Annotated in this window: 39 protein-coding genes and 1 pseudogene; 18 read left to right on the top strand and 22 right to left on the bottom strand. The window is 26.8% G+C overall.

What is annotated here, in order from left to right; all coding sequences use genetic code 11:
- Positions 1-121: 121 nt before the first annotated feature.
- Positions 122-658 (top strand): hypothetical protein, encoded by a 537-nt coding sequence (locus QMG63_RS04945; protein WP_281860611.1) that lies wholly within the window; start codon positions 122-124, stop codon positions 656-658.
- Between the two features lie 59 nt (positions 659-717).
- Here QMG63_RS04945 and QMG63_RS04940 read toward each other — a convergent pair.
- The 20 genes and pseudogenes from QMG63_RS04940 to QMG63_RS04850 form a co-directional block, all read right to left on the bottom strand.
- Positions 718-1787: pseudogene (locus tag QMG63_RS04940) on the bottom strand (glycoside hydrolase family 3 N-terminal domain-containing protein).
- Positions 1750-3204, bottom strand: coding sequence for a UTP--glucose-1-phosphate uridylyltransferase (locus QMG63_RS04935; RefSeq protein ID WP_281862290.1), 1455 nt, complete (start codon positions 3202-3204; stop codon positions 1750-1752). The pseudogene QMG63_RS04940 and the gene QMG63_RS04935 overlap by 38 nt, the downstream one beginning before the upstream one ends.
- A 240-nt stretch (positions 3205-3444) precedes the next feature.
- A complete protein-coding gene (locus QMG63_RS04930) occupies positions 3445-4452 on the bottom strand; it encodes a BTA121 domain-containing protein surface lipoprotein (RefSeq protein ID WP_281862289.1) in 1008 nt (335 codons plus the stop codon).
- A gap of 522 nt (positions 4453-4974) precedes the next feature.
- Complete coding sequence (locus tag QMG63_RS04925; protein ID WP_281862287.1) at positions 4975-5109, bottom strand: hypothetical protein; 135 nt, start codon at positions 5107-5109, stop codon at positions 4975-4977.
- A 497-nt stretch (positions 5110-5606) separates the two neighbouring features.
- Positions 5607-6656, bottom strand: coding sequence for a BTA121 domain-containing protein surface lipoprotein (locus tag QMG63_RS04920; protein ID WP_281862285.1), 1050 nt, complete (start codon positions 6654-6656; stop codon positions 5607-5609).
- Between the two features lie 215 nt (positions 6657-6871).
- A complete protein-coding gene (locus tag QMG63_RS04915; RefSeq protein ID WP_281862283.1) occupies positions 6872-8422 on the bottom strand; it encodes a BTA121 domain-containing protein surface lipoprotein in 1551 nt (516 codons plus the stop codon).
- Between the two features lie 191 nt (positions 8423-8613).
- On the bottom strand, positions 8614-8778 hold the full coding sequence (locus QMG63_RS04910) for a hypothetical protein (protein WP_281862281.1): 165 nt from the start codon (positions 8776-8778) through the stop codon (positions 8614-8616).
- Between the two features lie 104 nt (positions 8779-8882).
- A complete protein-coding gene (locus tag QMG63_RS05750) occupies positions 8883-9026 on the bottom strand; it encodes a hypothetical protein (RefSeq protein ID WP_425592812.1) in 144 nt (47 codons plus the stop codon).
- An 11-nt stretch (positions 9027-9037) separates the two neighbouring features.
- The gene (locus QMG63_RS04905; protein ID WP_281862279.1) at positions 9038-10132 is read right to left on the bottom strand and encodes a BTA121 domain-containing protein surface lipoprotein; all 1095 of its coding nucleotides are present in this window, start codon (positions 10130-10132) and stop codon (positions 9038-9040) included.
- Positions 10133-10637: 505 nt separating this feature from the next.
- Positions 10638-11048, bottom strand: a complete 411-nt coding sequence (locus QMG63_RS04900; RefSeq protein ID WP_281862278.1) for a BTA121 domain-containing protein surface lipoprotein — start codon at positions 11046-11048, stop codon at positions 10638-10640.
- Entirely contained in the window at positions 11035-12111 is a 1077-nt protein-coding gene (locus tag QMG63_RS04895; protein ID WP_281862277.1) for a BTA121 domain-containing protein surface lipoprotein, read from the bottom strand. Before QMG63_RS04895 ends, QMG63_RS04900 begins: the two co-directional genes overlap by 14 nt.
- A 494-nt stretch (positions 12112-12605) precedes the next feature.
- A complete protein-coding gene (locus QMG63_RS04890; protein ID WP_281862276.1) occupies positions 12606-13637 on the bottom strand; it encodes a BTA121 domain-containing protein surface lipoprotein in 1032 nt (343 codons plus the stop codon).
- Positions 13638-14225: 588 nt separating this feature from the next.
- Positions 14226-15386, bottom strand: a complete 1161-nt coding sequence (locus QMG63_RS04885) for a BTA121 domain-containing protein surface lipoprotein (RefSeq protein WP_281862275.1) — start codon at positions 15384-15386, stop codon at positions 14226-14228.
- 539 nt (positions 15387-15925) lie between these two features.
- Entirely contained in the window at positions 15926-16621 is a 696-nt protein-coding gene (locus QMG63_RS04880; RefSeq protein WP_281862273.1) for a BTA121 domain-containing protein surface lipoprotein, read from the bottom strand.
- 542 nt (positions 16622-17163) lie between these two features.
- Positions 17164-18276 (bottom strand): BTA121 domain-containing protein surface lipoprotein, encoded by a 1113-nt coding sequence (locus QMG63_RS04875; protein WP_281862271.1) that lies wholly within the window; start codon positions 18274-18276, stop codon positions 17164-17166.
- Positions 18277-18740: 464 nt separating this feature from the next.
- A complete protein-coding gene (locus tag QMG63_RS04870; RefSeq protein ID WP_281862270.1) occupies positions 18741-18875 on the bottom strand; it encodes a hypothetical protein in 135 nt (44 codons plus the stop codon).
- Positions 18876-18880: 5 nt separating this feature from the next.
- Positions 18881-20830 (bottom strand): BTA121 domain-containing protein surface lipoprotein, encoded by a 1950-nt coding sequence (locus QMG63_RS04865; RefSeq protein WP_281862268.1) that lies wholly within the window; start codon positions 20828-20830, stop codon positions 18881-18883.
- Between the two features lie 400 nt (positions 20831-21230).
- Positions 21231-22343, bottom strand: coding sequence for a BTA121 domain-containing protein surface lipoprotein (locus QMG63_RS04860; protein WP_281862267.1), 1113 nt, complete (start codon positions 22341-22343; stop codon positions 21231-21233).
- 400 nt (positions 22344-22743) lie between these two features.
- A complete protein-coding gene (locus QMG63_RS04855; RefSeq protein ID WP_281862266.1) occupies positions 22744-23841 on the bottom strand; it encodes a BTA121 domain-containing protein surface lipoprotein in 1098 nt (365 codons plus the stop codon).
- 522 nt (positions 23842-24363) lie between these two features.
- A complete protein-coding gene (locus tag QMG63_RS04850) occupies positions 24364-25374 on the bottom strand; it encodes a BTA121 domain-containing protein surface lipoprotein (protein WP_281862265.1) in 1011 nt (336 codons plus the stop codon).
- A gap of 487 nt (positions 25375-25861) precedes the next feature.
- Here QMG63_RS04850 and QMG63_RS04845 point away from each other — a divergent pair, with 487 nt between their 5' ends.
- From QMG63_RS04845 to QMG63_RS04765, 17 genes are all read left to right on the top strand, one after another.
- On the top strand, positions 25862-26761 hold the full coding sequence (locus QMG63_RS04845; RefSeq protein ID WP_281862262.1) for a hypothetical protein: 900 nt from the start codon (positions 25862-25864) through the stop codon (positions 26759-26761).
- Between the two features lie 247 nt (positions 26762-27008).
- Positions 27009-27131, top strand: coding sequence for a hypothetical protein (locus tag QMG63_RS04840; protein ID WP_281862260.1), 123 nt, complete (start codon positions 27009-27011; stop codon positions 27129-27131).
- Between the two features lie 290 nt (positions 27132-27421).
- Positions 27422-27589: a hypothetical protein gene (locus QMG63_RS04835; protein ID WP_281862258.1), complete on the top strand. Its 168-nt coding sequence runs from the start codon at positions 27422-27424 to the stop codon at positions 27587-27589.
- 587 nt (positions 27590-28176) lie between these two features.
- Positions 28177-28506 (top strand): contractile injection system sheath initiator, encoded by a 330-nt coding sequence (locus tag QMG63_RS04830; RefSeq protein ID WP_281862256.1) that lies wholly within the window; start codon positions 28177-28179, stop codon positions 28504-28506.
- Positions 28503-29363, top strand: a complete 861-nt coding sequence (locus tag QMG63_RS04825; RefSeq protein WP_281862254.1) for a DUF276 domain-containing protein — start codon at positions 28503-28505, stop codon at positions 29361-29363. Before QMG63_RS04830 ends, QMG63_RS04825 begins: the two co-directional genes overlap by 4 nt.
- A 4-nt stretch (positions 29364-29367) precedes the next feature.
- Positions 29368-29949 (top strand): DUF735 family protein, encoded by a 582-nt coding sequence (locus QMG63_RS04820; protein WP_281862253.1) that lies wholly within the window; start codon positions 29368-29370, stop codon positions 29947-29949.
- 41 nt (positions 29950-29990) lie between these two features.
- Positions 29991-31097 (top strand): DUF685 domain-containing protein, encoded by a 1107-nt coding sequence (locus QMG63_RS04815; RefSeq protein WP_281862251.1) that lies wholly within the window; start codon positions 29991-29993, stop codon positions 31095-31097.
- Between the two features lie 117 nt (positions 31098-31214).
- Positions 31215-31376: a BlyA family holin gene (locus QMG63_RS04810; protein ID WP_281862250.1), complete on the top strand. Its 162-nt coding sequence runs from the start codon at positions 31215-31217 to the stop codon at positions 31374-31376.
- A 48-nt stretch (positions 31377-31424) separates the two neighbouring features.
- The gene (locus tag QMG63_RS04805; RefSeq protein ID WP_281862249.1) at positions 31425-31820 is read left to right on the top strand and encodes a BlyB family putative holin accessory protein; all 396 of its coding nucleotides are present in this window, start codon (positions 31425-31427) and stop codon (positions 31818-31820) included.
- A complete protein-coding gene (locus tag QMG63_RS04800; RefSeq protein ID WP_281862248.1) occupies positions 31817-32194 on the top strand; it encodes a BBA14 family lipoprotein in 378 nt (125 codons plus the stop codon). Before QMG63_RS04805 ends, QMG63_RS04800 begins: the two co-directional genes overlap by 4 nt.
- 479 nt (positions 32195-32673) lie before the next feature.
- Entirely contained in the window at positions 32674-33783 is a 1110-nt protein-coding gene (locus QMG63_RS04795) for a plasmid maintenance protein (RefSeq protein WP_281862247.1), read from the top strand.
- Between the two features lie 29 nt (positions 33784-33812).
- Complete coding sequence (locus tag QMG63_RS04790; RefSeq protein ID WP_281862245.1) at positions 33813-34379, top strand: DUF226 domain-containing protein; 567 nt, start codon at positions 33813-33815, stop codon at positions 34377-34379.
- Positions 34355-35107: a ParA family protein gene (locus QMG63_RS04785; RefSeq protein WP_281862244.1), complete on the top strand. Its 753-nt coding sequence runs from the start codon at positions 34355-34357 to the stop codon at positions 35105-35107. Before QMG63_RS04790 ends, QMG63_RS04785 begins: the two co-directional genes overlap by 25 nt.
- 57 nt (positions 35108-35164) lie before the next feature.
- Positions 35165-35710, top strand: coding sequence for a chromosome replication/partitioning protein (locus QMG63_RS04780; protein WP_281862243.1), 546 nt, complete (start codon positions 35165-35167; stop codon positions 35708-35710).
- 908 nt (positions 35711-36618) lie between these two features.
- Complete coding sequence (locus tag QMG63_RS04775) at positions 36619-37176, top strand: hypothetical protein (RefSeq protein WP_281862241.1); 558 nt, start codon at positions 36619-36621, stop codon at positions 37174-37176.
- A 2-nt stretch (positions 37177-37178) separates the two neighbouring features.
- Positions 37179-38531, top strand: a complete 1353-nt coding sequence (locus QMG63_RS04770) for a PBSX family phage terminase large subunit (protein WP_281862240.1) — start codon at positions 37179-37181, stop codon at positions 38529-38531.
- Between the two features lie 478 nt (positions 38532-39009).
- A complete protein-coding gene (locus tag QMG63_RS04765; protein WP_281862237.1) occupies positions 39010-39936 on the top strand; it encodes a hypothetical protein in 927 nt (308 codons plus the stop codon).
- A gap of 259 nt (positions 39937-40195) precedes the next feature.
- On the opposite strand, the gene QMG63_RS04760 is transcribed toward QMG63_RS04765, so the two are convergent.
- The gene (locus QMG63_RS04760) at positions 40196-40654 is read right to left on the bottom strand and encodes a hypothetical protein (protein ID WP_281862236.1); all 459 of its coding nucleotides are present in this window, start codon (positions 40652-40654) and stop codon (positions 40196-40198) included.
- 958 nt (positions 40655-41612) lie between these two features.
- The gene (locus tag QMG63_RS04755; protein WP_281862234.1) at positions 41613-42419 is read right to left on the bottom strand and encodes a BB0158 famile outer surface lipoprotein; all 807 of its coding nucleotides are present in this window, start codon (positions 42417-42419) and stop codon (positions 41613-41615) included.
- Between the last annotated feature and the right edge of the window lie 17 nt (positions 42420-42436).

The following is a 42436-nucleotide window of genomic DNA, read 5'->3' as shown; positions in this document are numbered from 1 at the left end:
TATTTAATTGTTAATAGTATAAAATATAATATTATTACATCCTTCCCCATTTCATACAATACAAACAAGTAAAAACCATTTTTTATTCTTTAATAACATGTTACAATTTTTTACACACACAATGAAAAATTTAATACTTATATCACTACACTTGTTTATAATACATGCCCATGCATGGGGTGAAAAATTTAATAATGAAAATATAAAACCACTACAAATAGGTATTATTCAACACAATTATATAAATTTAACTCCTTATAATCAACATTACAAATATTACGCTTTCATTGGAATAACCATGACTTACAATGAATGGATTGATTTCAATATCATCCCCATTAACTTTTATCCCCAAAATTCAACTTCATTCTCAAATGTCTATTTTACTCTATCTATTTCTTTTTATATATTGAAATATCAAATACATATATATTCTTTCATTATCAATATCTTAGTAGGTACTCAATTACCTATATCTCTTAGGACTTCTATTATTACTGGTGGAAATAATATCTCTGCTTTTCTTTTCCCGGCATTGCCTTTTGTCTCTCTTAAACTTAATATTCCAATTACTAATTTATTCTCTATCCTCTCTATATTTTCTTCTTCTCTACGTGAGTATTTTTTAGTCGATATAGCTATTACCTTTCCTATCTAATTATAACAATACTTAGTCATTTTTAATAAACATTTCCTTTATACAAAACTTAAGAATATTTACTCTTCTACATTAAGTTTTTTAAACCCTTCTGGAATAAGCACAATATCAATACCTGAATTTAATGATTTCTTAATCGCATGCTCCAAACTAAAATTATTTACAATTGCCCCCATATCATACGCATCTGTCATGATAATACTAAAGATATTCAGATTATGTCTTATAATATCCACAATATCTTTGGACATACTACTTACATCTGCGGAAATATTAGGAACAAGTACATGTCCAAGCATAATAAATTTTGCTTTCTTTCCAAAAAGAAATGGTATAAAATTATTTACCATTAAAAAATTTTTACTATAAGGTAATAAGGCCAAATCTTTATGGGTATCTACTTTTGTGCCTCCAAGTCCAGAGGAAAGTGCTTAACTACAGCAAAAACACCTTCCCTTTGTATCCCATCAATAAATGCCTCTACCATAAGACCAATATTATAAGATGAAGACCCAAAAGTTCTGCTACCTAAGGGGTTATTTGTAGCAAATTTAGCATCTGCTACAGGTGCCATATTTACATTGATACCAAGTCGTCTAAGCTGTTTGCCAAGAATTTCACCAATCTTATATGCAAGCTGAAAATCTCCAGTCTTTCCAACAGATTCCATAGCAGGAAAATTATAAACTCCCAATTTTTTATTCTCACTAGCTCTACTAACCAGTCCTCCTTCCTCATCAACAGCAATCAATATATTAGAACCAAGATGTCTTTTTATCTCTTCAATCAACTCTTTAGTTTGTTGTGCATCCTTAAAATTTTCTTTAAATAAAATAATTCCTACTGGATTTATCTTTCTTATTTCATCAAGTTTTTCTTTACTTAGTGCTTGCACAGCACTAGGATTAGCAACATTTCTAATGCCAATAAAAAAATAACGGCCCCTCAAAATGTTCTTAACATTAACTCTTCCTAAAAATTCATCAACATCTACAAGATCAAATTTATCATTTTCAAAATAATCATAATCTATATCGGGAATGGAGCCTAGTAAAACCAAACTAGAGAATAAAAAGCCAAATAACACAAATCTAAACATCCCACTTACCTCTCCTAAATACCAAATCATATTTATTCTTCAATGCATTATTAAGAGCATTATTTAAATATCTAGCAATATCAAAAATATTTCCCCAAAATTTATCATCCATGTAATTACTCATAATAAGTGTATCAACAAATAATTTTGCGGGCAGAAACCTATCTTCTCTATTAACCTCAAAAATTAATGGATTATCTACTATTCTTATAACTTCCCATGTTATTTGCTCAATTGCGGTATATCTACCAAACTCTTTATCCTGTTCAATAATTCTCATAGGCATATTTGATATTATTCTATCCATATTTTTTATCAAATATTCTAAATTAAAAAGACCTGTAGCACAATTAAACAAAATCCTATCACCTCTACATTCAGCCTTTAAGATAGCTTCTTTAGAAATAACACTACCAATATCAACACATGTTAAATGATTATCATCATCCAAGACTAAAACTCCACCTTTTGTATCTAGTGGAGTTTTAACACTAAATTCAAAACCTGAGGAACTATTAGTTATAGCCATTATGGCAAGAGCACGTAAATTAACAGTAAAACCAATATTATCAACATTACCAATATACACAAACCTTTTTCCAGAATTATAGAGTTTAAAATAAATATCTCTTAGAACTTTAAAATTTTGACCATGACCAGCCGGTAAAGCCAAAAAAGTTCTCTTGCCATTAGTACAATAGCTAAAATATTCATATTGACCATCATCTAATTTATTATAACAATAAACCAAAGGCTGAATCGCTGTCAAAATATCTGCACTTTGCAAACCACAAGAATTTAAATCTCTAATCAAACTATCATCAAAAATATTATCTAGAAAATTAGAAATCAGTTTATAAGTCCTAGAACTTGTCATCTGAAAAATCGAAGGCTTAATACTCTTACCATAAAGTTCATAATATCTCTTAGAGAGCACTAAAAGATGTCGTATTTTTAATGCTAAAAATGAAAATCCATAACTACCATCCCTATTAACATAGGCAGGTGTTATTCCCTTTGGCAAGTGCCCAAAAAACCCCCTAGCTTCAAGTATTTTATCTGCATATAAAGAATACAATTCCTCATTAAAATCTTTATTTTTCAGTATATCAAAATAACTAGTCGCACAACCCCCATTTAAAATACCAAATGAGAGATAAGGATAAAGCAATAATCCAAGTTTTTCTAGATCATCATCAGTAAAAACATAAAAATTACTTTCTGATGAAACCGAAAACCTTGTAAAATCATCAATATATTTTTTCAAATTATATTCAACAAGTTCCTTTTTAAACTTTAATTTAACAGAATTATTAGCAAGACTTAAAATACTGCCATGACTCTCATCGGGAAAATTTTTAACAGATATGCTTAAAGTTTTAAGTTTGTGCATATTAAGCATATCAAGTATTTTTTTAGAAAAAATTTCATCGATTACCTCATACATACCAAAACCTCATTTAAAGACAAGGTAAACAACAATTAACATATTATAAAAAGCGCTATTAAATAATGTCTATTGTAATAGAATATGTTACTATAATCATAATACTACAAATAAAGGCAAATATTAAATTAAAATATACTAATGAAAATGATTAATATTTTACATATCTAAATTAAAATTAAATAAATTAAAAACTAAAGCCTTAGATTTTAATCTAAGGCTTACTTATCCTTAAGGATTTTAAGGGATAGTCGCCTCATTTTTTATCTTATTAAACTCAGCATCGTAATTAACATTTACAATAGCTGCTTTATAAATATCATCAAGAGAAGACTTACCAAACACCTCTTTTATATACAATGAGTAAGCAGCACTAAGAGTATCAAATCTATTTTGTAACTGTTGTTTTAAATGTTCATCTTTAACAAACTTTATAGCATCCTCAGCGTCTGATTGTGCTTTAACAGAATTTACATGAACTTTTATTATTTCTTTAACCTTAGTCAAACCCAAGCTACCAAATAAGAAAAAAACTTGCCCACTATTCTTATAAGTCTTGTAACCTTCTACCTTACCAATCAAAGGATCTACCAATATATTTAATATATATATCAATACTGTACTTTCATCAACAGTAACACTTTTAGATGTACAATATTTTAAAATCTCTGTAATAGCTTTAGCATCATCTATAATTTCAATAAACTTAGTAATATAATTATCACCTATAACATTAACATACACATCATTAGGAATCAACTTATTAAATAACCCTTTTAAATGCACAGGATAGTTTTTTTTGTAATTATCTAACTTCTCTAGATAATTATTTATACTTTTATTCAAACCAATATCCTTGACAGCTACTAAGGCCTCTTCTTGCTTTTTTTGAACCTCTAAATAAACTGTTATCATTTCCTCAACCTTAGCAATACCTAAGTCATTTAACAAACTAAAAAAATCAGAATCAGTATACGTCCTATAATTTTTACTACTACCAATCCTAGAATTAGTGACTATAGTTCGTATACTTTGCACTGCTGCTTGTTCTTTCTTCAATAGTCTAGACGAATTTAAAAACTCATCAAGACTAAACTTTGGTGTTATTTCAAAATTATTACTATGGCTAGTTCCATGCAAATCACCCTGAAGCTTGTTTAAGGGTTTTAAATTACAACTTATAACCATCAATAACATTAATAATAATAATGATAATAATAAAACATTATGATATATTATTTTCACCATTAAATATCTCCTTTTCAACTTAAATGTAATTGTTATCACATAAAATTTATTATAATATAATTACATTATAATAACATAATATTATCTAATCCCCAAATGTTCACCACAAAATTACCTTAAAAATTAATATTTAAGAATTAATTTTTAACATTTTTTACCTGCATAAAATAAAACAATAAGCCTTAGATCAAAATCTAATGCTTAACTACTTTCTTAAGATTAGTCTACTTAATATGCTAAAAAGGTCTTAAACATCTTCTCCCACCTTCAATCCATTTTTAAATACTTGGAGTTTAAATTGCCTTTCTGAAATCTTTTACACAGCAATTTTAGCATAATTTAGTACTTAAATATTTTTGCATGAAGGTCTATAATCTTTTTAAGATTCTCACCAAACAATTTACTGAAAAAAAGATACAACTTGTTAATATAATACGTCTCGTACCCTGCATTAAGACCAATGAAAGGATTAAATATTTATATCTAAGGCTCAACTACTTTAAGTATTTTTTTAAGAATTAACTAAAAGACTATCTTCCTTACTGATTTTTTCATCTCAGTAAATGCTGCTTCCTCAATCTTAGTAAACTTATCAACATAATTACCCTTTACAATTTTATCATACACCTTATCAGGGGTAAATCTATAAAATAACATTTTTAAATGCACTAAATTAAGAATTATTCAAATTATCAATAGTACTCTCCAAGTGTTTTTTGCTCTATTTCCCTGAATATTTGCAATAATTGTTCTAATTTCTATTCGGACTCCTTTTGTGCTCTTTTATCCTCTAAATAAATTTTTATCATTTTCTTCTTAACTTAGCATCACGCATCTTATTTAATAAGTCACTAAACCCTTTAACATCATAAATTATGTGCATTAAAGAGCCTCCCTTAGGATCAATTACCATATCTCGCGCATCTCATCAATTACATCTTGCTGTGAGTCAGAAAGCCCCACGTATACATTATAGCCTTCTAAAATATCTATAAAATTGTCTCTAATTTTAGCAAACCCTAAAATAAACACCATTCATAAATCGATTATACACCTCCACTAGAAGTAAGGTCATTAAATGAATATTTTAAATATAATGAATAATCATTCACGTGATCATTAACCTATTTCGCAATTCTTGTCTTAAGTCAGATTCAATTATCTCCTTTACCCCTCATAATGCCTAAAGCCTCGCTCTCAAGCTTAGTAAAACGATTAAAAAAATTATAACGACTATCCAAAAATTTGCGATAAATATCATCAAAAGTAGGCTCAACAAATAACTCTTTCAAATACAATGAATATTCAAGCTTGCACAAATCCAATTTATGTTTCAATTGTTGTTTTTCATAACCTTCCTGAAGATTCTCAATAGCTACTAAAGCCGCATTTTCTATTCTAAGATTATTTAGATGAAATTGTATAATTTCCTTTAAAATAGCATCACCTAAATTCCTTAACAAGTCATAAAACTCAAAGTTACTATAGGTCTTAAGACCTCCATAACCAACAATACTAGGATCGGTTAATATCTCTCGTATAAATGCAATTACTTCAAGCTCTGACGCCGACATCCACGCTGCATATTGCCTTTCATCCTCTATAACGCTTTGAATACGGTCTTTAATCTTACTAAACTTATCAACATAATTATCATTTATCACTCTAAAATGCACCGTGTCAGGGGTAGGATCATTAAATAACCATTTTAAATAAGATAGACAGTAATCCCTGTGCTGATTAAACATATCCTCCAAACGTCGCTTTAATACGTCTCCTTTAACATTATCAATAGCTGATCTAGCTTTTATTTCTGCTTGGGCTTGAACTTCAAGAGCATTTGAATGAAATTGTATAATATCCCTAAGCTTAAGAGAACCTAATCCACCAAGCAAATTATAAAATTCATCAATATCATATGTTTTGTAACCTTGATCACTACCAATACTAGGATCAGTTATTACAATTTGTATATTATTAATAACGTCTCTCTCATCATCAAATATCCCAAATGCATCTAACAGATTATTAATCTTAACAATTATATCGCTTCCAACAGGCTTTTTTAAATTTTTTAAAGATTCCTCTACAGTTAAACCTTCTCTAAACGCAATATTTTTTTGGGATTTCAAATCACAACTTATAACTAGCAAGAATAACCACATTAAGGTTAAGAACACACAAAGATATTTGACCTTTAACATTAAATATCTCCTTTTCTTTAACTTTTTTTTTTAAATTACACTCAATTCATAACTTACATTATCATAATAACCTATAACCTAAAAACATGATTTTGAAGTATTTTCCTCTATATTTAATTAGCATTCACTCGTATAAATTAAAATAAATCAAAAGCCTTAAATATTTTTATACTTAATTTTTATACTTAAGGCTTAATTTTTTCAGCCCTCTCCACTTATACTTCGTCTAATTTTAAGATCTCATCTTTAATAGCGTTAAATTCATCTTCGTCATCTCTAAAAAACATAAAAGTATCATACAGACTATTAGCCTTAATATCAATACAATGAAAGGTAGTTTTGAGCAAAAATTCATAATGTTTCTTTTGATTAGTAAACAAAGTTTTTAACTGATGTCTAATTTTGTTGTCTCGAATAAAATCTATACTTTGTGAAATATTATCTTGAAATCTCAAAGCTCTTCGAATTTTCAATATCACTTCACTAAACTGATGCTCACTAAAACCACCTATTAACAACTCAAACTCATAATCGCTATACGTTTTAAAGCGTATTCCATATTTATCTTCATATTCACGACCAATATTAGGATTAGTTAATATATTGCGTAGATACTTAAGTACCTCAAAATCATCATTAGAGAGTTTTTTTTCAAGTTTTATAAAATTTATTAAGTCTTGAGTTTGCTCTTTGATTTTCATAAATTTATTTACAATGCTATTACTAGAATCTATAATTATATTTTCAATAATATAATCACTATCAATACTAAATACACGTTGTATTAAACCTACAGCCTCTTTATTACACATATTAAATTCAGTTTGCAAAGTTTCTAACAATGAGTCATCCCTTACAGTTTGAATAGCATTCTCTGCCTCTTTTCGTACTCTAAACAACTCTCTTAAATTATACTTGAACAATTTTATAAACTTATAAACACCCAAAAATCCTAATACAGAATAAAATTCATGATCATTATAACCATACTCATCATAAATCCCATCACTAACATCAGAAAAAATTATTAATTTTCGTATATCATCCACTATTTGCTTGGTTCTACTAGTTAGTCCTTCATATATGGCTTCACCTTTTATAAGGTATTCAATTCTGTTTTTAATTGCAAGTAAACCTTTTAACATCATATTGTATGTATTTTTCAATAAATTATATATTTCAATATAAGAATTACCATTTTCAAACAATCCTCGTAAATCTTTGGACATACAAAAATAATTGGACTTAAGATTAATTTCAGATATTAATTGTTGTTTTGATCTCTCTCTTTTAATATTTTCAACCATTAATTTAATTTCTGTTATTAAGTTAGAAAACTGTAACAAAGATTCAAAAAGCTCCTTAGTCTTAATAACCCCTATTTCAGTTAAAAGAGTATAAAACAAGTTATGATCAAAATCAGAACTGGCTAAGCAATCTCTTAAATATACGTTTAATTCTCTGTCTTGAGCGGATATCCCACATTCATTTAGAAATTCATCAATTTTCAAAGACACACTCTTCTCTTTTACAACTGCTCCAGAAGAACCGTCTATAACATCCTCTAGTATTAATTTTCCAATATCTCTTGCTTCAAGACTTTGAACTACAGGCTCTTTAAACTCAAATTTTTGAAATAGGTCATTTTTGAGTTCACTACCTTTATTTTTAACTAAGCCCTGTTTAATAAGATATTCTCCTTGGGATTTAAAATCACAATTTATAAACAGCAACAATAATAATAACATGCTAATACTCTTTCTCATTTAAAATATATCCTTTTATAAATTCAAGTCTATAAATCTACTTTTTATTATATAAACTTATTATCATAATATATTATTATAACATAATTACCAAAAATTAGCACATCTTTACAAGTCTTCCTTAGCATAAATTAAGAGACTTAGATATTTTTAGATATTTAAAGTCCAAGGATTAACTACTTTTTTAAGTCTCAACTTGCAGTATCAAATACAGAATTACTCGATACATTTGATTCTATGTTGTCAAATTCGTTTTTGAAATTAGTAAATAAAGAAGTATAACTGCTCTCCAGAAAATCATGATACACATAATCAGCATTAAACGCACTAAATAACACTAAATAACAATTTGACATGTAATGGATAGCCACGCCTTAAAGCAACAAAATGAAACTTTAAGTCTAGCTTTTTCTAACTCCCATCAGCCTTATTCATAGCTGCTAATGCTGCCTTTTTTGCTCTACAAATACTTAAATGTATTTTTATAATCTCTCTTTAGTCTATCAACACCTAAATCATGAAGTAAATTATTAAACTCTACACCATCAAATGTCTTATAACCTTGAGCACTACCAATATTAAAATCAGTTATTACACTTTGTATATAATAAAGGCCTATCTTCTTAACAAATTGGGGATCTTTGTATAGTTTCTTAACTTCATAATGTGTTTAGCTGCGTTTTTAATTAAAACAAACTTACCATAATAATGAACACTTTGCATAAATTCTTGATACAAAAAATCAGGCAAAAAGTCATCAAATAACTTTTTCAAATGTAATTTATAGTTATTCCTCTCATCATTAATTTTCCCTCGTAATTGCTCTCTTAAGTCAGCATCATCAATATTATCAATAGCTGCTAGAGCGTCTACCAATGCCGCATCTTGATTTCTTTGATCATCTAGATAAACCAATATCATTGCAAGAACTCTATTATCACCTAACTTATTTAGCAAATCATTAAACTCAATCTCAGTATATGTCCTATAACCTTCATGTTTACCAATCAAAGGATTAGTCACTATGCCTCGTATCTCATCAATTACAATCCGCTCATCATCAGACAGCCATGTGTATACATCCAAACCACCTTCAACTTTTGTAATCTCGTCTTTAAATTTAATCAACTTAGAAAAATAATTATCACCTATAATCTTATTATATATATCATCAAAATTATCACTATCAAATAACCCTTTTAAATGCAACTGATACTGATTCTTGTGTTTATTAAGCTCATTTTGTAATTTGCCTTTTGATGTAGCGTCCTTAACATTTTTAATAGCCCTTTCAAATGATTCCTGAATGTTAACAACCTCTAAATAAAATGTTATAATTTCTTTAATCCTATCTTCACCTAAACTTTCAAGTAAATTATAAAACTCAAAATCAGTATAAGTCCTGTAACCTTCATCTCTACCAATCCTAGCATCAGTTATTGTATTCCTTATATACGTAATTGATTCTCTTTCCTTATCAAGTAACCCAAATTTGTCTGTCAAATTATTAAGCTTAATATCTAAATTATTACCTGTTGTAACCATTTTTGAATCATATTTTTCAACAAACTTGTCTAATTTCCTTACCTGTCTTTTGATAGTCAAATTCTCTTCAAGCTTAATACTTCCTTGAGATTTTAAGTTACAACTTACCACCAACAATAATAAAAATATTAATACCAAAAACAAACTGAAATGGCTTAACTTCACCACCCAATATCTCCTTTTTAAAACTAAATTCGACCTATTATTACTATTATCATTACTATTATCATTAAAAAATAATTAAAAAATGATACATATGTTATATTAAAAGCATATCATAATTTGCAAGTTTATATATATTTACCCATATATATATATTTACTTTTATAAATTAAAAGCCTTAAATTTATAAAAGTAAGGCTTAAACTTCTTTACTATTCTTTACTATTCTTAATTTATTAATTTAATTACCAACTACCAAATCAAATTTACGATTATTTGAGAATCATTAAACAACTTTTTTAAATACAATGAATAAGAATTAATTTGATGTGCCATAGCAACAGTATATAACAACCCTTATTTGGATTTTTATTTTTTAAAATCTTATCTATTTATCTATAGCTACATTTTAAAACTAACAAAATTAGAAAGAGCCAGCCTATCTAAGGCTGGCTCATCAATTACAAGCTTTTCATAAGCTAAAAGTTTTGCATATACATCACCATTTTTATAACTTATGTAGCCTTATTTGAAGCTTAGTAAATTCATTAGTATAGCCATTATCTATAAAATTAGCATACACAGTCTTACCATCAAATTTATTAAAAAGCTTTTTCAACCTCAATAAGTAATTATTCCATCTATTATTACATTCAGTCTCCAGTCTTAGCTTTAATTCCTCATCCTTTAAATTGTTAATAATATCAACAACCTCTATCTTACTCTTCTTAACATCTAAATAAATTTGTATTATTTTTTGAACCTTCACATAACCTAATTCATTTAACAAAGCACGAAAATCAGGAATAGTATAAGTCTTATAATCTTCACCAATACCAATCCTATCATCAGTTACTATCTCTCGTATCTCATCAACTACAAGTTTTTCTTGATCTGAAAGTACTTCATATATCCCCATTTTCTATAATTCGTTTAGCCTCAGTTTCAATCTCAGAAAGTTCATCAATATATTTACTACTTATAAAATTAGCATACACAGCATCAGCACTAGATCCATTAAATAAACTTTTTAAATGCAATGGGTACTCCTTCCATTTATTATCATATCTAATTCTAAAATTTTCCTTTAATATCTCGTCATTTATACGCTCGATAACATCATACAAAATCCTGCCATTATTAACACTTATATAAAAGTCTATTATTTTCTGAACCTTCGCATAACCTAATTCATTTAACAAAGCATTAAAATCAGAACTAGTATAAGTCCTGTAACCTTCACCAATACCAATACTACCATCAGTTACTATCGCTAGTACACCATTAATTACAATACTTTCCTTATATGAAAGTACTTCATATATATCCCCATTTTCTATAATTCGTCTAGCCTCAGTTTTAATCGCAGTAAATTCATTAATATGGAGCCCACCTACAAACCAATCATACACATTATCAGCATCTTGACTAAATCCACCTTTTAAACGCAATAGGTAATCATTCAATTTATTATCATATACAACTTGTAAACTTTGTCTTTTTTTGGGTTCCTGAATATTATTTATAGCCTCAAGAGCTGCTTTTTGGGTTTCAACAATATCTAAATCGTATTTTATAATATTTTTAACCTTATCAGCACCTAATTCATTTAACAAATTATAAAAATCAAGATTAGTATAAGTCTTGTAATTTCTATCACTTTTATCACTACCAATTTTATCATCAGTTACTACATCTTTAATCTTAAAAATTGATCCTTTGCCTTCCTTAGATACTCCAAATGTGTCTAAAAGCTCATCAAGCTTAACACCTAAATTTTTCTCTGCTTCTGTTAATGCAGGATCTTTTACACCTCTTAAAGTTACTACTTTGCTAGGCTTACCTAAAGCTCCATCTCCAGTAACAATTCTCCTAAAATCAGGATCTTTTAGAACAATACCTTCTACTTGGGATTTGAGATCACAACTTATAAATAGTAATATTAATACTAACAACGAACTGATATGTCTAATTTTTAACATTCAATATCTCCTCTCTCTTTAATATTCAATATCTCCTTTTCCTTTAACATAATTATCAAAATGAACCGATTATAAAATAATTGTATTACAATATTACAATATTACAATATTATCAAAATCTTAAAGCATTAATATTTATCATATTTATATATTTATCATCCACAACATGATCAAAAACCACACATCGTAACTTAAGCACTTAAGCTATTAAATAACTCTTTTAAATGCAACTCATATCCATTACTATGTGCATTAAATCTATTTTGCAAGTTTTGTTTTGCTAAACCTGCAGAAATAGAATTTATAGCACGAAACTTAAAGACCTAAAGGATCTTAATCACTTAAATAAACTTTTATTATTTCCTAAGCCTTCAAATGACCTTAAGTCATTTAACAAAGCACGAAACTTAAAGACCTATATAAGTCTTGTAACCTTCATCTTTACCAATACTACCATCAGTTACTATCTCTCGTACATCATCAATTACAAGCTTTTACTTATATGAAGATCTTTCATATAAATTCTCTCTTTTTATAATTCGTCTAAACACAAATTCAGTCTCAGTAAATTCATGAGTATATTCATTAGTATATTCATTACTTATAAACCCATTACGCTCAATATCATCAATAATGTCACTAAATAACCCTTTTAAACACAATAGGTAATCATTCAATACATCATCATATGAAACTTTGAACCTTTGTTTTTCTTTGGGTTCCTGAATATCATTTATAGACTCAAGAGCTGCTTTTTGGGCTTCAACAACATATAAATCGTATTTTATAATTTTTTGAACCTCATCAGGACCTAATTTATTTAACAAATTATAAAAACCAATATTAGTATAAGTCTTGGAAAGTCTCTTAACACCAAACCTATCAATACCAATTTTATCATTAGTTACTATATCTTTAATCTTAACAATTGATCTTTTGCCTTCCTCAGGTACTCCAAATGTGTCTAAAAGCTCATTAAGCTTAACACCTAAATTTTTCTCTACTTCTGTTAATGCAAGATCTTCTATACCTGTGAAAGTTACTACTTCGATAGGCTTCTTTAAATCTCCATCTCCAGCAACAATTTTTTTAAAATCAGGATCTTCTACACCTCTTAAAGGTGCTACTTCGATAGGCTTCTTTAAATCTCCATCTCCAGTACCAATTTTTTTAAAATCAGGATCTTCTACACCTCTTAAAGGTGCTACTTCGATAGGCTTCTTTAAATCTCCATCTCCAGTACCAATTTTTTTAAAATCAGGATCTTCTACACCTCTTAAAGGTGCTACTTCGATAGGCTTCTTTAAATCTCCATCTCCAGTACCAATTTTTTTAAAATCAGGATCTTCTACACCTGTTAAAGTTACTGCTTCGATAGGCTTCCTTAAAGCTCCATCTCCAGCAACAATTCTTCTAAAATCAGGATCTTTTCGAATCATACCTCCTCTTTGGGGGGATTTTAAATTACAACTTATAAATAGCAATATTAATACTAACAACGAAATGATATGTCTAATCTTTAACATTCAATATCTCCTTTTTCTTTAACATTCAATATCTCCTTTTTCTTTAACATTCAATATCTCCTTTTTCTTTAATATTCAATATCTCCTTTTCCTTTAACATAATTATTAAAATGAACCAATTCTAAAATAACTATATTACAATATTACAATATTACAATAATATCAAAATCTTAAAGCATTAATATTTACCATATTTATATATTTACATATTTTATATCTTCATATATTTTATATCTTCATATATTTTATATATTTATATACTTATTAATTTTATTTATAATATATTTATCATCCACAAAATGATCATAAACATGATTACAAATCACACATCGTAACTTAAGCACTTAAGCTATTAAATAACTCTTTTAAATGCAACTTATATCCATTACTATGTGCATTAAATCTATTTTGCAAGTCTTGTTTTGCAAACCTGCAAAAATAGAATTTATAAGCACGAAGTGTCATATCCTAAAGGATCTTAACCACTTAAATAAACTTTTATTATTTTCTAAACCTTCAAATGACCTTAAGTCATTTAACAAAGCACAAAACTTAAAAATAGTATAAGTCTTGTAACCTTAAGTAACCTTAAGTTGTCTCCTCCGCTATAATTCGTTTAGCCTCAGTTTCAATTGCAGAAAGTTCAACAGTAATATATTTATTACCTATAAAATTAGAATACACATCATCAGCAGTAGCTCCATTAAACACCATTTTTAAATACAATTGGTAATCCTTCAATTTATCATCATATCTAGTTTTAAATTTTTTCCTTAATATCTCGTCCTTTATACGATTGATAATATCAGGCAAAGTCCTGTCATGATAATGAATACTTATATAAAGGTCTATTATTTCCCGAACCTTAAAATGACCTAATTCTTTTAACAAAGCACGAAACTCAGGAATAGTATAAGTCCTGTAACCTTTATCTTTACCAATACTACCATCAATACTACCATCAGTTACAATACGTTCTATATCATCAATTACATCCTTTTTTTGACCTGAAAGTCCTTCATATACATCCACATTTGCTATAATTCCCATAAACTCTTTTCCAATCGCAAAAAATCGCCCAGTAGAGACAGCTCTTATAAACCCACTACTCTTAATATCATCAATAATGTCATTAAATAACCCGTTTAAAAAAAATAGGTACTCATTCAATTTATTATCATATAAAACTTTTAACCTTTGTTTTTTTTGGGGTTCCTGAATATTATTTATAGCATCAAGAGCTGCTTTTTGGGTTTCAACAACATATAATTCGGATACTATAATATCTTTAACAGGATCAGCACCTAATTTATTTAACAAATTATGAAAATCAGGAATAGTATAAGTCTTGTAACCTTTTCTACCACTACCAATTTTATCATTAGTTACTACATCTTTAATCCTAACAATTGATTCTTTGCCTTCTTTAGATACTTTAAATGTGTCTAAAAGCTTATTAAGCTCAACACCTAAACTTTTCTCTACTTCTGTTAATACAGGATCTTTTACACCTGTTAATACAGGATCTTTTACACCTGTTAATACAGGATCTTTTACACCTGTTAATACAGGATCTTTTACACCTGTTAATACAGGATCTTTTACACCTGTTAATACAGGATCTTTTCGAACAATGCTTTCTCTTTGGGGGGATTTTAAATTACAACTTATAAACAGCAATATACTTATAAATAGCAATATTAATACTAACAACGAACTGATATGTTTAATTTTTAACATTTTTAACATTAAATATCTCCTTATTCAAAACTTAACATAACTTAACTTACCATAACTTAACTTAACTTAACATAATTATTAAAAGAAACGAATTATAAAATTATTGTATTACCATAATATCATAATTTTAAAGCATTAAAAGCATTAAAATCATTAAAAGCATTAATATTTATATATTTATTCATATATTTTATATATTTATATATTGATTAGTTTTATTTATGATATATTTATCATTTATCATCCACAAAATGATCAAAAACATGATTACAAACCACACATCATAACTTAAAAACTTAAAGCTATTAAATAACTCTTTTAAATACAACTTGTATCCATTACTATATGTCCATTACTATGTGCATTAAATCTATTTTGCAAGTCTTGTTTTACTAAACCTGCAAAAATAGAATTTATAAGCACGAAGTGTCATATGTCCTAAAGGATCTTAACCACTTAAATAAACTTTTATTATTTCCTGAATCTTCAAATGACCTTAAGTCATTTAACAAAGCACAAAACTTAAAAATAGTATAAGTCTTGTAACCTTAAGTTGCCTCCTCCTCTATAATTCGTTCAGCCTCAGTTTCAATCGCAAACCATTCATCAACATATTTATCATTTATAAAATTAGCATACACATCATCAGCACTAGCTCCATTAAATAAACTTTTTAAATGCAATGGGAACCCCTTCAATTTATCATCATATCTAGTTCTAAGATTTGTCCTTAATACCTCGTCCTTTATATCATCAATCCTAAAAACCAAAGACTCTTGCTTAAGATAATTAACATCTATACCAAGTTTTATTATTTTCAAAACCTTAAAAGAACCTAATTCATTTAACAAAGCATGAAAATCAGGAATAGTATAAGTCTTGTAACCTTCATCACTACCAATTTTATCATTAGTTACTACATCTTTAATCTTAACAATTGATTCTTTGCCTTCCTTAGATACTTTAAATGTGTCTAAAAGCTTATTAAGCTCAACACCTAAACTTTTCTCTACTTCTGTTAATACAGGATCTTTTACACCTGTTAATACAGGATCTTTTACACCTGTTAATATAGGATCTTTTACACCTGTTAATATAGGATCTTTTACACCTGTTAATACAGGATCTTTTCGAACAATGCTTTCTCTTTGGGGGGATTTTAAATTACAACTTATAAACAGCAATATACTTATAAATAGCAATATTAATACTAACAACGAACTGATATGTTTAATTTTTAACATTAAATATCTCCTTATTCAAAACTTAACATAACTTAACTTACCATAACTTAACTTAACTTAACATAATTATTAAAAGAAACGAATTATAAAATTATTGTATTACCATAATATCATAATTTTAAAGCATTAAAAGCATTAAAAGCATTAATATTTACATATTTATTCATACATTTTATATATTTATATATATTTATATACTTATTAATTTTATTTATAATATATTTATCATCCACAAAATGATCAAAAACATGATTACAAACCACACATCATAACTTAAAAACTTAAAGCTATTAAATAACTCTTTTAAATACAACTTGTATCCATTACTATATGTCCATTACTATGTGCATTAAATCTATTTTTGCAAGTCTTGTTTTACTAAACCTGCAAAAATAGAATTTACAAGCACGAAGTGTCATATCCTAAAGGATCTTAACCACTTAAATAAACTTTTATTATTTTCTAAACCTTCAAATGACCTTAAGTCATTTAACAAAGCACAAAACTTAAAAATAGTATAAGTCTTGTAACCTTAAGTAACCTTAAGTTGTCTCCTCCGCTATAATTCGTTTAGCCTCAGTTTCAATTGCAGAAAGTTCAACAGTAATATATTTATTACCTATAAAATTAGAATACACATCATCAGCAGTAGCTCCATTAAACACCATTTTTAAATACAATTGGTAATCCTTCAATTTATCATCATATCTAGTTTTAAATTTTTTCCTTAATATCTCGTCCTTTATACGATTGATAATATCAGGCAAAGTCCTGTCATGATAATGAATACTTATATAAAGGTCTATTATTTCCCGAACCTTAAAATGACCTAATTCTTTTAACAAAGCACGAAAATCAGAACTAGTATAAGTCCTGTAACCTTTATCTTTACCAATACTACCATCAATACTACCATCAGTTACAATACGTTCTATATCATCAATTACATCCTTTTTTTGACCTGAAAGTCCTTCATATACATCCACATTTGCTATAATTCCCATAAACTCTTTTCCAATCGCAAAAAATCGCCCAGTAGAGACAGCTCTTATAAACCCATTACTCTTAATATCATCAATAATGTTACTAAATAAACCTTTTAAATATAATAGGTACTCATTCAATTTATTATCATATAAAACTTTTAACCTTTGTTTTTTTTGGGGTTCCTGAATATTATTTATAGCATCAAGAGCTGCTTTTTGGGTTTCAACAACATATAATTCGGATACTATAATACCTTGAACCTTAGCAGCACCTAATTTATTTAACAAATTATAAAAATCAAGATTAGTATAAGTCTTGTAACCTTTTCTACCACTACCAATTTTATCATTAGTTACTACATCTTTAATCCTAACAATTGATTCTTTGCCTTCTTTAGATACTCCAAATGTGTCTAAAAGCTTATTAAGCTCAACACCTAAACTTTTCTCTACTTCTGTTAATACAGGATCTTTTACACCTGTTAATACAGGATCTTTTACACCTGTTAATACAGGATCTTTTACACCTGTTAATACAGGATCTTTTCGAACAATGCTTTCTCTTTGGGGGGATTTTAAATTACAACTTATAAACAGCAATATACTTATAAATAGCAATATTAATACTAACAACGAACTGATATGTTTAATTTTTAACATTTTTAACATTAAATATCTCCTTATTCAAAACTTAACATAACTTAACTTACCATAACTTAACTTAACTTAACATAATTATTAAAAGAAACGAATTATAAAATTATTGTATTACCATAATATCATAATTTTAAAGCATTAATATTTACCATATTTATATATTTATTCATATATTTTATATATTTATATATTGATTAGTTTTATTTATGATATATTTATCATTTATCACCCACAAAATGATCAAAAACCACACATCATAACTTAAAAACTTTAAGCTATTAAATAACTCTTTTAAATACAACTTGTATCCATTACTATATGTCCATTACTATGTGCATTAAATCTATTTTGCAAGTCTTGTTTTACTAAACCTGCAAAAATAGAATTTATAAGCACGAAGTGTCATATCCTAAAGGATCTTAACCACTTAAATAAACTTTTATTATTTTCTAAACCTTCAAATGACCTTAAGTCATTTAACAAAGCACGAAACTTAAAAATAGTATAAGTCTTGTACCTTGAGCATTACCAATCCTAGCATCAGTTACAATACGTTCTATATCATCAATTAAAGTCTTTTCATAATCTGAAAATTTTTCATATACATCCACATTCTCTACAATTCGTCTAGCATCATTTGAAACTCAGTAAGCTCCTTAACATAGCCACCTTGCATAACCTTATCATACACAGTATAACCATCAAATTTACTAAAAAGCTTTTTAAACCTCAATAAGAAACTATTCCATTTACCATTAAATTCAGCTTCCAGTTTTAGCTTTAATTCCTCGTTATCTAAATTGTTAAGCATATTAACAATTTCTCTTTCAACTTTCTCAACATTGAAATAAACTTTTATTATTTCTTGAACCTTCGCATAACCTAAGTCATTTAACAAAGCACGAAACTCAGGAATAGTATAAGTCTTGTAATCGCTAGTATTACCAATGCTACCATCAATTACTATATTTCGTACCTTATCAATTAAAGTCTTTTCATAATCTGAAAATTTTTCATATACATCCCCATTTTCTATAATTTGCACAGCCTTAGCTTCAATATAAGAAAATTCATTATCATATTCACTACTTATAACATTAGCATACACATCATCAGCACTAGACTTACTAAACACCTTTTTTAAATACAATTGGTAATCCTTCAATTTATTATCAAATCTAGTTCTAAGATTTGTCCTTAATATCTCGTCCTTTATACTATCAATCCTAGCAACCAAATCCCCTTCCTTAAGATAATCAACATCTGCACCAAGTTTTAATATTTTCTGAACCTTCACATAACCTAATTCATTTAACAAAGCACGAAACTCAGGAATAGTATAAGTCTTGTAACCTTCGCCAATACCAATCCTATTATCAGTTACTATATTTTGTATCTCACCAATTACAAACTTTTCCTGATCTGAAAGTTTTGCATATACATCCCCATTTTTTATAATTTGTCTAGCCTGACTGTCAATCATAATAAATTCATTAGTATAGTCATTACTTATAAAATTAGCATACACAGCATCAGCACTAGACTCACTAAACACCTTTTTTAAATGCAATGGGTACTTACTCAATTTATCATCATATTTAACTCTCAATTTTTCCCTTAATATCTCGTCCTTTATACTCTCAATCCTAGTAACCAAACGCCCATCCTTAAGAGAATTAACATATTGAGCAAGTTCTATTATTTTTTGAACCTTAAAATGACCTAATTCATTTAACAAAGCACGAAAATCAGGAATAGTATAAGTCTTGTAACCTTCACCTTTACCAATACTACCATCAGTTATTATATTTTGTATCTTATCAATTAAAGTCTTTTCATGATCTGAGAGTATTTCATATACACCACCATTTTCTATAATTCGTCTAGCCTCAGTTTCAATCGCAGGAAATTCATTATCATAGTAATCACCTACAAACCCATCATGTATAACATCAATAGTAACTCCACTAAACGTCTCTTTTAAAAATAATAGGTAATCCCTAAATTTATTATCATATAAAACTTGCAAAATTTGTTTTTTTTCGGGGTTTTGAACATTATTTATAGCATCAAGAGCTGCTTTTTGGGTTTCAACAACATCTAAATCGAATTTTATAATATCTTTAACCCTAGCAGCACCTAATTCATTTAACAAAGCACGAAAATCAGGAATAGTATAAGTCTTGTAATCTTCATCACTTTTATCTTCACCTCTTTTATCACTACCAATTTTATCATCAGTTACTACATCTTTAATCTTAACAATTGATATCTTGCCTTCCTTAGATACTTTAAATGTGTCTAAAAGTTCATTAAGCTTAACACCTAAACTTTTCTCTACTTCTGCTAATGTAGGTGCTAATGCAGGAACACTATTTCTTACACCTGTTAAAGGTACTACTTCGCTAGGCTTACCTAAAGCTCCATCTCCAGTACCAATTTTTTTAAAATCAGGATCTTTAGGACCTCTTCGAACAATGCCTTCTCTTTGGGGGGATTTTAAATTACAACTTATAAATAGTAATATTAATACTAACAACGAAATGATATGTCTAATCTTTAACATTCAATATCTCCTTTTTCTTTAATATTCAATATCTCCTTTTCCTTTAACATAATTATTAAAATGAACCAATTATAAAATAATTATATTACAATATTACAATATTACAATAATATCAAAATCTTAAAGCATTAATATTTACCATATTTATTCATATATTTTATATATTTATATATTGATTAATTTTATTTATGATATATTTATCATCCACAAAATGATCATAAACATGATCAAAAATCACACATCGTAACTTAAGCACTTTAAGCTATTAAATAACTTTTTTAAATGCAACTCGTATTCATTACTATGTGCATTAAATCTATTCTGCAAGTCTTGTTTTGCTAAACCTGCAGAAATAGAATTTATAAGCACGAAACTTAAAAATAGTATAAGTCCTGTAACCTTAAGTAACCTTAAGTTGCCCCTCTACAATTCGTTTAGCCTCACTGTCAATTACAAACAATTCATCAATATATTTATCATTTATAAAATTAGCATACACATCATCAGCACTAGATTTATTAAATAAACTTTTTAAATGCAATGGGTACTCACTCAATTTATCATCATATCTAGTTCTAAGATTTGTCCTTAATACCTCGTTCTTTATACTATCAATAATATTAGACAAAATCTTGCCCTTAAAATAACTAACACTTATATAAAAGTCTATTATTTTTTGAATCTTAAAATAACCTAATTCATTTAACAAAGCACGAAAATTAGAACTAGTATAAGTCTTGTAACCTTTATCTTTGCCAATACTACCATCAATTACAATACGTTCTATACCATCAATTACACCCTTTTTATAACCTGAAAGTCCTTCATATAGATCTCCATTTGCTATAATTCGTTTAGCCTCAATTTCAATTTCAGTAAATTCTTTACAATATTCATCACTTGTAAACCTCATACTCATAATATTAGCACTAGATTCACTAAATAAATCTTGTAAATATAATAGGTAATTATTCAATTTATTATCATATACAACTTGTAAACTTTGTCTTTTTTGGAGGTTTTGAACATTATTTATAGCCTCAAGAGCTGCTTTTTGGGCTTCAACAATCTTTAAATCGAATTTTATAATATCTTTAACCTTAAAAGCACCTAATTCATTTAACAAAGTATAAAATTTAAGATCTGCATAAGTCTTGTAATTTTTATCACTTTTATCACTACCAATTTTATCATTAACTACTACATCTTTAATCTTAGCAATTGATCTCTTGCCTTCCTCAGGTACTTTAAATGTGTCTAGAAGCTTATCAAGCTTAACACTTAAATCTTCCTCTGCTTCTGCTAATGCAGGATCTTTTACACCTGTAAAAGTTGCTACTTCGCTAGGTTTCCTTAAAGCTCCATCTCCAGTACCAACTTTTCTAAAATCAGGATCTTTTTGAACAATGCCTCCTCTTTGGGGGGATTTTAAATTACAACTTATAAACAGCAATATACTTATAAATAGCAATACTAATACTAACAACGAACTGATATATCTAATTTTTAACATTAAACATCTCCTTATTTAAAACTTAACATAACTTAATATCATTATTAAAATGAACCAATTATAAAATAATTATATTGCAACATTACAATATTACAATATTGTAAATCATTAATATTTACCATATTTATATATTTACATATTTTATATCTTCATATATTTTATATATTTATATACTTATTAATTTTATTTATGATATATTTATCATCCACAACATGATCAAAAACATGATCAAAAATCACACATCGTAACTTAAGCACTTAAGCTATCAAATAACTCTTTTAAATGAAACTTATATCCATTACTATGTGCATTAAATCTATTTTGCAAGTCTTGTTTTGCTAAACCTGCAAAAATAGAATTTATAAGCACAAAACTTAAAAATAGTATAAGTCTTGTAACCTTAAATTGTCCCCTCTACAATTCGTTTAACCTCAGTTTCAATCTCAGTAAATTCATTAATATGTTCATTACTTATAACATTAGCATACACAGCATCAGCACTAGATTTACTAAACACCTTTTTTAAATTCAATTGGTACTTACTCAATTGATCATCATATCTAGTTTTAAATTTTTTCCTTAATATCTCGTCCTTTATACTATCAATCCTAGCAACCAAACGCCCGTCCTTAAGATAATTAATATCTACACTAAGTCTTATTATTATCAGAACCTTAAAAGAACCTAATTCATTTAACAAAGCATTAAAATCAGGAATAGTATAAGTCTTGTAATCTTCACCTTTACCAATTTTATCATTAGTTACTATCTCTCGTATCTCATCAATTACAAGTTTTTCCTTATATGAAAGTTTTGCATATACATCCCCATTTTCTATAATTCGTCTAGCCTCAGTTTCAATCTCAGTAAATCCATTATCATAGTCATCATTTGTAAACCAAAAATGCACATCATCAGCAAGCACATTATCAGCACTAGGCTTACTAAATAAACCTTTTAAATATAATAGGTACTCATCCAATCTATCATTATATAAAACTTGTAAATTTTGTTTTTTTTGGAGGTTTTGAACATTATTTATAGCATCAAGAGCTGCTTTTTGGATTTTAACAACATCTAAATCGAATTTTATAATATCTTTAACCTTACCAGCACCTAATTCATTTAACAAAGTATAAAAATCAAGATCAGTATAAGTCTTGTAACCTTCATCACTATCAATGCTAGCATCAGTTACTACATCTTTAATCTTAAAAATTGATATCTTGCCTTCCTTAGATACTTTAAATGTGTCTAAAAGCTCATTAAGCTTAACACCTAAACTTTTCTCCACTTCTGCTAATGCAGGAACACTATCTTCTACACCTGTTAAAGTTACTACTTCACTAGGCTTCCTTAAAGCTCCCTCTCCAGTAACAATTCTTCTAAAATCAGGCTCTTTTCGAATCATACCTCCTCTTTGGGGGGATTTTAAATTACAACTTATAAACAGCAATATTAATACTAACAACGAAATGATATGTCTAATCTTTAACATTCAATATCTCCTTTTTCTTTAACATTCAATATCTCCTTTTTCTTTAACATAATTATTAAAATGAACCAATTATAAAATAATTGTATTACAATATTACAATATTACAATAATATCAAAATCTTAAAGCATTAATATTTACCATATTTATATATTTATCATCCACAACATGATCATAAACCACACATCATGACTTAAGCTATTAAATAACTCTTTTAAATACAACTCATATCCATTACTATGTGCATTAAATGCTATTTTGTAAATCTTGTTTTGCTAAACCTGCAAAAATAGCATTTACAGTATGCAAAGTCAGGTCCTAAAGGATCTTAACCACTTAAATAAACTTTTATTATTTTCTAAGCCTTAAAATAACCTAAGTCATTTAACAAAGCATTAAAATCAGGAATAGTATAAGTCTTTTAACCTTGAGCATTGGTAATGCTAGCATCAGTTACTATACCTAGTATATAATCAATTCAAACTTTTCACCAGGTAAAAGTTTTGTATATACATCCCCATTTTCTATAATTCGTCTAACCTTACTTTAAACTCAGTAAATTTATCAATATAGCCATCACTTATAACATCAGCATACACATCATCAGCAGGAAGTCTACTAAATACACTTTTTAAATGCAATAGGTAACTATTCAATATAAGGCTATATTCATATCGCAGTTCTAGCTTTAATTGCCTGTCCTTTAAATTGTTAATAATATCAACAACTTCTCTTTTAATCTTGTCAACACTTGAATAAGCTTTTACTATTTCTTGAACCTTAAAATAACCTAATTCATTTAACAAAGCATTAAAATCAGGAATAGTATAAGTCTTGTAATCTTCACCAATACCAATTTGATTATTAGTTACTATCTCTCGTATATCATCAATTACAAGTTTTTCCTTATATGAAAGTTTTGCATATACATCCCCATTTGCTATAATTCGTCTAGCCTCAGCTTCAATCGCAGGAAATTCATCAACATATTTATCATTTATAACATTAGCATACACAGCATCAGCAGTAGATTTACTAAACAACTTTTTTAAATGCAACGGGTAATCCTTCAATTTATCATCATATACAACTTGTAAACTTTGTTTTTTTTTGGGTTCCTGAATATTATTTATAGCCTCAAGAGCTGCTTTTTGGGCTTCAACAACCTTTAAATCGAATTTTATAATATCTTGAACCCTAGCAGCACCTAATTTATTTAACAAATCACGAAAATCAAGATTAGTATAAGTCTTGTAACCTTTATCTCTTTTATCAATACCAATTTTATCATTAGTTACTACATCTTTAATCCTAACAATTGATCTCTTGCCTGTCTTAGATACTCCAAATGTGTCTAAAAGCTTATCAAGATCAACACTTAAACTCTTTGTATCATGATCTTTTTGGGTTTTTACGTTTCCTTCTATAGACAAGTGTTGCTCAACCGCATCGTCTCGTGGGGATTTTAAATTACAATTTATTACTAGCAACAATATTAATACTAGTAAAAAATTGTAATACTTTACCTTTAACATATAAATATCTCCTTTTTTTCAAATTTTACCAATAAAATATTGGTAACAATATAATATTATAATAATATATTATTATATACATAATAAAATTGCTACAATATAATAAATTTTAAAGTATCTAAAGAATTAATACACAAATTAATATTTACAAATTAATATTTATCTGTTTGTTTTATCTATATGTTTCTCTATATAAATTAAAGATCATACTAATTACTTCTTTTGTATAACGGCTGAAACATTATTTTTAATAGTTATAAAAATTCGAATAATCATTATTGATCATAATGTCATTTCATATACCTGTATTTATATACTTGTAATTTACGAATAAAATAATGTATTATAACTGATAAACATTTTTTTATACATCTAAATACATATGTATATATATTTAGACGATATAAAGCTATATATATTTACGTGTATAATGAAATTAATTAATTCATATTAATTCGTAATTAAATCTAAAGTTAAGGAAAATATTTTGAAAACAACTAAGTTAATCAAGACTATATTAATTATATGGATAGGCTCAAGCTTGGGTGCTTGTACTCAAAATTTAAAAAAAAATCAAAATAATCCAAGATTAGTATTGCAAAGAAGTATACCTAATAATATAAATTCAGCCAACTTAAATTCTAAAGAACCTACAAAAAAACCTATACCAAAACATGGATTATTTGATGATTTTGAAGAACCTACAAAAAAACCTATACCAAAATATGGATTATTTGATGATTTAGTAATCTTTAAAGACGATGAGAGCAGGGGAGACCATTATTATTCCAAGTTATATACTAAAGAATATGACATTAATTTCGATCTCTTTATGAATCATAAATTTTATCGTATAACAAAATACGACAAAAACCAATGGGCTTTCCGGGAACGAGGAAAGGAAGAATCTGGAAAACTAAAAAAAATCAAACTATTATTCCCCCATCACATATTTAAAAATAATCTTAAAGATTTGTCTAAAGTTGACGACTACAATCTACAATTTATCAATTTATGCTTAAGCTTTGAAAATTCAGAAGGTAAAACTATAGACATAGTCTTTGCAGGAAGTAGAGACGACATAATGGCATTTTCACAAGCACTAAAGAAAGACTCAGATAAAGTACCACAAAAGTTCTCATTCAAATTCTTTATAGATAAGAAATCTGAATCAGATAATGGTTATTACTTCTACAAAACAAAACTGGGTGAAAACTTACAAGAGTTTATAAATGATAATAGCAGTAGTCAATACGAAGATGAAACCTTTAAGCTTATAAACAAAGAAGGAATAGATAAACTTAAACAAATTACCGATCAATTTTCAACCTTAGCCGAACTGAAAAAATTCATTACAAGTAAAAGATTTAATAAAAGCGATATTTAAACAAATTAAAAAATCTAAATTTTTTTCAATTAATCAAACAGACAAACACTATTTAGTGCATTTGTTTGTTAAACAGATAAAATAACAATTAAGCCTCAAACTAAAGCTTTTAAAAATAATTTATCTAAAACTTAAAATTAAAGAAAAAAAATTAAAACTATAGACTTTCAAAATACATTTTGATAATATCTAAATTATATTAAATATCAAAATACATTTGGTATAATTTTAAGATAAAGGATAAAAGATGAAAAAGTACATATTCATATTTCTAATATTAATTGGGATGCTTTCATGTGAGTCTTTAGATAAAGATACTGAAGAAAATAATTATTACAAAGACGGACAAAATCAAGAAAACAAATGGTAGAAATTTGCAGAAGAAAGCAAAAACAAAATTTTATAAGCTTCAATAATTCCTAAAAGAAAGATATTAAATCTTTCTTAAAACAGGTGTTATTCTTAAAAGCTTTACACATCAATATCGCCACCATATTATGGTGGCAAATTTTACTCTGATTTTTAAGATAAAATTTTAAAAAATTTAAAATTCATAGTACTTTTAAAAAATTAAATATTTAAAAAAAATATTTAATTTTTATATTTTTATTATTGCAGATCATTAATTAAATATGTATAATATAAGCATGTAATAAGGATATGATTATAAGGTTAAAGCGTGGTAAAGTGTATAAAACAATATTGTTTTCATTAGTTCTTTTAAAATTATCATGTGGTACCTTTTTAAAAGATAAGTACCACGGAGAATCTGAATTTAAAAATATAGAAAAAAACAAATATAAATCTATATCAAAAGAAAAAGGATAGCTTCACATCCAAAAATAATCTGTTCCAACCTAAAATTTAAAGCAATGAAAATGGAATTTTATTTAAAAATGTCAACGAATCTCATTTTTATATTCTTCTCACCTTGGAGACTCTTTAGGTTTAAAGAGTCTCTTTTTTTTAAGAAAAATCAATTTTTTCCTAACATAAACCAATCTAATTGTTTTCATATGCTTGACAAAAGTTCATACTCTAAGACATCAAGCTTCCCCAAAATATACAGCCATACAGTAAACTATACAGTAAATATTTAAGCAGTTCCTTAAGCAGTACCAACTTATAAATTTACTTAAGAATTACTCAATAAAATTTAAACCAATTAAATTATAAAAAATAATATTGACTTTTAAATTAAAAAAAATTTAAAATTATACAAAGACAAATAAATATTTTAAAACTATACGAAAGAGATGATACTATAAGACTCAATTGTAATTGGGTCTTTTTTTTTATCTTAAACTCAAATATCTAAAATTAAACTAATTTAAATATTTGACAAAAATAATATAACTAAATTATGTATTATTTTTGCTAAATATGATATAATTAAGTTCTCAAGGCAATTAAAAATGGATATTAAAATAGATAATGAATTTAATATAATTTTTGACAATGATTTAAAAATAGTAGATGGGCTTGATGAACAAAAGCAAAAATTATTATTATACCTAAAAACACCCGTTGGTAGTCTTTATAATAAAGACTACGGTCTTAACTTTACTTTTTTTTTAAAACTCTTAAAGACACAAAAAGAGGAAGATATCAAAACTTTTTTTGCAAATACTTTAAGAAGCCTCAACATTGACATATTAAATATCAGAATAAAAAAAGAAAATCAAAAAATAACATTACAATTTTTCCTAGCAGGAGACACGCTAAATATGGAATACAATATATGAAAATAATATTTGACGAAGAAATTGGGGTTCTTACAAAATCAATAGAAGAGATACAAAATATAAAAAAAGAGATACTTAAACAAGAATATAATATTTTAATAAAAGACAACTCAATATTTGACATAATAAACTACCCAAGTTCTGCAATCGATATGGAGATAATTAAAGTTTTAAATGAATTATTTGAAACACTTAAAGAAGGAGGAAAATACTTTAAAAGTTTACAAGAATCCTTAAGCATACCCAAAAGTTCAACTTATGAAGCAATAAAACAAGCACTTCTAGCAATTCCAAATATAAAATATGCAAATATCATAAGTTCATCAGGAACAATTGAGATTCACATAATATTTAAAGATGAGTATAGAAAAAATCAAATCATTGATAATGAAACACAGATAAATATTTGGGAAGCAATATATTATACTGCTCCAAGCGGTACAGCATTTCAAGGACAAATAGAACTTGAGTTTTTAAACAAAAATAGGCAAAAAAAGACATATAAGTTTAGCTTAGGAATAATTAAATACGCATATTTAAAAGTATTATACAAAACCGAAACAGATGCAATGTATAAGGAAATAGCTGGACAAATAAAAAAAATTTACAAAAAAATCATAAGAGATAAATATAAAGATATGGGCATTTCATTAAGATACCAAGATTTCTTAAGTCCTGTAAGCATAATTAAAGGAATTAAAAGCATGCGCATTGGTATTTGCATAAAAGAAAACTTAGATACTAAAATAACAGAAATTGAAAAATCTAAGTTTAATTTCAATACCGATATTGAAATTAAAGAAAATGAACTGATATCTCTTGATGAAAATTCAAGACTCATGATTGACAGAGAATAAGGTAATGAAAACAATACCACAATTTTTACAAAATACACAGATTTCAAAGATCATACAAAGCGAACTTAACTTCAAAAAACAACTATTAGCAGAACTTAAAGAACTACTTAAAAATTTTGATACAATTAATGTAGAAGGTATCATCAATTCAAGATATATTGCACTGATGATGCTATCATTATTTAATGCATTTCACTTAAAAAAAGGACTTAAAAAAGACCTAATCAATTCTCTTAAAGCATTAATATTTGCAATAAAATCAATAGGAACAGATGAGAGTTTTCATTTACTCTTCAAGGCATTTTTGCATGCAAAAGTTGAGGTAAGCGTTAATCCAAATATACCTGGAGAGATTATTATCAAATTAATTGACAATATTAGGTCACCTATTAAATTTAAAATAGCTGGAAAAATTAATGGAAAATTAAAAATTATTATAGTTAAACACAAAGGAAAATTTAAAAAACTTGCATCGAACTATATTCCAAAGGACTTTAAAAATTCAATATATGGATTTATAAAAACCCTAATTCCTGCTGGAAGGACTATTAAAATTTTTGACACTTATGATGAAAAAATAAAATAAAATTCACATATTATATTGTTTAAAACAAATAAGGAGGTTATATGGATTATGAAAATGAAGAAACAGAAGAAATAATACAAATAAAAGATTTTAACAGAAAAATCAAAGTCAATGAACATGACCTAATTCCCATTGACGATATTGTTGAAGAAACTTATGCAATTACATACAAAAATTTACTTGAGCAAATAAAAAAAGATACATTCTATGGAGGATTTGAATATTTCAAAAAGGTCATAAGAGAAATAATATCTAAAGAGCTGATTGAATACGAATCTTACATAGAGAAAATGTACTTAAAGATAATTTCTAAGCTAATAGGACTTGAAACAGAACCAAACAGTATTGAATTTAATGATCTTCTAAACAAACTTAAGGAAACATTAATTGAAAATTTAAAGGTATCTGGAAATAATGTAACATCAAGCAAAATATCAACCTACAATCCAAATAAACGAGAATTTGAGTTAGTTGAATTTCAAACCTTAATTGATAATTTAAGAGAAATTTTTACAGAAAATACTAATTTAGAAAAACTTAAAAAACATATAAGAGAGACTTTTGCTAGAATAGATGATTTTCAAAGAGTAAATAATTCAATAAGTCAACTTTATGTAAAGAAGAACAATCTTTACAAAGAATTAAACATTGCAGCACAATTACTAGGCTCAAGTAATTACGAAGATAAAGAACTAGAATTTATTGCATTTAGTAGAAGCAGAGGTGCACTCAAAAGATTAACAACACACCATTATTTACAAGGAGTTCCTGAAAATTTTAAATATTGGGGAATACCATCTAAACGTGATTCTTTTTATTCTTATAGCGAATTTGCTGAAAAGTCATTATATATAGACATTACGGGTGAAAAAGTAGAATTAAGATTTCCAAGAAATTTAAAAAATAAATCCATCTACCTTAACATAATCCTTGATATTAAAAGTTCTACAACTACTAATGATAATATGACCAAAAGGATCAACCTTAAATTTTCAGAAAATAATACATCACAATCTACAACTTTATACTTCTACAGTGGAAAACAACACAATATAACACAACCACTTCTTACAGGATGGTATAAATTAGAATATGCCTTATTAGACAATGATTCAAATCAAGATATTCCATATCTTACTAAAATATAGTTTTGGACATTTAATTTTTGTTAAATTTATGTTAATATATCAATATAACAAAATTTAGTGGTTTATCTTTCAAATACAAAATAATACATCTAACACATATTTAAAATGGAGGACAATATGAACACGGTATTTGACTTTTTATCAAATATTGCCGAGACAAAACTTATAATCATGGGGATATTAGTATTACTTACACTAATACCTTTAACGCTACTATTAGGACCTGTCATGAACGAAATAATTAAGATAATTAAGAATTTCATTGACAAAAAAAAATAAAAAGACAAAAAAAATTAAAAATAAAATTAAAAATTTAAGGAATAATTTATGTTAAACAAAAACAATACCAATTTAGGAATAATTTTCCTTCAAAATCTAATGGAATTTCTTGGATATAGTGATACCCCAAATGACCAAATTTTTGAGATAGGCATAAAAAAAGCCATTGATATTTATAAATACATGAATACTCTTTACTTAAATTCAATGCAAAAAATGGAAATCCAAGAATCCAAACAAATCATTATTGAACTTAACACCATACTTAATAAGATTATGAGGCTTACTGATGCAATTAATACTGATGCCGATCCTTCTTTCATTGAAGAATTACGACTTGAACGCAATAAACTTATGGCAACTAAGGCCCAATTACTCAAAGAAGAACTAGAAAAAGATATGAAAGAACATAAGAGAGTAAACAAAAAAGGAGATAAAAAGTGAACAAAAAACTAATTCTAAACCTAACGATTTTATTGCAATTAATTATATTTAGCATGATATTTAGTTGCACTTCCATAGCCACACTACCAGAAGAGCCTAAAACACCTACCGAAGTTACACTTAAAAACTTAAGCATATATGAAGCAAAGCTTGCAGGTTATGCACTGTATCTAGAAACATTTTTAACTCGCAATAAGCAAAAATTTAGGGATCAAAATTTTCCAACATTTAAGTTATTAGATGCCACTGTTTTAAGAGAAGAACACACATTAGAAGCAATTCAAGAAAACATAAAGCACTTAAAACATTACATAAACAATACAAAACCCATAGCTTTTGCCGTATACAAAAAATATAGTAAATTAAAAAAGTGAATTTAAAAGTAAGTAAAATTAAAAAACAATTAACATCTTTACTCTTTTATAAAAAAGTCCCAAATAGGGGCTTTTTTTTTTAATTCTTTAAGTTTTCTTTAAGTATTTAAAGATAAAAAAACATACATACATATGTTTAGTAAAATTTCAACAAAAATAAAGAACATTATAAGGTCAAAGAGAATCAACATGACTTGCCCTTAACAAGGCTCGTCCATTTCTAATTAATTTTAAATAAATATTATTAGTACTTTTTTGTTCTTAATATAAGTCATTTATTTTATAATATAGCAAAAACATAAGTTTGTAAAGTATTTTGCAAATAAATCAAACAAATGAAAAAAGAAAACTAATATTTAACTCTATAAAAAATAAATATTAATTTATTTTCATATTTGCTAAAACAAGTATTTACTTTTAAGATAAATTGTATTATTAATTAACTTAAGATTTATAAATACTTATATTAGGAGTAAACAATGAAAATCAAAAGTATAAAGGGTAAAACCAATAGATATCAATACAACTTAATTGTACTAATATCCACACTTAATTTCATGAACTTAAAACTCAATCAATACACACAAAAAGACATTTTATATTTTTTCAATGGCAACTTAAATAGAAACGATCAAAAAATAGTCAAGATTAAAACATTGCAGAATTATTTATACGCACTTGAGAAAAAGTTTAAAATCACACGCAACTACTGCAAACACTTAGGTAAAAAATGCGGAAGTGAAGTTTATTATACTCTACAATACTCAAAGAGAGAATGTCATGCCAAAATAAACTCACATTTCAAGGATATAAAAGAAGAGAAAATAAACAGGTTTAAAGAGAGGGTGGCTAACTACAAAAAAGAAAATGGGAGTCTAAAATGGGAGTGTATTTATAGTAATAATAATAATAAGAGAGAAGAAGAGACACTAATTAAATACATAAACAAATGCAATTTCAAGATTGATCTCCCCTTCTTTTTATTAAAATTAAAAATAGATAAGACAAAAAAGATAGAAATTATAAAGGAAATAAAAAGACATGAGACAAGTTTAAAAGCACTTAAGAGAGAAGAGATATCCCAAATAAAGGATGAAATTGAGAAGGGTCAGGAAGGGTGTATTAGGACCTTTTTAAAGGAAAGGGGATACCTAAATAAAAGTTTTCAAAGAAAGAATAATAAAAGAGAGCTTAAGGTAAAAAAACTTAAAGAGATACTAAGTGCAAAGGAAGAAGAACTTAAGGGGCAAAATTACGATGAGGCAATATTAAGAGAAGAAATTGGTAAAATATACGAAGTTTATAAAGAAAAGCCTCACTTTATAATAGAACAAGACAAATATAAGGATTTAGATCGTCTAATAAGGAAAATCAAAATAAGAACCAAGACTTGTAAGAAGCAAGAAATCAAAGCGGATGATATAAAAAACAATATTTTTAGTATATTATTAGAACAGCTAATGTATAAGGTAGATATTGGCGTATTAATACCAGCCTTAAAAAAATTTATTAACGCCAAAGATGAGTTAAAGTATAGCAAAGTAGTTGATAATACATATTATTACGAATTGCTTAAAATAATAAAGTAAGAAATTAACAATACCAAGGATAAGGAAGAATGGTGGCTTTACTAGAGTTATTGAAGCAGAAAAAAAAAGAGATAGATCCAAACAATAGAAAAAAGGGAAAACATAATATTTTCTCTAAAGTCGAAGAGATTAACAACCGCAGGATATATCATACTAAGATTTTCAACGATTTTTATACATTTGGAATAAGTAAGAATGAACCAACTAAGTTTTTCATCTCTCTTAGAGGAATTTTTAACATAGAGGATATAAGCATGTTTCATTTATTTTCTATTAGAGATGATGATGATTTTTTTGGTATTTATTATGGAATTAAGAAATTAGACAAGGCCTTTTTGGTAAAGAATTTCAATAAAAGAGAGACTTATACTTTAAGGAAATGTGAGTACATAGAATTTAGATTTAAAAAAGGTGGGGTTTTTTGTTATTTAAGTGGGCTGCATAATTTATTAAAAAAAGATAAGGTTGAAAGTTCCTACTATCAGACTTTATTAAGCATACTCCTAGAATTAGAGCGGGAACTTTATGCATTTTATGGGAAAAAATTGCCGGAAGGGGGTATCATTCCAAGATGGATACAAAAGAGACAAAAGTAATTACAGTAGCATCAATTAAAGGTGGGGTAGGTAAGAGCACTACAAGTTTAATATTTGCAACGCTTTTATCGCAGTCTTCTAAGGTGTTAATTATAGACATAGACACACAAGCATCAACTACCAGTTATTATTTTAAAGTAATAAAAGAATGTGGGGTAGATTTATTTAATCGGAACATATACGAAGTTTTAATATCCAATCTTCATATTGATAATGCTATTGTAAATATTAGTAGTAATTTAGATTTAATACCAAGTTATTTAACTTTGCACAAATTTAATTCAGAGGCCATTCCGTACAAGGAATTTAGATTAAAGGAACAGTTGAAGTTATTGGGTTTTGAGTATGACTACATAATACTTGATACTAATCCTAGCTTGGATTTTACTTTAACTAATGCTTTAGTATGTAGCAATTATATAATAGTACCAATTACAGCAGAGAAATGGGCAGTTGAGAGTTTAGATCTATTTAATTTTTTCATAGAGAAATTATCTATAAAAGCTCCCATTTATTTACTTAATACCAAATTTAAAAAGAATAATACACACAAGGAATTGTTAAATATTTTGAAACAAAATGATAATTTTTTAGGTACAATATCTGAAAGAGAGGATTTAAATAGGAAAATTGCTCGGAATGATGTTTTTGATTTAAGTAAAGATTACATAAGGGAGTACCAAGATACGCTTTTAACTTTGATGAATAAGATAGAAATTATGGCTTAATCTAAAGTGATAACTTACGTACACTTAGTGTACGTACAAATCAAAGGAGGGTTAGAAATGTACATAGAGGTTAATAAGAGGAATTTAGCTAAAGAGGTTACACCTGAAGAACAGATATCTATTCACTATAATAAGCTTAAAGAAAGATTAAAAATTAATTTTCAAAAAGAGATTTTTTGTAAAATTGAGGCAATGAAAGTTTTAAAAGAGATTAAAGATAATGAGTATTACAAACTTGATAATTATGCCAATTTTGATGATTTTGCTAAAGATTACAGACTTGCTAGAACTCAAACTTATAAATATTTAAAGATAGCTACTGCGATTGAAGAGGGAATTGTGGAGGAAAAGTATGTTATTAACAATGGGATTAATGGAACTATGTTTTTGTTAAGAAATAAAGAAGGTGTTAATATAAAGAAATCTAAACAAAATCCGTTAAAACCTTTAAGGTTTCAGCTTAAATGTCCAGATGCCTATGCCTTTTATAAAGGTAATGCCAAGCTTACAAGTTTTTTACTAGAGAGAGTTTTCTCGGATGAAAAAGAGTTTTTATCAAAAATAATAAATAAGTTTGAGTCTTCAAAGAAGGGGAAAAAGTAGAGTAATAGATTTATGGAGTTGGATTTATTTCTAAAGATTTTTTGCAAACAATTTAATGATATGGGGGGAGGTTAAAAAGGTTTTAGAAATGAACCTAACATGTAATAATAAAAGTTTTGATGTTAAAACATTTATTTTAAAGTTCTTATTTCAAGATATATTTTAATGCATAGATTTTAAAGTTTATTGAAAAATGATCAAGTGTTTATTTATGATATATAATTGGTTTTTGAAGTAAATAAGGTGAGTAGAAATTTCTGTATAATTAATTTTTTGTTTTTTTTAAAAAAACTTTAAAAAATATTTGCAAAATGTTTGAAATTGTTATATATTATAGTTAGTACAGATTGACATGCAATGTGTCACTCTTAATATAAGGACCTGTTACCTTAAAAGGTTTATTAGGGACTTTGAGGTCAGAGTTTCTAATAAACCTTTTATTTTTGGTATCCCAATAATATGTATTTTTCATATATTCTCTTCTCAACCAGGGGCTTAAAGCCCTTGGTTGAGAAGAGAATATATGTTATGGAATTTTGAAGTGTTTTGTTAATTTTTATATTTTATTTTAAATTAGAAATGTCATATCTGTTAAGATAGAGTTAATGTAAATTTTATTGTTAATTTCTCTATTTTAAACCCGTCTTTTATGTTAAAATTATAATTAATATTAAAATTTATGGTTTTGGAAATTAAGCTTAATTAGGATTAATTTTTTAATTGTACTTTTCTCCTTTTTGTAGATATTGGTTATAACCAATATCTGTTTTGTGTATATCATGATTCGTATAACAATAATTCACTTAATAATGAATTTTTTTGTAGGAAGTTTTTAAGAATTTTTTTTATTTGATTTGATTCATATTCAATCTTGTATTTTTGTAAAAACTTGTTTACAATTTATCTAAATGACATTTAAAAATAGAGAAGTAAAATATAATATTTTATTCAAATCCAATTTAAGCACGGCTGATATTGCAAAAGTTTTAGATGTTAGTGAATCTACTGTTTTAAAAGTTAAACTTAATATTTTAGGTGAGATTGCAAGTGGTCTAGGCAATACTGAGACACCTTCTATGTCTTCTAGTGATGTTGATATGGATACTCTTGCTAGAGATACAACATGTGAAGCTTATAAACTTGAAGGAGAACGTGACAGTTTTTATAAATCGTTTTATAGCATTGCAAATTCTTACGTAAGTTCTCATTTTAAGTACAAACAACTTACTTTGAGATCCGCTTTTAAAAAATTAATTGATGTTAATGAAGAAATTTTAAATTTAGAGAGGGAAATAAGTAATAGTGATGATAAGAATTTATGTAAAAAACTTGAATTGGATTTAAGGCAAAAGATTTATAAGAGGGATCGTATATCTAGAGAGCTTATTTTAAATGATATGAGAGAGGATTATGAGTGTTTGGTTAAATTAAAAGAAATTTTTGATAAAGGTTTAAAGTTGGGGTGATTTTGGAGTTAAATAATTTATCAGTTTTTATTAAATTACAAAAGAAATTTAAACAAAAATTTAATATTAACATTGCCACATTTTCACAAAATAAAAAACAAGAAATTGATTTTAACTCGTTTGAAGAGAAGTACTTAACTCTTAAACAGAAAAGTATAGTGGAGGATATAAATAATAATTTTTGCTCTAAATTAATATTTAATGGTGGTATATCTAGTGGCAAAACATTTTTAGCATCGTATTTACTGGTTAAGTTTTTGATTCAAAATAAACATTATTATCATAAAGATACTAATAATTTTATTGTGGGAAGTTCAATTGGTGCATTGCTTGCTAATACGCTTAAACAGATAGAAAAAATATGTAATCTTTTAAATGTGAAGTATGATTTAAAGATTTCTCGAAATGTTTCATGCACCATTTCGGGTTTGACACTTAATGTTTACGGTGGAAAAAATAGTGATTCTTTCTTTAAGATTAGGGGTAGTAATTCTTCTTTGGTATATGTCAATGAGGCGACCTTAATGCATAAAGAGACTTTACTTGAGATAATGAAAAGGCTTAGACAAAAACCGGCCATCATTATTTTTGATACTAATCCTGATAATCCTGCGCATTATTTTAAAACCGATTATATTGATAGATGCGATGTATATAGGACATATAATTTTAGTATTTATGATAATCCTTTAAATTTGAAAGATTTTATTGAAACACAGGAAATGATTTATAAAAATTTATCTGCTTACAGGGCCCGAGTACTCTTGGGAGAATGGACTGCTAGCGCTGATGCGTGTTTTAATGAAGTTATTTTAAATGAAGATTATACATTTAAAAGTCCAATCATGTATATTGATCCCGCATTTTCTGTTGGTATGGACAATACTGCTATTTGTGTACTTGAGCAAATGGGCTTTAAGTATTATGCTTATGTTTATCAGGATAGGAAACCTATAAGTGATGGGTCGATTCTTAATGCAATTAGTGTTTTGGCAGAAAACTTTAATATTAATACGCTTTATATTGAAGATCGAGATAGTACTGATGGGCATGGATTTTTAACAAAAATTATGATATCTATTAGACAAAACATTAATCATTATTTTAAAATATCAGCAGTTAAACCTTTAAGTAATAAGTTTGTGCGAATATGTACTTTAATACCCTTATTTAACGCTCGAAGAATAGAGTTTTTAAAAATTACGGATAAAAATGTTATAAATGATATTTATAGCTATAGTGGTGCTTTTAAAGGCAGAGATGATGCTCTTGATGCTTTAAGTGCTTGTTATTTACTCTTAAGCCTTGAATATAAAGATAGACTTAAACATTTTACCAAGAGAAAATATATCTAATAATTATTGGATTTAAGTATAAATGAGTATGAAAAGTGTAAATTAAAAGCCACAGTTTCAAAACAGCAGCTTATGTAATTTTTAAAGTACACTTTAATGGAATAGTCATTCAAAGTGTACTTTTTTTTAAAATTATAGTTTAGTTTGTTTCACATATACATATTTTTCTTAAAATTAAGGTAGGATTTTCTAGATGTATTTCTTTTAAACTTTCAGGGTGCTATATGATAAATAATGGAATTGTAGGAAATAAATATTTAGCAAGTGTAATAGTTGTAATAACAAAACAAAGGACAGTCTTTAATTAATTTGTGAAGGTTTTATCATTATGGCTAAAATGATCCAAGGTAGTTTGAAGTACGTTATAATGTGTGTAGTTTAGTATATTGCATGCATTTATGTGCTATATATTGTAATAATAAATAATAATAACTATATTATTACTTGTTATTACAATATATGAGGTGTTAGAAGTTTAATGAGTAGAAAAATTATTATTTTATTAGCTTTTATGTTATTTTTTTGTGTCCAAGGTTATTTTACAAGCTTGAAAGCTGTCTTGCAAGATAGAAATTCAAATTTGCAAAATGATCAAGAGGAAAGGTCAAAGGTTTTTAAAGATAAGTTTGAATATATACCTTTAAAGAAGGTGGAGAGTGATGTTTTTAAAAATCTTAAAAATGAAAGGCCGAAAGTTATAATTGATGAGTTAAAACTTCCTGTTGTTTCATTTGATGTAGCAAAATTATCAAGTCCTTTTGACAACTTGGACATAGATTTTAGTTTTTTTAAAGTAAATTTTACTCACGATGTTCAAGATGGGCAAATAAAGTCTGGTAGTCAAAAAAATCAGGTTGTGGGAAAGATAAAAAATGCAAAATTAAAAAGTATAAGTCTTTTAGTTACAGATCCTGTTAAGAAAATTTTAGGTACGGACTATTTTCCTGATATTTTAAATGAAATGAAAAAAAGGGGATTTCAACCCAGACATTTGTTGATTATCCTTTTAGGATTTAGGACTAATATTGGAGAAGAGATTAATGTAGAGATGAATTTTGATCATTTAAGTATTTTGGAGCAGGCTCTAGAGCAAAAAAATAAGATGATTCATATTGGTGATAAAAATTTTTATGCATTAAAATTAAATTTTGTAACTAAGTCTGAAAACTATGATAAATTATTTTTGCCAGGTGAAGTTAAATATGATAGTTCTGATGATAAGGTGATATTTAGAAATGAAGGTGAGCAGGATTACACTCAAAATGATTCAACTGTAATACAGAAGGTTGAAGTTATTAAGATTTCTGCAGGTTATTTTAATGTGTTAAAGAATTTGATTACTGTAAATCAGTTAAAGGATTTCCTTGATGAGAATAAAGAAGCTATTTTAAGATTTGTAAAATGATAATTAGTTTTTTGATTCAATAGGATCTAATTGTAATTAGCATGTTTGTTAGTCATTGAAGTTTATACTTTTTTATTAAGGTATTTTTTTAAGAGACATTACTAATTTTAAGTTATATATTATAATACGTATTATAATATGTTAAATAAACGCGCTTTAAAAGCGCATTTATTTTAATCTATTTGAGATTTTTGTGCCAGTCTTGTTAATTTCAAAATTTGAAATAACTATAGACTAGTCCTTAAAGCCTTAAGAATTTTTATACCAAGGCATCTTGGAATTTCTTAAGAATATTTTCAAAACTACCATCTTTAGTAGCATCACCTTGTGCAAAGCCTATACTTATAAGTATTTTTTCCCATTCATTGTTGATCTCGGTTAGATTTGCACCTGGATTCTTTTTAGCCTCTTCGATTGCTCTTTTTGCAGCCAATGCTTTTAAGAATTTTTCTTCATTATCATTACCAATGGCTGTAAATGCAGCGCTTAACTTAGCTTCTTGATAAGGTTTATCTGTTGCTGCTGCACTCAAGAGACCAGTAATATCACTAAAGTTCTTAGCAAGAGCTGTTATTTTTGAGTGATCTTGAATAACTTGTATGTATTTATCACCTGTTCCTGTTCCTGTTCCAAGTCTTACTGGATTAGGACATGAATTTTGGCTACAGCTTGATAAAGTGATTAATGCTACTATAGCACATGAAATAATTTTTTTCATTAAACATTCTCCTTTTTATCGAATTGTATTCAACACGATAATGTAATTTATTTATAATCATGTTATCATTTTTGCTTAAAAAGCACAAGTGTATACCCTATTAATAGGGCCTATTTATTAATAAATAGGCTTGCTTAAATAATTAAAATGTCTTGTTTGTAGTTATAATAGGTAGTTTAGGAGTTTTGTTTTGCTTTTTAAGTTTATATTTACCTATATTTTAATTATATATATGAATTATATATTAAAATTATATATAAATTTAGAATTTATTCAATAGATATGGACGATATGGACTTATTATTTAAAATAATACTTGCTCTATTTAAATATTGATATATGTTTGTTATTAACAACAAATAAGACAATGCATATTTAAGGAGAATGTTGTGGCGTTAATTTTATTCTAGCTTTGTTATTATTACCTTTCTTTCACATTTTGTGAACCTAAAAAACCTTAAGTACTTAAAGAATAGGTAATAGTCTTAAGTTACAATATTGGCAATTTAAATGCATGTGTTTTATTTGTTATTTTTAATTTTTTTGTTTCAAGTTTTGATGGTAGTATGTGGTAGAGTATGTTATTTTTTAAGTATTTGCCAAATCCTTTTAAGGAGTCTTTTTTCTAAAGTATTGTTTTAAAGTGTTGTTTTTATTTGTAAAATGTTTAATATATATATATATGGTTTAATATATGGTTTAATATAAATATAAATATAAATATAAATATAAATATATATATATATATACGTAACTATATGCATATTTTGTTAATGTCTTAATGCTTAATCAACTTGATTTGTTTGGGTCATTAGCTTATGTTATTAGATATTTGAGGTGCAGCTTTGCTTAATTGCTAAGCTAGCGTTGTTATGATACAAGATCCTACACTATAGTCTATTAATCTATAGTGTAGAATTTTTTATATTTTTAATCTTAAATTCCTTATTAAAGCCCATTATAGCCTGAAATCAGGCTCAACAGTTTTAATTTGTGGATATTTGTTAAGTGTTTCTTGAATTAACTTAACAAAGTATGTGCTATCAAGTAGTATTTTATAGTCAGTAATAGTATTTTTTGTCTTATTATTGACTGTTATTGTGGCTTTTATATATTGAGATTGTGTTAAAGCCATTATTACTTCTCTATTTTTATATGCTATCCAGAAAGGATTTGCTTTATCATATCCAGCTTCTTTTGAGGGTTCGCTTTTGTATGGTTTAACAGTTACTATTAATTTTACTATTTGTGTTCTTGTATTGAAATCCAATTGAGGATTATCATCTAGATAAAAATTTGTAACTTCAAGATCATCACCATTATACTGGATTGTTTCAAATAGTATAACAGGCCTAATATACTTACTAAATTCTCCATCACTTTTAATAGGTGATATTGAATAGGAATACATAAGCTTGTTTTCAAGTGAGCTTATGGGTTTTTGATCTAGTCCTTTAATGCTTATGGCTTTGTTTTTTGTCCATGATATTACTGGGTACCGCATTCCTATATTTGTAGGTACTGTTGTAGGTGTAACTCCTTCTAGCATTTCATATGGTTCTTTGAATTTTTGTCTTAAAGACCTATTTATAAGAGAACCAGATTGATTATCTCCATTTTTATTCAATTGGCTTAAATAAAATTTACGTTTAGTGGTTCGTTGTTTAACTTGTTCTTGATTTTGTTTAAAACTTGTTGTCTTTTCATTATTGCATTGTAAGCAAAGTATCATTGCAGGCATTAATAGTAATATTTTTCTATACATAAAATATCTCTCCTTAA

It is taken from the genome of Candidatus Borrelia fainii (assembly GCF_027925085.1).
GTDB classification, from domain to species: Bacteria; Spirochaetota; Spirochaetia; order Borreliales; family Borreliaceae; genus Borrelia; species Borrelia turicatae.
Note: the sequence above shows the minus strand (reverse complement) of the source record. Positions and strands in the feature narration are given on the sequence as shown.

Coding starts and splice junctions, on each gene's coding strand:
- QMG63_RS04945 (WP_281860611.1), top strand. CDS start 122: ATGAAAAATTTAATACTTATATCACTACACTTGTTTATAATACATGCC.
- QMG63_RS04935 (WP_281862290.1), bottom strand. CDS start 3,204: ATGTATGAGGTAATCGATGAAATTTTTTCTAAAAAAATACTTGATATG.
- QMG63_RS04930 (WP_281862289.1), bottom strand. CDS start 4,452: ATGGTGAAAATAATATATCATAATGTTTTATTATTATCATTATTATTA.
- QMG63_RS04925 (WP_281862287.1), bottom strand. CDS start 5,109: ATGTTATTTTATAGATTTACCCCTGATAAGGTGTATGATAAAATTGTA.
- QMG63_RS04920 (WP_281862285.1), bottom strand. CDS start 6,656: ATGTTAAAGGTCAAATATCTTTGTGTGTTCTTAACCTTAATGTGGTTA.
- QMG63_RS04915 (WP_281862283.1), bottom strand. CDS start 8,422: ATGAGAAAGAGTATTAGCATGTTATTATTATTGTTGCTGTTTATAAAT.
- QMG63_RS04910 (WP_281862281.1), bottom strand. CDS start 8,778: ATGTCAAATTGTTATTTAGTGTTATTTAGTGCGTTTAATGCTGATTAT.
- QMG63_RS04900 (WP_281862278.1), bottom strand. CDS start 11,048: ATGGGGATATATGAAGTACTTTCAGATCAAGAAAAACTTGTAGTTGAT.
- QMG63_RS04895 (WP_281862277.1), bottom strand. CDS start 12,111: ATGTTAAAAATTAGACATATCAGTTCGTTGTTAGTATTAATATTACTA.
- QMG63_RS04890 (WP_281862276.1), bottom strand. CDS start 13,637: ATGTTAAAGATTAGACATATCATTTCGTTGTTAGTATTAATATTGCTA.
- QMG63_RS04885 (WP_281862275.1), bottom strand. CDS start 15,386: ATGTTAAAAATGTTAAAAATTAAACATATCAGTTCGTTGTTAGTATTA.
- QMG63_RS04880 (WP_281862273.1), bottom strand. CDS start 16,621: ATGTTAAAAATTAAACATATCAGTTCGTTGTTAGTATTAATATTGCTA.
- QMG63_RS04875 (WP_281862271.1), bottom strand. CDS start 18,276: ATGTTAAAAATGTTAAAAATTAAACATATCAGTTCGTTGTTAGTATTA.
- QMG63_RS04865 (WP_281862268.1), bottom strand. CDS start 20,830: ATGTTAAAGATTAGACATATCATTTCGTTGTTAGTATTAATATTACTA.
- QMG63_RS04860 (WP_281862267.1), bottom strand. CDS start 22,343: ATGTTAAAAATTAGATATATCAGTTCGTTGTTAGTATTAGTATTGCTA.
- QMG63_RS04855 (WP_281862266.1), bottom strand. CDS start 23,841: ATGTTAAAGATTAGACATATCATTTCGTTGTTAGTATTAATATTGCTG.
- QMG63_RS04850 (WP_281862265.1), bottom strand. CDS start 25,374: ATGTTAAAGGTAAAGTATTACAATTTTTTACTAGTATTAATATTGTTG.
- QMG63_RS04840 (WP_281862260.1), top strand. CDS start 27,009: ATGAAAAAGTACATATTCATATTTCTAATATTAATTGGGATGCTTTCA.
- QMG63_RS04835 (WP_281862258.1), top strand. CDS start 27,422: ATGATTATAAGGTTAAAGCGTGGTAAAGTGTATAAAACAATATTGTTT.
- QMG63_RS04830 (WP_281862256.1), top strand. CDS start 28,177: ATGGATATTAAAATAGATAATGAATTTAATATAATTTTTGACAATGAT.
- QMG63_RS04825 (WP_281862254.1), top strand. CDS start 28,503: ATGAAAATAATATTTGACGAAGAAATTGGGGTTCTTACAAAATCAATA.
- QMG63_RS04820 (WP_281862253.1), top strand. CDS start 29,368: ATGAAAACAATACCACAATTTTTACAAAATACACAGATTTCAAAGATC.
- QMG63_RS04815 (WP_281862251.1), top strand. CDS start 29,991: ATGGATTATGAAAATGAAGAAACAGAAGAAATAATACAAATAAAAGAT.
- QMG63_RS04810 (WP_281862250.1), top strand. CDS start 31,215: ATGAACACGGTATTTGACTTTTTATCAAATATTGCCGAGACAAAACTT.
- QMG63_RS04805 (WP_281862249.1), top strand. CDS start 31,425: ATGTTAAACAAAAACAATACCAATTTAGGAATAATTTTCCTTCAAAAT.
- QMG63_RS04795 (WP_281862247.1), top strand. CDS start 32,674: ATGAAAATCAAAAGTATAAAGGGTAAAACCAATAGATATCAATACAAC.
- QMG63_RS04790 (WP_281862245.1), top strand. CDS start 33,813: ATGGTGGCTTTACTAGAGTTATTGAAGCAGAAAAAAAAAGAGATAGAT.
- QMG63_RS04785 (WP_281862244.1), top strand. CDS start 34,355: ATGGATACAAAAGAGACAAAAGTAATTACAGTAGCATCAATTAAAGGT.
- QMG63_RS04780 (WP_281862243.1), top strand. CDS start 35,165: ATGTACATAGAGGTTAATAAGAGGAATTTAGCTAAAGAGGTTACACCT.
- QMG63_RS04775 (WP_281862241.1), top strand. CDS start 36,619: ATGACATTTAAAAATAGAGAAGTAAAATATAATATTTTATTCAAATCC.
- QMG63_RS04765 (WP_281862237.1), top strand. CDS start 39,010: ATGAGTAGAAAAATTATTATTTTATTAGCTTTTATGTTATTTTTTTGT.
- QMG63_RS04760 (WP_281862236.1), bottom strand. CDS start 40,654: ATGAAAAAAATTATTTCATGTGCTATAGTAGCATTAATCACTTTATCA.
- QMG63_RS04755 (WP_281862234.1), bottom strand. CDS start 42,419: ATGTATAGAAAAATATTACTATTAATGCCTGCAATGATACTTTGCTTA.